The 55,468-nt window shown below is 72.5% G+C and carries 50 protein-coding genes and 2 pseudogenes (1 of these 52 cut by a window edge); 34 read left to right on the forward strand and 18 right to left on the reverse strand.

Annotation, left to right across the window (positions count from 1 at the left end):
- Nucleotides 1-124 precede the first annotated feature (124 nt).
- Entirely contained in the window at nucleotides 125-883 is a 759-nt protein-coding gene (locus ACWCXC_RS05080) for a hypothetical protein (protein WP_450886683.1), read from the reverse strand.
- A 249-nt stretch (nucleotides 884-1,132) separates the two neighbouring features.
- On the opposite strand from ACWCXC_RS05080, the gene ACWCXC_RS05085 reads away from it, so the two are divergent.
- The 4 genes from ACWCXC_RS05085 to ACWCXC_RS05100 are packed head-to-tail and all read left to right on the forward strand — an operon-like array spanning nucleotide 1,133 to nucleotide 8,355.
- A complete protein-coding gene (locus ACWCXC_RS05085) occupies nucleotides 1,133-2,986 on the forward strand; it encodes an ABC transporter transmembrane domain-containing protein (protein ID WP_450886685.1) in 1,854 nt (617 codons plus the stop codon).
- Nucleotides 2,983-4,764: an ABC transporter ATP-binding protein gene (locus ACWCXC_RS05090; RefSeq protein WP_450886687.1), complete on the forward strand. Its 1,782-nt coding sequence runs from the start codon at nucleotides 2,983-2,985 to the stop codon at nucleotides 4,762-4,764. The genes ACWCXC_RS05085 and ACWCXC_RS05090 overlap by 4 nt, the downstream gene beginning before the upstream one ends.
- Before the next feature lie 52 nt (nucleotides 4,765-4,816).
- Nucleotides 4,817-6,577, forward strand: a complete 1,761-nt coding sequence (locus tag ACWCXC_RS05095) for an ABC transporter ATP-binding protein (protein WP_450886689.1) — start codon at nucleotides 4,817-4,819, stop codon at nucleotides 6,575-6,577.
- Nucleotides 6,574-8,355, forward strand: coding sequence for an ABC transporter ATP-binding protein (locus ACWCXC_RS05100; RefSeq protein ID WP_450886691.1), 1,782 nt, complete (start codon nucleotides 6,574-6,576; stop codon nucleotides 8,353-8,355). The genes ACWCXC_RS05095 and ACWCXC_RS05100 overlap by 4 nt, the downstream gene beginning before the upstream one ends.
- A 258-nt stretch (nucleotides 8,356-8,613) precedes the next feature.
- Here the strand turns inward: ACWCXC_RS05100 and ACWCXC_RS05105 are convergent, their stop codons facing one another.
- On the reverse strand, nucleotides 8,614-9,405 hold the full coding sequence (locus tag ACWCXC_RS05105) for a metal-dependent hydrolase (RefSeq protein WP_450685421.1): 792 nt from the start codon (nucleotides 9,403-9,405) through the stop codon (nucleotides 8,614-8,616).
- Between the two features lie 171 nt (nucleotides 9,406-9,576).
- On the opposite strand from ACWCXC_RS05105, the gene ACWCXC_RS05110 reads away from it, so the two are divergent.
- Nucleotides 9,577-12,090: a DEAD/DEAH box helicase gene (locus ACWCXC_RS05110; RefSeq protein WP_450685420.1), complete on the forward strand. Its 2,514-nt coding sequence runs from the start codon at nucleotides 9,577-9,579 to the stop codon at nucleotides 12,088-12,090.
- Between the two features lie 46 nt (nucleotides 12,091-12,136).
- Complete coding sequence (locus tag ACWCXC_RS05115) at nucleotides 12,137-13,018, forward strand: acyl-CoA thioesterase (protein WP_450685419.1); 882 nt, start codon at nucleotides 12,137-12,139, stop codon at nucleotides 13,016-13,018.
- A 15-nt stretch (nucleotides 13,019-13,033) separates the two neighbouring features.
- Here the strand turns inward: ACWCXC_RS05115 and ACWCXC_RS05120 are convergent, their stop codons facing one another.
- The gene (locus ACWCXC_RS05120; protein ID WP_450685435.1) at nucleotides 13,034-13,222 is read right to left on the reverse strand and encodes a DUF6011 domain-containing protein; all 189 of its coding nucleotides are present in this window, start codon (nucleotides 13,220-13,222) and stop codon (nucleotides 13,034-13,036) included.
- Between the two features lie 114 nt (nucleotides 13,223-13,336).
- On the opposite strand from ACWCXC_RS05120, the gene ACWCXC_RS05125 reads away from it, so the two are divergent.
- A complete protein-coding gene (locus ACWCXC_RS05125) occupies nucleotides 13,337-14,026 on the forward strand; it encodes a hypothetical protein (RefSeq protein ID WP_450680096.1) in 690 nt (229 codons plus the stop codon).
- Nucleotides 14,027-14,207: 181 nt separating this feature from the next.
- Nucleotides 14,208-15,974: a cation:proton antiporter gene (locus ACWCXC_RS05130; RefSeq protein WP_450680095.1), complete on the forward strand. Its 1,767-nt coding sequence runs from the start codon at nucleotides 14,208-14,210 to the stop codon at nucleotides 15,972-15,974.
- A gap of 88 nt (nucleotides 15,975-16,062) precedes the next feature.
- Here the strand turns inward: ACWCXC_RS05130 and ACWCXC_RS05135 are convergent, their stop codons facing one another.
- Entirely contained in the window at nucleotides 16,063-16,503 is a 441-nt protein-coding gene (locus tag ACWCXC_RS05135; RefSeq protein ID WP_450680094.1) for a DUF7144 family membrane protein, read from the reverse strand.
- A gap of 247 nt (nucleotides 16,504-16,750) precedes the next feature.
- Between ACWCXC_RS05135 and ACWCXC_RS05140 the strand changes: the two genes are divergently transcribed.
- Entirely contained in the window at nucleotides 16,751-17,290 is a 540-nt protein-coding gene (locus ACWCXC_RS05140; protein WP_450680093.1) for an N-acetyltransferase family protein, read from the forward strand.
- 63 nt (nucleotides 17,291-17,353) lie between these two features.
- Nucleotides 17,354-17,842, forward strand: coding sequence for a glutathione peroxidase (locus ACWCXC_RS05145; protein WP_450680092.1), 489 nt, complete (start codon nucleotides 17,354-17,356; stop codon nucleotides 17,840-17,842).
- 59 nt (nucleotides 17,843-17,901) lie between these two features.
- Here the strand turns inward: ACWCXC_RS05145 and ACWCXC_RS05150 are convergent, their stop codons facing one another.
- Nucleotides 17,902-19,128 (reverse strand): acyl-CoA dehydrogenase family protein, encoded by a 1,227-nt coding sequence (locus ACWCXC_RS05150; RefSeq protein WP_450680091.1) that lies wholly within the window; start codon nucleotides 19,126-19,128, stop codon nucleotides 17,902-17,904.
- A gap of 170 nt (nucleotides 19,129-19,298) precedes the next feature.
- Here ACWCXC_RS05150 and ACWCXC_RS05155 point away from each other — a divergent pair, with 170 nt between their 5' ends.
- Nucleotides 19,299-19,949: a TetR family transcriptional regulator gene (locus ACWCXC_RS05155; protein WP_450680090.1), complete on the forward strand. Its 651-nt coding sequence runs from the start codon at nucleotides 19,299-19,301 to the stop codon at nucleotides 19,947-19,949.
- Between the two features lie 18 nt (nucleotides 19,950-19,967).
- On the opposite strand, the gene def is transcribed toward ACWCXC_RS05155, so the two are convergent.
- Nucleotides 19,968-20,522 carry a peptide deformylase gene (gene def / locus ACWCXC_RS05160; protein ID WP_450886697.1) on the reverse strand — a complete coding sequence of 185 codons (555 nt, stop codon included), beginning with the start codon at nucleotides 20,520-20,522 and terminating at the stop codon, nucleotides 19,968-19,970.
- 340 nt (nucleotides 20,523-20,862) lie between these two features.
- Between def and ACWCXC_RS05165 the strand changes: the two genes are divergently transcribed.
- The 13 genes and pseudogenes from ACWCXC_RS05165 to ACWCXC_RS05225 all read left to right on the forward strand — a co-directional run bounded on the left by ACWCXC_RS05165 (nucleotide 20,863) and on the right by ACWCXC_RS05225 (nucleotide 37,322).
- Complete coding sequence (locus ACWCXC_RS05165) at nucleotides 20,863-22,101, forward strand: MurT ligase domain-containing protein (RefSeq protein ID WP_450680088.1); 1,239 nt, start codon at nucleotides 20,863-20,865, stop codon at nucleotides 22,099-22,101.
- A gap of 28 nt (nucleotides 22,102-22,129) precedes the next feature.
- Complete coding sequence (locus tag ACWCXC_RS05170; RefSeq protein ID WP_450680087.1) at nucleotides 22,130-22,858, forward strand: type 1 glutamine amidotransferase; 729 nt, start codon at nucleotides 22,130-22,132, stop codon at nucleotides 22,856-22,858.
- 143 nt (nucleotides 22,859-23,001) lie between these two features.
- Nucleotides 23,002-24,027 carry a 6-phosphofructokinase gene (locus ACWCXC_RS05175; protein WP_450680086.1) on the forward strand — a complete coding sequence of 342 codons (1,026 nt, stop codon included), beginning with the start codon at nucleotides 23,002-23,004 and terminating at the stop codon, nucleotides 24,025-24,027.
- A gap of 118 nt (nucleotides 24,028-24,145) precedes the next feature.
- Complete coding sequence (locus ACWCXC_RS05180) at nucleotides 24,146-25,099, forward strand: cytochrome c oxidase assembly protein (RefSeq protein WP_450680085.1); 954 nt, start codon at nucleotides 24,146-24,148, stop codon at nucleotides 25,097-25,099.
- Nucleotides 25,100-25,164: 65 nt separating this feature from the next.
- A complete protein-coding gene (locus ACWCXC_RS05185; RefSeq protein WP_383637312.1) occupies nucleotides 25,165-25,323 on the forward strand; it encodes a hypothetical protein in 159 nt (52 codons plus the stop codon).
- A gap of 925 nt (nucleotides 25,324-26,248) precedes the next feature.
- The gene (locus ACWCXC_RS05190) at nucleotides 26,249-27,793 is read left to right on the forward strand and encodes an endo-1,4-beta-xylanase (RefSeq protein ID WP_450680084.1); all 1,545 of its coding nucleotides are present in this window, start codon (nucleotides 26,249-26,251) and stop codon (nucleotides 27,791-27,793) included.
- 189 nt (nucleotides 27,794-27,982) lie between these two features.
- The gene (locus ACWCXC_RS05195) at nucleotides 27,983-30,736 is read left to right on the forward strand and encodes a glycoside hydrolase family 48 protein (RefSeq protein ID WP_450680103.1); all 2,754 of its coding nucleotides are present in this window, start codon (nucleotides 27,983-27,985) and stop codon (nucleotides 30,734-30,736) included.
- Nucleotides 30,737-30,798: 62 nt separating this feature from the next.
- Nucleotides 30,799-31,488, forward strand: a pseudogene (locus tag ACWCXC_RS05200) (GH12 family glycosyl hydrolase domain-containing protein); the annotation flags it as partial.
- A 30-nt stretch (nucleotides 31,489-31,518) separates the two neighbouring features.
- A pseudogene (locus ACWCXC_RS05205) lies at nucleotides 31,519-32,277 on the forward strand (cellulose binding domain-containing protein); the annotation flags it as partial.
- 277 nt (nucleotides 32,278-32,554) lie between these two features.
- Nucleotides 32,555-34,678, forward strand: a complete 2,124-nt coding sequence (locus tag ACWCXC_RS05210) for a glycoside hydrolase family 6 protein (protein WP_450886701.1) — start codon at nucleotides 32,555-32,557, stop codon at nucleotides 34,676-34,678.
- Nucleotides 34,679-34,939: 261 nt separating this feature from the next.
- Nucleotides 34,940-35,380, forward strand: coding sequence for a cyclic nucleotide-binding domain-containing protein (locus ACWCXC_RS05215; RefSeq protein ID WP_450680082.1), 441 nt, complete (start codon nucleotides 34,940-34,942; stop codon nucleotides 35,378-35,380).
- Between the two features lie 102 nt (nucleotides 35,381-35,482).
- Nucleotides 35,483-36,196, forward strand: coding sequence for a lysophospholipid acyltransferase family protein (locus ACWCXC_RS05220; protein ID WP_450680081.1), 714 nt, complete (start codon nucleotides 35,483-35,485; stop codon nucleotides 36,194-36,196).
- Nucleotides 36,197-36,260: 64 nt separating this feature from the next.
- Nucleotides 36,261-37,322 (forward strand): NAD-dependent epimerase/dehydratase family protein, encoded by a 1,062-nt coding sequence (locus ACWCXC_RS05225; protein WP_450886704.1) that lies wholly within the window; start codon nucleotides 36,261-36,263, stop codon nucleotides 37,320-37,322.
- Nucleotides 37,323-37,383: 61 nt separating this feature from the next.
- On the opposite strand, the gene ACWCXC_RS05230 is transcribed toward ACWCXC_RS05225, so the two are convergent.
- The 8 genes from ACWCXC_RS05230 to ACWCXC_RS05265 all read right to left on the reverse strand — a co-directional run bounded on the left by ACWCXC_RS05230 (nucleotide 37,384) and on the right by ACWCXC_RS05265 (nucleotide 44,390).
- Complete coding sequence (locus ACWCXC_RS05230; protein WP_450886706.1) at nucleotides 37,384-38,961, reverse strand: alpha/beta hydrolase; 1,578 nt, start codon at nucleotides 38,959-38,961, stop codon at nucleotides 37,384-37,386.
- A 155-nt stretch (nucleotides 38,962-39,116) separates the two neighbouring features.
- Entirely contained in the window at nucleotides 39,117-39,890 is a 774-nt protein-coding gene (locus tag ACWCXC_RS05235; RefSeq protein ID WP_450680079.1) for an urease accessory protein UreD, read from the reverse strand.
- Entirely contained in the window at nucleotides 39,887-40,564 is a 678-nt protein-coding gene (gene ureG / locus ACWCXC_RS05240; RefSeq protein ID WP_450680078.1) for an urease accessory protein UreG, read from the reverse strand. Before ureG ends, ACWCXC_RS05235 begins: the two co-directional genes overlap by 4 nt.
- Before the next feature lie 38 nt (nucleotides 40,565-40,602).
- Nucleotides 40,603-41,265: an urease accessory protein UreF gene (locus ACWCXC_RS05245; protein ID WP_450680077.1), complete on the reverse strand. Its 663-nt coding sequence runs from the start codon at nucleotides 41,263-41,265 to the stop codon at nucleotides 40,603-40,605.
- Between the two features lie 13 nt (nucleotides 41,266-41,278).
- A complete protein-coding gene (locus tag ACWCXC_RS05250) occupies nucleotides 41,279-43,000 on the reverse strand; it encodes an urease subunit alpha (protein ID WP_450886709.1) in 1,722 nt (573 codons plus the stop codon).
- The gene (locus ACWCXC_RS05255) at nucleotides 42,993-43,304 is read right to left on the reverse strand and encodes an urease subunit beta (RefSeq protein ID WP_450886711.1); all 312 of its coding nucleotides are present in this window, start codon (nucleotides 43,302-43,304) and stop codon (nucleotides 42,993-42,995) included. Before ACWCXC_RS05255 ends, ACWCXC_RS05250 begins: the two co-directional genes overlap by 8 nt.
- A 13-nt stretch (nucleotides 43,305-43,317) precedes the next feature.
- Nucleotides 43,318-43,620 (reverse strand): urease subunit gamma, encoded by a 303-nt coding sequence (locus tag ACWCXC_RS05260; protein WP_383637355.1) that lies wholly within the window; start codon nucleotides 43,618-43,620, stop codon nucleotides 43,318-43,320.
- Nucleotides 43,621-43,757: 137 nt separating this feature from the next.
- Nucleotides 43,758-44,390 (reverse strand): TetR/AcrR family transcriptional regulator, encoded by a 633-nt coding sequence (locus ACWCXC_RS05265; RefSeq protein WP_450680074.1) that lies wholly within the window; start codon nucleotides 44,388-44,390, stop codon nucleotides 43,758-43,760.
- Between the two features lie 109 nt (nucleotides 44,391-44,499).
- Here ACWCXC_RS05265 and ACWCXC_RS05270 point away from each other — a divergent pair, with 109 nt between their 5' ends.
- A complete protein-coding gene (locus tag ACWCXC_RS05270) occupies nucleotides 44,500-45,492 on the forward strand; it encodes an ABC transporter permease (RefSeq protein ID WP_450886713.1) in 993 nt (330 codons plus the stop codon).
- Nucleotides 45,493-45,575: 83 nt separating this feature from the next.
- Here ACWCXC_RS05270 and ACWCXC_RS05275 read toward each other — a convergent pair whose 3' ends face one another.
- On the reverse strand, nucleotides 45,576-45,860 hold the full coding sequence (locus ACWCXC_RS05275) for a type II toxin-antitoxin system Phd/YefM family antitoxin (protein WP_450680072.1): 285 nt from the start codon (nucleotides 45,858-45,860) through the stop codon (nucleotides 45,576-45,578).
- A gap of 96 nt (nucleotides 45,861-45,956) precedes the next feature.
- On the opposite strand from ACWCXC_RS05275, the gene ACWCXC_RS05280 reads away from it, so the two are divergent.
- The 3 genes from ACWCXC_RS05280 (at nucleotide 45,957) to ACWCXC_RS05290 (ending at nucleotide 47,888) form a co-directional block, all read left to right on the forward strand.
- On the forward strand, nucleotides 45,957-46,592 hold the full coding sequence (locus tag ACWCXC_RS05280; protein ID WP_450680071.1) for an ATP-dependent Clp protease proteolytic subunit: 636 nt from the start codon (nucleotides 45,957-45,959) through the stop codon (nucleotides 46,590-46,592).
- Nucleotides 46,593-46,599: 7 nt separating this feature from the next.
- A complete protein-coding gene (locus ACWCXC_RS05285) occupies nucleotides 46,600-46,908 on the forward strand; it encodes a hypothetical protein (protein WP_450680070.1) in 309 nt (102 codons plus the stop codon).
- Nucleotides 46,909-47,414: 506 nt separating this feature from the next.
- On the forward strand, nucleotides 47,415-47,888 hold the full coding sequence (locus ACWCXC_RS05290) for a C40 family peptidase (protein ID WP_450680069.1): 474 nt from the start codon (nucleotides 47,415-47,417) through the stop codon (nucleotides 47,886-47,888).
- 33 nt (nucleotides 47,889-47,921) lie between these two features.
- Here the strand turns inward: ACWCXC_RS05290 and ACWCXC_RS05295 are convergent, their stop codons facing one another.
- The gene (locus ACWCXC_RS05295; RefSeq protein ID WP_450886716.1) at nucleotides 47,922-48,563 is read right to left on the reverse strand and encodes a LysE family translocator; all 642 of its coding nucleotides are present in this window, start codon (nucleotides 48,561-48,563) and stop codon (nucleotides 47,922-47,924) included.
- 73 nt (nucleotides 48,564-48,636) lie between these two features.
- Here ACWCXC_RS05295 and ACWCXC_RS05300 point away from each other — a divergent pair, with 73 nt between their 5' ends.
- On the forward strand, nucleotides 48,637-49,557 hold the full coding sequence (locus ACWCXC_RS05300) for a LysR family transcriptional regulator (protein ID WP_450680067.1): 921 nt from the start codon (nucleotides 48,637-48,639) through the stop codon (nucleotides 49,555-49,557).
- Between the two features lie 25 nt (nucleotides 49,558-49,582).
- Here the strand turns inward: ACWCXC_RS05300 and ACWCXC_RS05305 are convergent, their stop codons facing one another.
- Nucleotides 49,583-50,017, reverse strand: a complete 435-nt coding sequence (locus ACWCXC_RS05305) for an ATP-binding protein (protein ID WP_450680066.1) — start codon at nucleotides 50,015-50,017, stop codon at nucleotides 49,583-49,585.
- A 208-nt stretch (nucleotides 50,018-50,225) separates the two neighbouring features.
- Between ACWCXC_RS05305 and ACWCXC_RS05310 the strand changes: the two genes are divergently transcribed.
- Both ACWCXC_RS05310 and ACWCXC_RS05315 read left to right on the forward strand, forming a co-directional pair.
- A complete protein-coding gene (locus ACWCXC_RS05310) occupies nucleotides 50,226-51,086 on the forward strand; it encodes a helix-turn-helix domain-containing protein (protein WP_450680065.1) in 861 nt (286 codons plus the stop codon).
- Nucleotides 51,087-51,110: 24 nt separating this feature from the next.
- Nucleotides 51,111-51,326: a DUF397 domain-containing protein gene (locus ACWCXC_RS05315; protein ID WP_450680064.1), complete on the forward strand. Its 216-nt coding sequence runs from the start codon at nucleotides 51,111-51,113 to the stop codon at nucleotides 51,324-51,326.
- 31 nt (nucleotides 51,327-51,357) lie between these two features.
- Here ACWCXC_RS05315 and ACWCXC_RS05320 read toward each other — a convergent pair whose 3' ends face one another.
- Complete coding sequence (locus ACWCXC_RS05320) at nucleotides 51,358-52,500, reverse strand: 8-amino-7-oxononanoate synthase (protein ID WP_450680063.1); 1,143 nt, start codon at nucleotides 52,498-52,500, stop codon at nucleotides 51,358-51,360.
- Between the two features lie 144 nt (nucleotides 52,501-52,644).
- Between ACWCXC_RS05320 and bioB the strand changes: the two genes are divergently transcribed.
- The 3 genes in view from bioB to bioD are tightly spaced (at most 1 nt apart) and all read left to right on the forward strand, a layout consistent with a single transcriptional unit that may run on beyond the window.
- Entirely contained in the window at nucleotides 52,645-53,826 is a 1,182-nt protein-coding gene (gene bioB, locus ACWCXC_RS05325; protein ID WP_450886720.1) for a biotin synthase BioB, read from the forward strand.
- The gene (locus tag ACWCXC_RS05330) at nucleotides 53,819-55,123 is read left to right on the forward strand and encodes an adenosylmethionine--8-amino-7-oxononanoate transaminase (RefSeq protein WP_450886722.1); all 1,305 of its coding nucleotides are present in this window, start codon (nucleotides 53,819-53,821) and stop codon (nucleotides 55,121-55,123) included. Before bioB ends, ACWCXC_RS05330 begins: the two co-directional genes overlap by 8 nt.
- A gap of 1 nt (nucleotide 55,124) precedes the next feature.
- Nucleotides 55,125-55,468 carry the 5' end (the start) of a dethiobiotin synthase gene (bioD, locus tag ACWCXC_RS05335; protein WP_450886724.1) on the forward strand. It continues 346 nt past the right edge of the window, so only the first 344 of its 690 coding nucleotides appear in the window; the start codon lies at nucleotides 55,125-55,127; its stop codon lies beyond the right edge, outside the window.

Genomic DNA, 55,468 nt, shown 5'->3' on the forward strand with positions numbered 1-55,468 from the left:
GGAGCGGCGAGACGACATCCACGAAGCCTTCCTCGGCCTCGCCACCTGCCTCATCACACACCGGCACGTGAAACGCCTTTGTTAGGACCTCTAAGGGTTGCACGGGCGGCGCGCCCGGGGGCCGTCAGGCCCTGAGGCTCGCGCGGTCGCCCATCACCACGACCGGGTGCTGCTTGGGGTCCAGGGTGCGCAGCAGCTTCTCCATGCCCTGCTTCGGCAGGCTCACACAGGCCGAGGTGCCGCTGCCGTGGTCCATGTGGAGCCAGATGCTGCCGCCCTTGGACTGACCCTCGGGGCGCGTCGGGTCGTTGGGGGCGGTGCCCTTGACGCGGTTGTAGTCGATGGCGATGACGTAGTCGAAGTCGTGCCAGTACGGCTTGGACCAGTACCGGGGCGCCCGGATCGAGGCGGATTCGGTGTACGGGAGGAGGGAGCCCGGGTCGGGGAGCGCGCCGCCTGCGTCGGTGAGGGTGAAGACGCCGACCGGGGAGCGCTTGTCGTCCTCGTGGTGGTCGGGGGTCCAGCCCTTGCGGCCGTTGTGGGACTTCCAGGCGGCCACCTTGTCCCAGGTGCTTCCGGTGCGGGTGTAGAGGACGACCGTGGAGTCCGGGGAGTTCCGCCCGGCTCCGTAGACGGCGACGACCTGGCGGGACTCGGCGGGGATCCTCGTCCGGTACCGGTCGCCCACGTCCGGGATGCGCGTGAGCCCGGTGGTCCGTTCCGTGTCCTCGCGGTCCTCGTGGGCACCGGACGGGCGCGTACCGCCCGTGCGTCCGTCGTGCCCGTCGCCGCACGACGTCAGCGTGGTGAGCAGGGCACCGCAGGCGGCCGCCGCGACCACGACGCGTACCGCACCGACTCCTCGCGTCCGTCCTGTAAGCATCCGTCCATGCTCGCATCCCCCGCCGGGCGGAGGGCGTCGCCGGCCGGCCCCCGGGGCGAATGCGTGCCCAATCTTTACTCCGTGTCCGCGACCGCGGCCACGGCGGTGGCCCCGGCCGGTCCGGCGCGTAAAAGGGTTTGCCTCGCCGCGTGCGGGGGCGCGAGGCTTGGACGGTTTGGTCCCCCACGCCTCCTTCCCGTATGCCCGCGGGCCCTTCGGTCCGCTCCTCTTCCGATCTCCTGGGACGTCATGCACATTCGCGATCTTCCGTACTCGGATCCCGGTGATCCCGATGTCCGGTCGGGCCCCCGATTCCTGCTCTGGCTCGGCCGCAACCAGATCGGCGGACAGCTCAAGTCCCTGGCCTGGGGCCTGCTCCAGCAGTGCTCGGTCGCCGCTCTGCCGCTCGCCGTGGGCTTCGCCGTGCAGGCGGTCGTGGACCGGTCCGGCGGTCGGCTGGCACTGTCCGGAGGTCTGCTCGCGGTGCTCGGCGTCCTCGTCGCGGTGGGCGACACCATGCTGCACCGCACGGCCGTCACCAACTGGATCACCGCCGCCGCCCGGGTGCAGCAGCTGCTGGCCCGCAGAACGGCGGAGCTGGGTTCGGCACTGACCCGCCGGGTCGCCGCGGGCGAGGTCGTCGCGGTCTCCACGGCCGATGTGGAGAAGATCGGCTGGTTCGTCGAGGCGCTGTCGCGTTTCGCCGCGGCCGCCGCGACGCTCGTCATCGTCTGTGGCGCGCTGGTGTTCTATCTGCCCTCGCTGGGCGTGCTGGTGGCACTCGCCGTTCCGGTGCTCGCGCTGGCCGTGCTGCCGCTGCTGCCCCGGGCCACCCGCCGGGCAGACGTCCAGCGCGAGAAGGCGGGCCGGGCCACCGAACTGGCTTCGGACACCGTCGCCGGGCTGCGCGTGCTGCGCGGCATCGGCGGCGAGGACCTGTTCCTGAGCCGCTACCGCGACGCCTCCCAGGAGGTCCGCACGGCCGCCGTGCACAGCGCGCGCATGTGGTCGCTGATCTCCGCGGTGCAGGTGCTCCTGCCGGGGCTGCTGCTGATCTCACTGGTCGTGTACGGGGCGCGGCTCGCGCAGGACGGGACGATCGGGGTCGGAAAGCTGGTGACGGTGTACAGCGCGGTGACGCTGATGCTGCTGCCGCTGCGGAACTTCGAGGAGATCGCCATGGCGTACTCCTTCTCCCGGCCCTCCGCCGAGCGCGCGGTCCGCGTCCTCTCACTGAGCCGGGTCACCCGGCCGACCGGCGTGGACACCGTCCCGACCGGTGATCTGTACGACCCGGCGACCGGACTGCTGGCCCCGGAGGGGCTGTTCACCGCGGTGGTGTGCGGCGACCCGGACGAGGCCGGGCGGCTCGCGGAACGGCTCGGCGGCCATGCCGCGCCGGCCGCCGAGGAGGATGCCGGGACGGAAGCGGGGGCCGAGGTGCCCGCGCCGCCGTCGGTGCTCCTCGGTGGTGTGGCACTGGACGAACTGGACCTGGACGCGGCCCGGACCGCGGTGCTGGTCCAGGACAAGGACCCGGTGCTCCTGTCGGGAACGCTGCGCGAGCTGCTCGACGTCCCGGCCTCCGGCCGGGTGACCGCCGAGGACGCGCTGGCCGCCGCGCGGTGCGGCGACGTCCTGGCCGCGCTCGCGCAGGCCTCGGTCGACGCCGACGGAGATCCCATGGACACCCGGATCACCGAACGGGGCCGTTCCCTCTCCGGCGGCCAGCGCCAACGGCTGGCGCTGGCCCGCTCGCTGGTGACGGACCCGGAGGCGCTGGTGCTCGACGAGCCGACGTCCGCCGTCGACTCGCACACCGAGGCGCGCGTCGCCGAGGGCATCAAGGCGCTCCGCAAGGACCGTACGACGGTGGCGTTCGCCTCCTCTCCGCTGCTGCTGGACCTGGCGGACCGGGTGGCGCTCGTCCACGGCGGCTCGGTGGTGGCCGTCGGCACCCACCGCGAACTACTCAGGGACGAACCGCGCTACCGCGCGGTCGTCACCCGGGAGACCGACGCCGAGATCGCGGCGGCGGCCCCGGGACCGGACGAAGACATCGACACGATCGACACGATCGAGGAAATCGAGGAACGGGCATGATCGGCGTCGCACCCCCGGCGTACGACCCCGCCGCCCCCGAGTCGGCGACCACCCTCCCGGTCGGCACCCCCACGACCGTACGCGCCTACGTCCGCGAGCTGATGCGGCGCCACCGGGGGCCGTTCCTCGTGGTCACGGCGCTCAACTGCGTGGCGGTGATCGCCTCGATCGTGGGTCCGTACCTGCTGGGCGACGTGGTCGAGAAGCTGACCGACGGTGTCGCCGACCTCCATCTGGAGCGCACCGCCGCGGTGTTCGCCCTGGCCCTGGTCGTCCAGACCGTGGTCACCCGGATGATGCGGCTGCGCAGCGCGATGCTCGGCGAGGAGATGCTGGCCGACCTACGCGAGGACTTCCTCGTGCGGTCGGTACGGCTGCCCCCGGGGGTGCTGGAGCGGGCCGGAACGGGGGATCTGCTCTCCCGGATCACCACGGACATCGACCGGCTCGCCAACGCGATGCGCGAGGCCGTGCCCCAACTGGCCATCGGTGTGGTGTGGGCGGGCCTCCTGCTCGGCGCGCTCGCCGTCACCGCTCCTCCGCTGGCCCTGTCCGCGCTCGTGGCGCTGCCGGTCCTGCTGATCGGCTGTCGCTGGTACTTCCGCCGGGCGCCGGCCGCGTACCGCTCGGAGGCGGCGGGCTACGCGGCCGTGGCCGCCGTGCTCGCGGAGACCGTCGACGCCGGCCGGACCGTGGAGGCGCACCGCCTGGGCGCGCGCCGGGTGGCGCTGTCGGACCGGCGGGTGGCCGAATGGACGGCCTGGGAGCGGTACACGCTGTATCTGCGCTCGGTGCTGTTCCCCGTCATCAACACCACGTTCGTGACGATCCTCGGTTCGGTCCTGATGCTCGGCGGCTGGTTCGTCATCGAGGGCTGGCTGACCGTGGGCCAGCTGACGACGGGTGCGCTGCTCGCGCAGATGATGGTCGACCCGATCAACCTGATCCTGCGCTGGTACGACGAGCTCCAGGTGGCGCAGGTGTCGCTGGCCCGGCTCGTGGGTGTGCGCGAGATCGAACCGGACGCGGGCGACGATGCGTTGGGCCCGGAGGGCCGGGAGATGCGGGCCGACGAGGTCCGGTTCGGGTACCGCGCCGGGCTGGACGTGCTGCACGACGTGTCGTTGGACGTCGCTCCCGGGACGCGGCTGGCACTCGTCGGTCCGTCGGGCGCGGGCAAGTCGACGCTGGGGCGGCTGCTGGCCGGGATCTACGCTCCGCGCTCCGGTGAGGTGACGCTCGGCGGGGCACGGCTGTCGCGGATGCCGGCGGAGCGGGTCCGTGCGCATGTGGCGCTGGTCAACCAGGAGCACCACGTGTTCGTCGGCTCGCTGCGGGACAACCTGCTGCTGGCACGTACGGACGCGCGGGACGCGGAGTTGTGGGCCTCGCTGGCCGCCGTCGACGCGGACGGCTGGGCACGGGAGCTCGACAAGGGGCTCGACACCGAGGTCGGCTCCGGCGGTCTGGCACTCACCCCCGCCCAGGCGCAGCAGGTCGCGCTCGCCCGGCTGGTGCTGGCCGATCCGCACACCCTGGTGCTCGACGAGGCGACCTCGCTCCTCGATCCGCGCGCCGCCCGGCATCTGGAGCGTTCGCTGGCCCGGGTGCTGGACGGCCGTACGGTGGTGGCGATCGCCCACCGTCTGCACACCGCGCACGACGCCGACGTCATCGCGGTCGTCGAGGAGGGCCGGATCAGCGAACTGGGCAGCCACGACGAGCTGGTGGCGGCGGACGGCGCCTACGCGGCGCTGTGGCGGTCCTGGCACGGCTGACGGAGGCGCGGCACGTACACGCGCCGACCGGACGCTCGTTATGGTCCTGTACATGACGGACGCATACACGGAACCGGGCACACCCGACATCCGCGGTCCCCTGCGGTACCTGTGGTGGCTGGTCACCAGCCAGCGCCGCAGGGTGGCCGCGGGGGCTCTGCTGGGCAGTGCCTGGATGGTCTGCCTGACGCTGCCGCCCTATCTGCTGTCCCGGGCGATCGACGACGGGTTGCGGCCGGGGCACTGGGCCGGGCTGACAGGCTGGGTGGGGGCGCTGCTGGGCGTGGGGGTGCTGAACGCGTGGCTGGCGATCATGCGCCACCGCACGATGACCCGGGTGCGGAACGACGCAGCGTTCCGTTCGGTGGCGGTCGTGGTGCGGCAGGCGACCCGGCTCGGCGCGGCGCTGCCCCGGCGGGTCACGGCCGGGGAGGTCGTCACGATCGGGTTCGGCGACGTCGGGGTGATCGCGGGGACGCTGACCGTCACCGGTCCCGGGGTCGGCGCGGTCCTCGCGTACGGGGTCGTGGCCGTGCTGCTCCTGGCCGTCTCACCGCTGCTCGCGGCCGTGGTCCTGCTCGGGGTGCCGCTCCTCGCGGTGCTGGTCGGCCCGCTGCTGTGGCGTCTTCAGGAGGCCGAGGCGGTCTACCGGAGCGGGCAGGGAGCCCTGGCCGCGCGGTTCGAGGACATGGCGGGCGGACTGCGCGTCCTGAACGGCATCGGCGGCAAGAAGGTGTACGCGGACCGCTACCGCGCCGCCTCCGGTGCCCTGCGCGAGGAGGGCTACCGCGTCGGAACGGTGACCAGTTGGATCCAGGCGCTCGGGGTGGGCCTGCCGACGCTGTTCCTCGGCGTGGTGACCTGGCTGGCCGCCCGGATGGCGGCCCGGGGCGACATCAGCGTCGGCGAACTGGTCGCGGTCTACGGGTACGCGGCCGTGCTGGTCGTGCCGGTGGAGTTCTTCATCGAGGGCGGGTACGGGCTCAGCCGGGGTCTCGTCGCCTCACGCCGGGTCATCCGCTTCCTGGCCCTGGAACCGGAGGGCAGGGGCGGGGAAACCGTCACGGAGGGCCCCGGGGCGCCCGCCGCCCTGCACGATCCGCGGTCCGGCGTCGAGGTGGCACCGGGACGTCTGACCGCGCTGGCCGGGGCGCGGCCGGCGGAGTCCGCGGCGGTGGTGGACCGGCTGGGCCGGTTCACCGAATCGGCCGCGACCTGGGGCGGGATACGCCTGGAGGACATCGACCTGACGGCGATCCGCCGGCGGATCCTGGTCGCGGACAACGAGGCCGCGTTGTTCGCCGGGGCGTTGCGGGAGGTGGTCTGCGGGGCGGGGGACCGGGACGGGGAAGCCGTCGGACGGGCCGTCGAAGCGGCAGCCGCCCAGGACGTCGTACGCGGGGCGCCGGGCGGGCTCGACGCGTGGATCGAGGCGGAGGGCCGCAACCTCTCCGGCGGTCAGCGCCAGCGCGTCCGGCTGGTCCGGGCCCTGCTGGCCGACCCGGAGGTGCTGCTGGCGGTCGAGCCGACCTCGGCGCTGGACGCCCATACGGAGGCGGCCGTCGCGGATCGGCTGCGGACCGCGCGCAGGGGCCGCACCACGCTCGTCACCAGCACGTCGCCGCTGGTCCTGGACCGGGCCGACACCGTCCATTACCTGGTCGACGGAGCCGTGGCGGCGACCGGAAGCCACCGCGAACTCCTGGCCGCGCAGCCCGGCTACCGCGCGCTGGTGGCCCGGGGCGGCATCCGCGACGGAGAGGACGGCGGCGGTGCGGGACCCGTCCCGGGGACCCGGGAGGCCGTGCGATGACGGCTCTCCCGGGGGCACCGGAGCCCGGAGCGCCGGACGCCCACGCGCTGCCGGTCGCCGGGCCGGCACGCGTCCGCAGGGCCGCCCTGCGGCTGATCCGGCTGGACGCACGCGCCTTCACCGGCATGCTCGTCCTCAACGCGCTCGCGGCCGCCGCCGGGCTCGTCGGTCCGTGGCTGCTCGGCCGGATCGTCGACGAGGTCGCGTCCGGCGGCACGGTGGCGGCGGTGGACCGCCTCGCGCTCCTCATCCTCGTTCTGGCCGTCGTCCAGCTGCTGCTGGTCCGGTACGCCGGGTACGTCGGTCACCGCTTCGGCGAACGGACCCTGGCACGCATCCGGGAGGAGTTCGCCGAACGGGCCCTCGCGCTGCCCGCGTCGACCGTCGAGCGGGCCGGGACGGGGGATCTGATGGCCCGGGGCACGGCGGACGTGGCCTCGGTCGGCACCACGCTGCGGGACGCCGGGCCGGACCTCCTCATCGCCGCCGTCCAGGCGCTGTTCATCCTCGGCGCGGTGTTCGTCGTCGATCCGCTGCTGGGTGTCTGCGGGGTGCTGGGGCTGCTCGGCATCCGCTTCGCCGCGCGCTGGTACCTGCGCCGCGCTCCGGGGGCGTACCTCGACGAGGGGGCCGCCAACTCGGCGCTCGCGGAGCAGCTCGCGGCGACGGCCGCCGGGGCCCGCACGGTGGAGGCGCTGGGGCTCCAGGAGCGCCGGATCGCGGCCTGCGAGCGGGCGATCGGACGGGCAGGGGCCACCCGGACCAGGACGCTCTTCCTGCGCAGCGTGCTCTTCCCGGCGGTCGACGTCTCCTACGTCGTCCCGGTGGCGGCCGTGCTGCTGATCGGCGGTGCGCTGCACGACCGCGGTGCGGTGAGCCTGGGGGCCGTCGTCGCCTGCGCCCTGTATCTGCGGCAGCTCTCCCAGCCGCTGGACAGGATCCTCCAGCGCATGGAGCAACTGCAGAGCAGTGGGGCGGCCTTCGCCCGGGTCGAGGGTCTGGACGCGGCGGCTCCGGCCCCGCGCGACGGCGCCGCCGTGCCCGATGGGGATCTGATCGAGGTGACGGGGGTGCGGTACGCGTACGAGGGCGGGGGCGACGTCCTGCACGGGGTCGATCTGACGGTCCGCCCCGGGGAGCGTCTGGTGATCGTGGGCCCGTCGGGTGCCGGGAAGACCACGCTCGGCCGGCTGCTCGCGGGCATCGACGCGCCGCGCACGGGCTCGGTGACGGTGGGCGGGGTCCCGGTCTCCGAGCTGGGCTCCGGCAGGCTGGGGCGGCACGTCGTCCTCGTCACCCAGGAGCACCACGTCTTCCACGGAACGGTCCGGGACAATCTGCGGATCGCGTCGGAATCGGCCGGTGACGGGGAACTGCGCGCCGCCCTGGCCGCCGTCGGCGCCTCCTGGGTGGAGGAGCTCCCCGACGGGCTGGACACGGATCTGGGCCCCGGGGGCCACCGCCCCGACGGGGCCGCCGCGCAGCAGCTCGCCCTGGCCCGTGTGGTCCTCGCCGATCCGCACACCCTGATCCTCGACGAGGCCACCGCCCTCCTCGACCCGGCGACCGCCCGGCGCACCGAACGGGCTCTGGCCGCCGTTCTGGAGGGCCGGACCGTGGTGGCCGTCGCGCACCGCCTCCAGACGGCCCACGACGCGGACCGGGTCGCCGTCATGGAGGACGGCCGGATCACCGAACTCGGGAGCCACGACGCGCTCGTCGCGGCGGGCGGGGCGTACGCGGCGCTGTGGCGGTCCTGGCACGGGGAGGGAGCCTGAGGCGGGGGTGGCGAGTGTCCGCTGCGGACAGCGGTGAGTGTTCACTACGGACGGCGCGCGGGGTGGGTGAATACTCACTTCGCCCCGTCGCGGCAGACGAGTGAGTGCTCACCCACCGAGTCCGCGAAGGTGAGTGTGCACTCACCCATCGGGGCCAGGGAGTGGGTGAGCGCTCGCTCCCACCCACGCGTCCCGGCGAGTAAGCGCTCACTCCCCGCCATGCCCGGCAGACAGTGAGTACTCACCCACCCCGCCCCGTCAGATGTACCCCATCGCCGCAGCGCCGCCCACTCCCCCGAGGACCATGAACGCCGGCATGAGGATCTTGATCTCCACCCAGCTGCCGGCCGTGAAGCGCATGGCCTTGGGCGGGCCGAGCGGGTACCAGCGCTTGCGGCCGACGGGGATCGGCCACAGGATCGGGCAGCCGGAGACGGTCAGCGCGTCACCGATGTCGTGGACGAGGGCGCCCAGGACGATCGGCAGCCCGAGCCACAGGTACTCCTGCCCCGGGGCGTCGAAGAGCCAGTTCGAGCCGTTGCCCGGCTTGTCGAGGACCCCGGCGAGGATCCACGCGCTGGTGGCCCCGAGGAGCCACACCAGGACGTCGCTGGACATCCGGGCGGCCCGCCAGAGCAGCCCTTCGACGGCGAGGACGAGGTGGACGAAGAGGATCCCGAGAACGGCCCACCGGCCGCCGGTGTAGGCCGCGGCCGAGGCGCCCGCGCCGATCAGGACCGCCCAGAGCCAGGTGTGGGTCAGGGTGCGGTGGCCGCCGTTGCGGCGGGAGTCGCCCCGCATCCGGGTGGCCTTGTAGACGGCGTGGGAGAGCTTGTCGACGATCTCGCAGAGGCCCCGGGAAACCGGGCCGAAGGCGCGTGAGATGGTCGCGGACTTGTGGTCGAGGTCCGGGGCGAGGGCCGCCCCCGCGCTGATGAGCGCCCCGACGACCAGGACGGGCCAGGGCATGGCGTGATCCGCCGCGGCGGCCGCCGCGCCCACCCCCAGCCAGGCCGCCGCCCCGGACAGAGAGTGTGCCGGTCCCATCATGGCTGTTTCCGCCCCCATAGGTGTGCCGGGGCGCGAGCGCGGTCGCCCCCCGTGTGCGTTCCGGCCACCGTCGTTGCGGTGCGGCCGAGTTGAGAGGGCAGCGTATCGTCCGTGATCTTCGCACGGTCGTCCGGTTCCCTCATCCGGGCGGAAGGCAGGCAAGATGGGGGCGTGACCCTTATCGATCAGTTGCCCCCGACCGCCGACCCCGACGCCCTTTTCGAGGCCTTCTCGGCCTGGACCGAGACGCAGGGGATCACCCTCTACCCCGCTCAGGAGGAGGCGCTGATCGAGGTGGTCTCCGGGGCCAACGTGATCCTTTCCACCCCCACCGGGTCCGGGAAGAGCCTGGTCGCGGCCGGTGCGCACTTCACGGCGCTGGCCCAGGACAAGGTCACCTTCTACACCGCTCCGATCAAGGCGCTGGTGTCGGAGAAGTTCTTCGACCTGTGCAAGCTGTTCGGCACGGAGAACGTCGGAATGCTCACCGGTGACGCGTCGGTCAACGCCGACGCCCCGGTGATCTGCTGCACCGCCGAGGTACTCGCTTCCATCGCGCTGCGTGACGGGAAGTACGCGGACATCGGCCAGGTCGTCATGGACGAGTTCCACTTCTACGCCGAGCCGGACCGGGGCTGGGCCTGGCAGATCCCGCTCCTGGAACTGCCGCAGGCGCAGTTCGTCCTGATGTCGGCCACCCTCGGCGACGTCCGGATGTTCGAGGAGGACCTGACCCGCCGCACGGGCCGGCCCACCTCCGTGATCCGCTCGGCGACGCGTCCGGTGCCGCTCAGCTACGAGTACCGGCTGACCCCCATCACCGAGACGCTCACCGAACTGCTGGAGACCCGGCAGTCACCGGTCTACATCGTGCACTTCACCCAGGCCGCGGCCGTCGAGCGGGCGCAGTCGCTGATGAGCATCAACATGTGTTCCAAGGAGGAGAAGGAGAAGATCGCCGATCTCATCGGCAACTTCCGCTTCACCACCAAGTTCGGGCAGAACCTCTCGCGGTACGTGCGGCACGGGATCGGGGTGCACCACGCCGGGATGCTCCCCAAGTACCGCCGCCTGGTGGAGAAGCTGGCGCAGGCGGGTCTGCTGAAGGTGATCTGCGGGACGGACACGCTGGGCGTCGGGGTCAACGTACCGATCCGTACGGTGCTGTTCACCGCGCTCACCAAGTACGACGGCACCCGGGTGCGCACCCTGCGGGCCCGTGAGTTCCACCAGATCGCGGGGCGCGCCGGGCGGGCCGGGTTCGACACGGCGGGCTTCGTCGTCGCGCAGGCCCCCGAGCACGTCATCGAGAACGAGAAGGCGGTCAAGAAGGCCGGCGACGACCCCAAGAAGAAGCGCAAGGTCGTCCGCAAGAAGGCGCCCGAGGGCTTCGTCGCCTGGTCGGAGACCACGTTCGACAAGCTGATCCAGTCCGACCCGGAGCCGCTGACCTCGCGTTTCCGGGTCACGCACACGATGCTCCTGTCCGTCATCGCCCGTCCGGGCAACGCCTTCGAGGCGATGCGGCGCCTGCTGGAGGACAACCACGAGCCGCGCCGGGCGCAGTTGCGCCACATCCGCCGCGCGATCGCGATCTACCGCTCGCTGCTGGACGGCGGCGTGGTGGAGCAGCTGGACACCCCGGACGCGGAGGGCCGCATCGTCCGGCTGACCGTCGACCTCCAGCAGGACTTCGCGCTGAACCAGCCGCTGTCCACGTTCGCGCTCGCGGCGTTCGACCTGCTGGACCCGGAATCGCCGTCGTACGCGCTGGACATGGTCTCCGTGGTGGAGTCGACGCTCGACGACCCGCGTCAGATCCTCGCCGCGCAGCAGAACAAGGCGCGCGGCGAGGCGGTCGGGCAGATGAAGGCCGACGGCATCGAGTACGAGGAGCGGATGGAACTGCTCCAGGAGGTGACGTACCCGAAGCCACTGAGCGAGCTGCTGTGGCACGCCTACGACGTCTACCGGCGCAGCCACCCGTGGGTGGGCGACCACCCGGTGTCGCCGAAGTCGGTGATCCGGGACATGTACGAACGGGCGATGACGTTCACCGAGTTCACGTCGAACTACGAGCTGGCGCGCACCGAGGGCATCGTGCTGCGGTATCTGGCGAGCGCGTACAAGGCGCTGGAGCACACCATCCCGGACGATCTGAAGTCCGAGGACCTGGAGGATCTGATCGCCTGGCTGGGCGAGATGGTCCGCCAGGTCGACTCCAGTCTGCTGGACGAGTGGGAGCAGCTGGCCAACCCCGAGGTGGAGACGGCCGAGGAGGCCCAGGAGCGGGCGGACGAGGTCAAGCCCGTCACGGCGAACGCCCGCGCCTTCCGGGTGCTGGTGCGCAACGCGATGTTCCGCCGGGTGGAGCTGGCCGCGCTGGACCGGGTCCGCGACCTGGGCGAGCTGGACGGCGAGTCGGGCTGGGACGAGGACGCGTGGGCCGAGGCGATGGACGCGTACTGGGACGAGTACGAGGAGCTGGGCACCGGTCCGGACGCCCGCGGGCCGAAGCTGCTGAAGATCGACGAGGACGCGGCGCACGGACTGTGGCGGGTCCGGCAGACGTTCGCCGACCCGAACGGCGACCACGACTGGGGCATCAGCGCCGAGGTCGATCTGGCCGCCTCCGACGAGGAGGGCCGGGCGGTCGTCCGGGTCACCTCCGTGGGCCAGTTGTGAGCGCGACCGTACCGACGGCGCCGCTGCGAGAGTGGAGAAGAACCGCATGACGAACCCCGCCGAGCGCCTGGTCGATCTGCTCGACCTGGAGCGGATCGAGGTCAACATCTTCCGCGGCCGGAGCCCCGAGGAGTCCCTCCAGCGGGTCTTCGGCGGGCAGGTGGCGGGCCAGGCGCTGGTGGCGGCGGGCCGCACCACGGACGGGGAGCGTCCGGTGCACTCGCTGCACGCCTACTTCCTGCGTCCCGGCCGCCCCGGCGTGCCCATCGTCTACGAGGTCGAGCGGGTCAGGGACGGCCGCTCGTTCACCACCCGCCGGGTGACGGCGGTCCAGCAGGGCCGGACGATCTTCAACCTCACGGCGTCGTTCCACCGCCCGGAGGAGGCCGGTTTCGAGCACCAGTTGCCGCCCGCCCGTGAGGTGCCCGATCCGGAGACCCTGCCGACGGTCGCCGACGAGGTGCGGGAGCATCTGGGCGGTCTGCCGGAGGCGCTGGAGCGGATGGCGCGCCGTCAGCCCTTCGACATCCGCTACGCCGACCGGCTGCGCTGGACGCGCGAGGAGGTCGAGGGAGCCGATCCGCGCAGTGCCGTGTGGATGCGCGCGGTGGGTCCGCTCGGTGACGATCCGCTGGTGCACACCTGCGCGCTGACGTACGCGAGCGACATGACGCTGCTGGACGCGGTGCGCATTCCGGTGGAGCCTCTGTGGGGGCCGCGCGGGTTCGACATGGCCTCTCTGGACCACGCGATGTGGTTCCACAGGCCGTTCCGGGCCGACGAATGGTTCCTGTACGACCAGGAGTCGCCCGTGGCGACGGGCGGCCGGGGTCTGGCGCGTGGCCGGATCTACGACCGTGAGGGCCGTCTGCTGGTGTCCGTGGTGCAGGAGGGACTGTTCAGGAGGCTGGAACCGAAAGCCCTCTGAGCGGTCTCGGGCGGTTCAGACGCCCGGCAGCGGGTCCTGGTCGACCTCGTGGCGGCGGGTGCGGATGTCGGGCGGCGCCGGGTGCAGTTTGGCGTCGCAGGACGGTCCGAGGCCGGTGCGGCGGGAGGCGGCGCCGGTGAGCGGGCGCCCGCAGAGGCGGCAGCGCACGGTGCGGCGGCCGGGGGCTTCTGCCGTGCCGGGCAGCTGCCCGTCGGCGGGCGCGTCGTGAGGACGGTGTTCGGGGGACTCCACGCGCCGATCCTTCCAGGCCACGCCTTAGGATGCGACCTCCGAAGCCCGCACGACCGAGGAGCCTTCGTGGCGCACACCCTGAAAGTGATGGCCCTGCCCCGGCCCGCCAAGCGGCGGCCCGAGGTTCTTCCCGGGGTGGCGGAGGGCTTCGTCCACGTCGTCGTCGACCCGTCCCAGGGCCTGTTCCATGTGGTCGCGTATCTGGAACGCGAACTGCCCGCCGAGGGCATACCGGGGTATCTCAAGGCGCGCAAGGAGGGTGCCCGTTCCTTCGTGCTGTGGGCCGAACCGGAGCGCCGCACCCGGCTGGCCACCGTCGTGACCACGTCGGCGCGCGGCGGGGTGGCGCAGTACCAGGTGTGGGGCGGGCAGGGCGAACTGCTCGGCACCGTCGTCCGCGAGAAGGCGCTCTCCGGAAAGGGGCTGCGCACGCGCTGGACGGTCACCGGGGCGGGCTGCCCGGAGGCGGTCGGGTACAAGGGGCGGATCTTCTGGTGGTGGATGTGGTGGCCGCTGTTCCCGCTGTGGGTGCTCATCGCGGTGGGGAGCCTGTTCTCCGGCGGCGGTGACGTGCCGCGCGGGCCCCGGCGCATCATCTGGCGGGCGGGCGGCGAGACGCCGCTGGAGTACCACTCCGACGACATCGTCGTCGTCCACTCCCCCACGGTCGACCGGCGGCTCGCGGCGGCGCTCTCGGCGCTGGTCCGCTCCTTCGACAGCTGGCTGGGCACGCCCTGGGACGACAGGAAGGACTGACGCCCCCGGCCTCCCCGCCCCCTCGCCGTTAGCCCATTGGACGGATACCGCGGTCCGCGGCCCCCGGTGGGCGCGTGCCTGACCGGCGCGACCGCGCGCCCCCGCGGAAGGTGGTCCCGGCGGTGGTCCGGGGCCGCGATCCGCCCCGGCGCCGGAGGTCATCGGCGAAGGAGGCACGGTCATGACGGCCGATCAGATGCTCGTGGGGCTGGGACTGATCGTGGTGCTCGCGGTCGGCTCGCAGGTGCTGGCGAGCCGGCTGCGCGTTCCGGCCCTGCTCGTCCTGCTGCCCGTGGGTTTCGCCGCGGGGGCGCTCACCGAGACCGTGGACCCGGACCGGCTGCTGGGCGGCGCGTTCTCCCCGCTGGTCTCCCTGGCGGTGGCGGTGATCCTCTACGACGCCGGGCTCGGCCTGGAGCTGGAGCGGCTGAAGGGGCACACCCGCCGCGTCGTGGTCCGGCTGCTGTGGATCGGGACGACGCTCACCATGGTCTCGGCCGCGCTGTCGGCCGTACCGCTCCTGGACATGTCGGCGGAGGCGGCCGTGATGCTCGCGACGATTCTGGTGGTGTCCGGGCCGACCGTCGTGGGACCGCTGCTCGGCTTCGTCCGGCCCACCGAGCGGCTCCAGCGCGTCCTGGTCTGGGAGGGCTCGCTCATCGATCCGGTGGGCGGCATCCTGGGCGCGCTCGTCTTCCACGCCGTCCTGGCGGGCGAGCGGCCCGGCTTCGGCCACCAGGTCGGCGAATTCGTCGCCAGTACGGCGGTGGGGGCGGCCGGCGGGGCCGTCGGCGCCGCCGTGCTCTGGCTGCTGCTGCGCCGCGTGCGGCTGAGCGAGGAGCTGGGCACCTCGGTGCAGCTCGCCGCCGTGATCGGCATGGCGACCCTGTGCAACGCGCTGCGCGACGACACCGGGCTGATCTCCGCCGTGGTGATGGGGATGGCCATGGCCAACCTGCCGGGTCTGAACCTGCCCGCGCGCCGGCCGTTCTTCGAGACCCTGGTCTCGCTGATCATCGGGCTGCTGTTCGTCTCCATCTCGGCCACCGTCACACCGGCGTCGCTGCGCCACGTGGTGCTGCCGTCACTGGCCCTGGTGGCCGTGCTGGTCCTGGTGACGCGGCCGCTGGTGGCGCAGTTGGCCACGCTCGGGACCGATATGCCGCGCGGCGAGCGGTGGTTCATCGGCTGGATGGCCCCGCGCGGCATCGTCGCGGCGGCCACGGCCTCCACGTTCTCGGGGGAGCTGATCGACAAGGGCGTCGGCGGCGCCCAGCGGATCCTGCCCGCCACCTTCGTCGTCATCGTCGCCACGGTGATGCTGTACGGGCTGACGGCGTTCCCGGTGGCGCGGCGGCTGGGGGTGCTGCGCCCTGCCCGGTCCCGGCCGCTGGTGGTGGGCGGAGCGCCGTGGGTGGTGGACCTGGCGTGCGCGCTGCGCGCGGCGGGGCTGGACGTGCTGATGTGGGCGGGGGCCGCCGCGGAACGGGCCCGGATCGAGCAGGCCGGGCTGACGCTGGCGCCCGGCGGACTGCTCGCCTCGGCCACCGGCGCCGGTGCGGAGTTGGAGGGGATCAGCGGGGTCCTGCTGCTGACCGGCGAGGACGATTTCAACGCGCTGGCCGCGATGACGCTGCGCGAGAGCGTGGACGGCCCGGTGCACCGGCTTCTGGCGCCCGCCCCGGGCCGCGGGGTGATCGCCCCGTACACGGGCGGGGAGGCGCTGTTCGGCGGCGGGCTCAGCGGCCCCGAGCTGGCCCGGGGTTACGCGGCGGGCGCCCGGGTGTCGGTGCGGCCGTCCGGAGCGCTCCCGGACGGCCACCGGCTGCTCTTCGTGGTGCGGCCGGACGGCCGGCTGCTTCCGGTGACCGATGCGGGGACGCCCGACGTGGGCGCCGACGACCAGGTGGTGGTGCTCGGCCCGCCCACGGCCGTGCGTCCGGGCTGAACGGCGCGGCCCGGTGCCGGAAGCGCCGGGCCGCGATGATCGGAGGAAGCGGGCGCAACCGGGTGGGCCCGGGTGCGCCCGGGGTGGGTCAGGCGGTCCGCTTCTTCCACGGGTCGGCGCAGAGCGCCCAGATGATGAAGACGTCCACGGCGATGAGCACGATCGACCACAGCGGGTAGTAGGGCAGCCACAGGAAGTTCGCCAACGCTCCGAGGCCGGCGAGGACGATGCCCGTCACGCGCGCCCAGGCCGCCCCGGTGAACAGGGCGCACCCGGCGAGCACGATGACGATGCCGAGCACGAGGTGGATCCAGCCCCAGCCGGTCAGGTTGAACTCGAAGACGTAATTGCGGGTGGCGACGAAGACGTCGTCCTTGGCGATGGCGGAGATCCCCTGGAGGAGCGCCATCGCGCCGCCGAAAATCATCAGGACGGCGGCGAAGGCGGTCCAGCCCGTGCGGAACGGGTGGGAGCCGCCGGGTTCGGGGTCGTGCGTCGCGCGCGGTGCGGTGGTACTGCTGCCGGCCATGTCGGCCTCCTCGGGTCGCGGGAACGTGCGGCGGACCGGGAGGACCCGCCGGGCGTCTCCGGTTCCAGCGTGGCACGGCTGCGGGGACCCGGCAGTTCGGGCGGGGGCGCGTCAAGGGCTCGGAGGGGCGCGGATAGGGTCCCGGATGTGCGCGAGCGCCGGGCCGGATCCGACGGGCCGGGCCGCCGCACGCCGGCGGCCTTCCGCGCGCCGGTGAACATCGCACCGTGAAAGGCAGGGCCCCGCCATGACCGAGATCGTCCAGGTCTCCGCCCCCGAACTGGTCACCTACGCCGATGAGCTCGGGGCCCTGCTGGTGGAGACCGTCGAGGCAGGGGCCTCCGTGGGCTTCCTGGCGCCGCTGGGGCGGGAGGCGGCCGCGCGGTGGTGGCGGGAGCGCGCGGGCGCGGTGGAGTCCGGGGACCAGCGGGTCTGGATCGCGCGGGACGGGGAGCGGGTCGCGGGGACGGTGGGCCTCGCGCCGGCGCGGCTGCCCAACGGCGTCCACCGGGCGGAGGTCTGCAAGCTCATGGTGCGCCCCTCGATGCGGGGGCGGGGGCTGGGCCGGGCGCTGCTGGACGCGGTGGAGCGGGCGGCGGCCGAGGACGGCAGGACGCTGCTGGTGCTGGACACGGAGAGCGGCTCCCCGGCGGAACGGCTGTATCGCTCGGGCGGCTGGACGGAGTGCGGTTCCGTCCCCGGGTACGCGGCCGACACCTCGGGCGCGCTGAAACCGACGACCCTCTTCTACAAGGAGATCGGCCGAAACGGCACGGCGGTCCGGTAGCCGGCTCTGTGCCGTTCCGGCCGGGCGCGACAATGGCGGGAAGACACCGACGAGGAGAGATCCATGACGCTGCACGACATCCCGCTCCACACCCTCACGGGCGAGCCGACGACGCTGGGCGCCTATCGCGGCCGGGCCGTCCTGCTGGTGAACGTCGCCTCCAAGTGCGGGCTGACCCCGCAGTACGCCGGTCTCGAACGGCTTCAGCAGACGTACGCGGACCGGGGCTTCACGGTGCTCGGCGTGCCGTGCAACCAGTTCGCGGGCCAGGAGCCGGGAAGTTCGGAGGAGATCCGGACATTCTGCTCGACCACGTACGGGGTGACCTTTCCCCTGCTGGCGAAGACCGAGGTCAACGGCGCGGGGCGTCACCCGCTGTACGCGGAACTCACCCGTCTGGAGGACGCGGACGGCCAGGCCGGCGATGTCCAGTGGAACTTCGAGAAGTTCCTCATCTCGCCCGAGGGCGAGGCAGTCGCCCGGATCCGCCCGCGCACGGAGCCCGAGGACCCGGAGCTCGTCGCGGCCATCGAGGCCCAGTTGCCCGCCTGACGACCAACGACGGCCCCCGTCCTTGGCGGACGGGGGCCGTGCCGTGCGCCGGGCGCGGGTCAGCGGATGGGCATCCCCGACAGGGTGCGGGCGATCACCAGGCGCTGGATCTCGCTGGTGCCCTCGAAGATCGTGTAGATCGCGGCGTCGCGGTGCATCCGCTCCACCGGGTATTCGCGGGTGAAGCCGTTGCCGCCGAGGATCTGGACGGCCTGGGCGGTGACCTTCTTCGCGGTCTCGCTCGCGAAGAGCTTCGACATGGAGCCCTCGGCGGACTCGAAGGGCTTGCCGGTCGTCGCCATCCAGGAGGCCCGCCAGACCAGCAGCCGGGCCGCGTCGATCTGCGTGCGCATGTCGGCGAGCTGGAAGGCGACGCCCTGGTTGTCGATGATCGGGCGGCCGAACTGGGTCCGCGTCTTCGCGTAGTCCAGCGCGACCTCGTACGCGGCGCGGGCGGTGCCCACGGCCATGGCGCCGACGGCCGGGCGGGATGCCTCGAAGGTGGCCATGGCGGCGTTCTTCACGCGCTCGCCACCGGTGGCGGCGCGCTCACGGGCACGGGCGAGACGCTGATCCAGCTTCTCCTTGCCGCCGAGCAGGCAGTGGCCGGGCACCCGCACGTCCTCCAGGACGACCTCGGCGGTGTGCGAGGCGCGGATGCCGTGCTTCTTGAACTTCTGGCCCTGGGAGAGGCCCGGGGTGTTCGGCGGCACGATGAAGGAGGCGTGCCCCTTGGACCCCAGCTCGGGGTCGACGACCGCGACCACCACATGGACGTTGGCGATGCCGCCGTTGGTCGCCCAGGTCTTGGTGCCGTTGAGGACCCACTCGTCCTTGGCCTGGTCGTAGACCGCCCGGGTGCGCATGGAGGCGACGTCCGAGCCGGCGTCGGGCTCGGAGGAGCAGAAGGCGGCGACCTTCACGTCGTCGGCGTCGCCGTACATCTGCGGGATCCAGGTGCCGATCTGCTCCTCGGTGCCGTTGGCGAGGACGCCCACGGCCGCCAGGCCCGTACCGACGATGGAGAGGGCGATTCCGGCGTCGCCCCAGAACAGTTCCTCCATGGCCATGGGGATGCCGAGGCCCGTCGGGTCGAAGAACTGCTGGGCGTAGAAGTCGAGGGAGTAGATTCCGACCTTGGCCGCCTCCTGGATGACCGGCCAGGGCGTTTCCTCACGCTCGTCCCACTCCGAGGCCGCCGGACGGATCACGTCCGCGGCGAAGCCGTGCAGCCAGTCGCGGACCTCCTTCTGGTCGTCGTTGAGTTCGAGCGTGAACTCGGCCATGTTCCCCTCCACGTACTGCCGTGAAAACCGATCGTTACTTGCGGTAACAACAGTCTGTTACCGGCAAGTAGCCTCTGTCAACCGCCCGGCCCGCGATCCGCGCACCGCTGGGCAGGGTGTTACGTTGCGCAGGCACGACGAACAGCACGGTCAGGGGTGGGAGAGACGGTATGGAGACCACACGACAGGCCGAGCGACAGCGGACCGCGGCCGAGCGCCGCCGCCGCGAACTGCTCGAAGCCGCCGACCGCGTGGTGCTCAGGGACGGCCCCGGAGCCTCGATGAACGCCATCGCGGCCGAGGCCGGGATCACCAAGCCCATCCTCTACCGGCACTTCGGCGACAAGGGCGGCCTCTACCGCGCCCTGGCCAAGCGCCACACCGACGGACTGCTCATCGCGCTGCGCGCCGCGCTGGACGCCCCGGCCTCCCGCCGCGAGAGGGTCGAGTCCACGCTCGACACCTACCTCGCCGCGATCGAGGCCAGACCCCAGGTCTACCGGTTCCTGATGCACCCCTCCGACGACGCGGCGCCCGCCTCGGAACAGGGCTTCGACGTGGGACGGCACTCGGCACCGCTGCTGCGGCGGCTGGGCGAGGAACTGGCCCTGGTCATCGCGGAGCGCGTGGACCTCGGCCCGGACAGCCAGGCGATGGCCCGGATCTGGGGGCACGGCATCGTTGGCATGATGCACGCCGCCGGCGACTGGTGGCTCGGCGAACGCCCCTGCTCGCGCGAGCAGTTGGTCCGGAGCCTGGCCGATCTGCTCTGGGGCAGGCTGGCCGAGGCGGGCGACCGCCCCGGCGGTCCCGGATTCTGAGCCCCGCCCCGCGCCCGGTCAGCGGGCGCGGCCCCACGGTGCCCGGCGGGCCGCGCGCAGCGCCCGCGCCCGGCGCAGACCGGTGAGGCGGTCGGTGTAGACCGTGCCGTCGAGGTGGTCGCACTCGTGCTGCAGGCAGCGTGCGAAGAAACCGGTCCCGGCGATCCGCACCGGCTCCCCCCGGACGTCGACCCCCTCGACGACCGCGTGGTCGAAGCGCGGGGTGCCCGCCTCGATGCCCGGAAGCGAGAGGCAGCCTTCCGGTCCCCGCACGGTCACCCCGTCCGCCTCGACCAGCACCGGATTGACCACGTGCCCGAGATGGCGCACGTCCTCGTCGTCGGGGCAGTCGAAGACGAAGACCCGGAGCCCCACCCCGACCTGGTTGGCGGCGAGGCCCACGCCCTGTGCCGCGTACATGGTCGCGAACATGTCCTCGACCAGCCGGGCGAGTTCGGGGCCGAAGTCCGTCACGGGCTCGCAGACGGCATGGAGCACCGGGTCGCCGAACAGGCTCATGGCCCGGACGGCGCCGGAACTGCCGGGGATGGGGCGCTTGCGCATGGCCGTCATCGTACGTTCCGGGGCTCGGGGCGCCCGCGGGGGTCCGGGCGCCGGGTCCACCCGCCGGCGGCGGCCGCGCCGGCCGGACCGGGCCGCCGCGGGCGGGGCGCGCGCCGGAGCTTGTGGTCCGGTGGCGGCCACACCGTTCCCGGGGCGCGATTGCCGCCGGGTGGCACCACTCGTCGCTTACTCTGCTCTGACCTGGATCTTTACCGGACGAGGGGGTTCAGGGCCGGGTCCGGACCGGGCGGCGCGCGGGGGCACGGAATTCGGTGCGGTGCCGCCGTGCCGCACTCGCACTGGACATCGATAGGCTGGGTGCGGACCGATGCAAGGAGGATCTAGGACGATGGCAGGCAACACGGAGCCGTTGTCGCCGCGGGCCAAGCTGGCCGTGACGGCGGGCAAGGCCGCTGCGGCGGTGTCGCGGGCGGCCGGTCGGGGCAGCGGATCGGTGATCGGCGGCCGGGTGGCGCTCAAGCTCGACCCCGACCTGCTCGGGCGGCTGGCGCAGCACCTGGATGTGGTCCTCGTGTCGGCGACGAACGGCAAGACGACGACCACGCGGCTGATCGCCGAGGCGCTGCGGGCCGCGGGCCCGGTGGTGTCCAACGCCCTGGGCGCCAACATGCCGGCGGGCATCACCTCGGCCCTGGCCGGCGGCTCGGACGCGCAGTACGGCGTGATCGAGGTCGACGAGAAGTACCTCGCCGGCGTGGCCCGGGACACGACTCCCAAGGTGATCGCGCTGCTGAACCTCTCCCGCGACCAGCTGGACCGGGCCGCCGAGACCCGGATGCTGGCCGAGAAGTGGCGGGAGGGTCTGTCCGGTTCCAAGGCGGTGATCGTCGCCAACGCGGACGACCCGCTGATCGTCTGGGCGGCCTCCTCCTCGCCCAACGTGGTCTGGGTCGCGGCCGGCCAGGCGTGGAAGGACGACGCCTGGTCCTGCCCCTCGTGCGGCGGTGTCATGCAGCGCCCCGGCGACGACTGGTTCTGCGGCGCGTGCGGATTCCGCCGGCCGCCGCCGAGCTGGGTGCTGCACGGCGACCACGTCCTGGACCCGCACGGTTCGGCCTGGCCCATCCACCTGCAGCTGCCCGGCCGGGCGAACAAGGCGAACGCCACCAGTTCCGCCGCCGTGGCCGCCGTCTTCGGTGTGCCGCCGCAGGTCGCCCTGGAGCGGATGTACCAGGTGCAGGCCGTGGCCGGCCGCTACGACGTGGTGAGCTTCCTCGGCCGTGAGCTGAGGCTGCTGCTGGCGAAGAACCCGGCGGGCTGGCTGGAGACGTTCTCCCTGATCGATCCGCCGCCCACCCCGGTGATCCTCTCCGTCAACGCCCGGGGCGCCGACGGTACGGACACCTCGTGGCTGTGGGACGTGGACTACACCCAGCTCGCGGGCCACCCGATCTTCGTGCTGGGCGACCGCAAGCTGGACCTGGCGGTCCGGCTGGAGGTCGCGAATCTGACCTTCCGGGTCTGCGAGAACCTCGACGAGGCCGTCCAGCAGGCACCGCCGGGACGCATCGAGGTCATCGCCAACTACACCGCCTTCCAGGATCTGCGCCGTCGTGTCGGCAACTGACCCCGGCCGCACGCGGAGAGGACGAAGCATGAGCAACAACAGCCTGCGCCTGGTGTGGGTCTACCCGGACCTGCTGAGCACCTACGGCGACCAGGGCAACGCCCTCGTGGTCGAGCGCCGGGCCCGGCAGCGCGGCCTCGACGTGTCGCGCGTCGACGTGCGCAGCGACCAGCCGGTCCCCACGTCCGGCGACATCTATCTGATCGGCGGCGGCGAGGACCGTCCGCAGCGGCTGGCGGCGGAGCGGCTGCGCCGCGACGGCGGACTCAGCCGGGCCGCGGCCAACGGCGCGATCATCTTCTCGGTCTGCGCCGGTTACCAGATCCTCGGCCACGAGTTCATCAACGACCTCGGTGAACGCGAGCAGGGGCTCGGGCTGCTCGACGTGGTCTCCACCCGGGGCGAGGGCGCGCGGTGCGTCGGGGACGTACTCGCGGACATCGACCCGCACCTGGGCCTGCCGCCGCTGACCGGGTTCGAGAACCACCAGGGCGTCACCCATCTCGGGCCGACGGCACGGCCGTTCGCCCAGGTCCGGTTCGGCCGGGGCAACGGCACGGGCGACGGCACCGAGGGCGCGTACAACGACACCGTCTTCGGTACGTACATGCACGGTCCGGTGATGGCGCGCAACCCGCTCATCGCGGACCTGCTGCTGAAGCTGGCGCTCGATGTGAACGCGCTCCCGCCGACCGACGACCGGTGGTACGAGGCGCTGCGCGCCGAGCGGATCGCCGCCGCCACACAGCCCGCCTGATGAGGCACTTTTCGCTCAGCTGAGCGGAGTCCAGCAGGCGGACGCCCGGTTCGGTCCCGCCACCCTGCGCCGGTAGGGTGGCGGGGATCCAACCGGACGACGTGGTCCGGTCGTCGGCCCACGTTGCAAAGGTTTCCCGGGCAATGCGAATTGGTGTGCTCACCTCCGGCGGCGACTGCCCCGGCCTCAATGCCGTCATCCGTTCCGTCGTCCACCGTGCTGTGGTCGACCACGGCGACGAGGTCATCGGCTTCCACGACGGCTGGCGGGGCCTCCTCGAATGCGACTACCGCAAGCTCGACCTGGACGCGGTCGGCGGCATCCTGGCCCGCGGCGGCACGATCCTCGGCTCCTCCCGGGTCCAGCCCGCGCATCTGCGCGGCGGTGTCGAGACGGCCCGGGGCCACGTCGCCGACCTCGGCCTCGACGCGATCATCCCGATCGGCGGCGAGGGCACGCTGAAGGCAGCCAATCTGCTGTCGGAGGCGGGCCTGCCGATCGTGGGCGTGCCGAAGACGATCGACAATGACATCGCGTCCACGGACGTGACCTTCGGTTTCGACACCGCGGTGGGCGTGGCCACCGAGGCGCTGGACCGGCTGAAGACCACCGCCGAATCGCACCAGCGCGTCATGATCGTCGAGGTCATGGGCCGGCACACCGGCTGGATAGCACTGCACTCGGGCATGGCGGCCGGTGCGCACGCCATCGTCGTCCCCGAGCGCCCCTTCGACATCGAGGAGCTGACCGAGCTGGTCGGCCGGCGCTTCTCGGCCGGCAAGAAGTTCGCGATCGTCGTGGTCGCGGAGGGCGCGAAGCCCCGCGAGGGCTCCATGGAGTTCCAGTCCGGCGTGACGGACGTCTACGGGCACGAGCGGTTCGCCGGGGTGGCCACCCAGCTCTCCGTCGAGCTGGAGCAGCGTCTCGGCAAGGAGGCGCGCCCGGTGATCCTGGGCCATGTGCAGCGCGGCGGCACCCCCACCGCGTACGACCGGGTCCTCGCGACCCGCTTCGGCTGGCACGCGGTGGAGGCGGCGCACCGCGGCGAGTTCGGCATGATGACGGCGCTGCGCGGCACGGACATCACGATGGTGCCGCTCGCCACCGCCGTGGAGACCCTGAAGACGGTCCCCGCCGCGCGCTACTCCGAGGCCGAGTGCGTGCTCTGAGTGACGCCACGCCCCGAGACCGCCCCCGGCCGCGAACGCGGCCGGGGGCGGTTCTACTCTGGTCGGGACAACCGGCACGAAACGGGGACGTCCGGACGCCCCCATCGGGAGTGAACAGATGGATCACAGCGGGCACGGCATGAACATGGATCTGCCGCCGTTCACGCTGGGGCGCGGACTCCAGTTCTCCGCGGACCCGTTCTTCCTGATCGGTTGCGTCCTCGCGGTGGCCCTGTACGGGTACGCGGTGGTGCGGCTGCGCAGACGCGGGGACGCGTGGCCGGTCAACCGGACCGTGTTCTTCGTCATCGGGGTGCTGACCGTCGCGCTGGTGACGTGCACCGGACTGAACGACTACGGCATGGTCATGTTCAGCGTGCACATGGTGCAGCACATGGTGATCAGCATGCTGTCGCCGATCCTGCTGCTGCTGGGCGCGCCCGTGACGCTCGCGCTGCGCGCCCTGCCGGTCGCGGGGCGCCGCGGGGGCACGGGTCCGCGCGAGCTGCTCCTGAAGCTGCTGCACAGCCGGTACATGAAGGTGATCACGCATCCGGTGTTCACCATCCCGCTCTTCATCGCCAGCCTGTACGCGCTCTACTTCACCCCTCTCTTCGACTATCTGATGGGGTCGACGGTCGGGCACATCGCGATGATGGTGCACTTCCTGGCGGTGGGGCTGGTCTTCTTCTGGCCGATCATGGGCATCGACCCGGGCCCGCACCGGCCGGGTTACCTGATGCGGATGCTGGAGCTCTTCGCCGGGATGCCGTTCCACGCCTTCTTCGGGATCGCGCTGATGATGGCGAGCGAGCCCATGGTGGAGGCGTACGAGAACCCCCCGGCCTCGCTCGGCATCGACGTCCTGTCCGACCAGAACGCGGCGGGCGGCATCGCCTGGGCGTTCAGCGAGATCCCGTCCGTGCTGGTGCTGGTGGCCCTGGTGTTCCAGTGGTACCGCTCGGAACAGCGGACGGCGAAGCGTTCGGACCGTGCGGCGGACCGGGACGGCGACCAGGAACTCCAGGCCTACAACGCGTATCTCGCCTCCTTGCAGACCCGCGGACGGTAGCGGCGGAGGCGCCTTCGGGGTGACGATGGCATCCACGGCCGCGCAGGACCGAGGAGGGTGTGCGCATGTCGGGATCCACGAAGACCATGGGAGTACTCACCGTGGGGGCCCTGGTGGCGGTCACCGCGTACACGGTCGCCCTGGGCAGCAACGGCTGGCTGTGGTTCGGCTGGGTGGTGCTCGGGCTGATCACCATGGGGATGGCCGCGACCCGCGAGACGTAGGCCGGCGGGGCGGGAACGCTCGCCCGCGAGGCGTCCGGACGGCCGGCCCGGGACACGACGGCGCCCGCCCGGCGGGAACCGCGTCCGCCCACGCGGTGACGGGGACCGACCAAACGCCGTTCGATACCGGCGAGGTGAAGTCGGGGCAAACGGTGACCTTCACGGCGCCGTCGCGGCCGGGCGCGTATCCGTACATCTGCACCACCGATCCGACGGATGCATGACACACCCACCGCCCCCCGGGACAGTCGGGGGAGCGCTTTCCCGCGTCGGCCCGCCGCATCGGCGCAAGCGCTGTCCGGGCACCCGGCGCGGCCTCCGGGCCTCCATGGCGGCAGCATCATCGCCTCACGCTCCGTATACAGGTATAAACCACGCGCAACACAGCCGGACGACCCCTCCGATCACCGACCACAGCTCGCCCTTCGGCTCGCATCCAGGCGATTTCGAGACACGGGACGGAAAACGGCAGGTGGCACCTCACGCGGTCACGTCCGGGGCGTCGCGCGTACGGCGTGACGGAAGGTAGCCAACCACTGCCCTGCGGCCGGACGCCCGAGGGGGCCGCGGAGGCGCTCCACGCGGGCCCCGGCACACCCGTCGGACGCGGTCCGGGCGGCGTGCCGGGCAGCCCCGCCAGGCGACTCCGAAGGCCGGCCGCTCCGGCGGATCATGTGCCTGTGGCAGACGCCGGGGGGCCGACCGTTCGAGGTGTGGCCGAGTTAACGCGGCTGTAAGGCAGTTGTGATTTAAGTCTTGACAGGTGCCCATCACCACGCCACCTTGGGAGCGCTCCCACAATCAAGACTTGCACACTTCACTCCCCTCCCTTCTCCCCCAACACCGGGCGGCGGAAGGGGCGTTACGAGGCGCTGCCGCGCTCCCCGTGATGCTCCGTGCTGCCCGGCCGAGGAAGGCGTTTGTCATGAGCTTGGTGAACCGCCGCCGACGCGGCCGCGCCGTGGGGCTCCCGGCCCTTCTGGCCGGAGCCCTCGCCCTCGCCACCACCCTGGCGGGCGGCCCCGCGACCGCCGCGCAGCAGAGCACATTGCATGAACTCGCCGCCGCCCAGGGCAAGTACTTCGGTTCCGCCACCGACAATCCGGAGCTGCCGGACGCCGCGTACGCGGCCACCCTGGGGTCCGAGTTCGGCCAGATCACCCCCGGCAACTCCATGAAGTGGGACACGACCGAACCGGCCCGGGGCCAGTTCAACTTCGCCAAGGGCGATGTGATCACCGACTTCGCGCGGCAGCACGGCCAGACCGTGCGCGGCCACACCCTCGTCTGGCACAGCCAGCTTCCCGGCTGGGTCGGCGCGCTGCCGTCGAACCAGGTGGAGACGGCGATGACGGACCACATCACCGCCGAGGCCACGCACTACCGGGGCGCGGTGAACGCCTGGGACGTGGTGAACGAGCCGTTCAACGAGGACGGCACGTACCGCACGAGCCCCTTCTACACCGCCCTGGGCAGCGACTACATCGCCACCGCCCTGCGCGCCGCGCACGCCGCGGACCCGGACGCCAAGCTGTATCTCAACGACTACAACATCGAGGGGCTCGGCGCGAAGAGCGACGCCATGTACGCCCTGGCCAAGAAGCTGCTGGCCGACGGTGTGCCGCTGGACGGGATCGGCATGCAGGCGCATCTGGCCGTCCAGTACGGCTTCCCGTACCAGATGCGGGCCAACATGGAGCGGTTCGCCGCCCTCGGTCTCGATGTGGCGGTCACCGAGCTCGATGTCCGGATGCAGTTGCCCGCCGATGCCACGAAGCTCGCCTCGCAGTCCTCGTACTACGCGCAGGTCGTCGACGCCTGCCTGGCCGTGGCGCGCTGTGTCGGCATCACCGTCTGGGACTACACCGACAAGTACTCCTGGGTGCCGGACACGTTCCCCGGCGAGGGCGCGGCCAACCTGTACGACGAGAACCTTCGGCCGAAGCCGGCGCTCACCGCGGTGCGCGCCGCGCTCGGCGCGGACGACGGCGGCGAGGGCCCCGGGGAACCCGGTGAGCCCGGCACGCTGAAGGCGCTGTACCGCAGCAACGACTCCTCGGCGAAGGACAACCAGATCAAGCCCGGCCTCCAACTCGTGAACACCGGCGGCACGGCGGTCTCCCTCTCCCAGGTGACGGTCCGCTACTGGTTCAGCTCCGAGAGCGGCGCCGCCACGTACAGCACGTGGTGCGACTGGTCGCCCCTCGGCTGCGGCACCGTGACCCACCGGGTGGCCGCCGCCGGCACCCCGAAGGCCGGCGCGGACCACTACCTGGAGGTCGGCTTCGGCAGCGGATCACTCGCTCCCGGCGCCTCCACCGGCGAGATCCAGCTGCGTCTGAACAAGACGGACTGGTCGAACTTCGACGAGAACGACGACTACAGCCACTCCACCGGCACCACCTACGCGGACGCCGACAAGGTCGCCGTCTACGTCGGCGGCGAGCTGGTCTGGGGCATCGAGCCCTGACCGCCGGGCCGCTTCGGCCCGCACCGCTCCCCCGTACTCCTGCTCCGCTCAGCTTCCCCGCTCCACCGCCGCGCGTTCCGCGCACCCCCCGTCCCCCTTCACATCCCCCACCCTCCCCCACCGACACCCGCCACTGGAGGATTTGTGTCGATATCACGGAGAACGTTCAGCAGTGCGCTGGGCGGCAGTCTGCTCGCCATGGGCATGGTCCAGGGCACCGCCGTCGCCGAGCCCGCCTCCAAGCCGACGGCCGGCACCGGCGCCCGCGCGGCCGCCGCGGACGACCCGTACACCCAGGCGTTCCTCACCCAGTACGCCAAGATCAAGGCGCCCGCCAACGGCTACTTCAGCCCGGACGGACTGCCCTACCACTCGGTCGAGACCCTGATGGTGGAGGCGCCCGACCACGGCCACCAGACCACCTCGGAGGCGGTCAGCTTCTGGATGTGGCTGGAGGCGGCGTACGGCAGGGTGACCGGTGACTGGGCCCCGTTCAACGCGGCCTGGGCGGTCGCCGAGAAGACGATCATCCCCCAGCACGTGGACCAGGCGTCCGCCGGCTCCTACAACCCCTCCTCGCCGGCCACCTACGCGCCGGAGCACCCGCTGCCCAGCGGCTACCCCTCCGCGCTGGACAGCACGGTCGCGGTCGGCTCCGACCCGCTCGCCACCGAACTCGCCGCGTCCTACGGGACGATGGACGTGTACGGGATGCACTGGCTGATGGACCTGGACAACGTGTACGGGTACGGCAACAAGCCGGGCACCGGGGACGAGGCCGGTCCGGGCGCGGGTGCCTCCTACATCAACACCTACCAGCGCGGTTCGCAGGAGTCGGTGTGGGAGACGGTCCCGCAGCCCACCACCGACCTCTTCAAGTACGGCGGCACCAACGGCTATCTGGACCTGTTCGTCGGGGACAAGAGCTACGCCAAGCAGTGGAAGTACACCAACGCGCCGGACGCCGACGCCCGCGCGGTGCAGGCTGCCTACTGGGCGTACCGCTGGGCCACGGCCCAGGGCAAGGCCGGCGACGTCGCGGCCTCGGTGGCGAAGGCCGCCAAGATGGGCGACTACCTGCGCTACGCGATGTTCGACAAGTACTTCAAGCGGATCGGCGACTGCACCGACCCGGCGTCCTGCCCGGCGGCCTCGGGCCGCGACTCCCAGCACTACCTGCTGTCCTGGTACTACGCCTGGGGCGGGGCCGCGGGCGGCAGCGGCGGCTGGGCCTGGCGCATCGGTGACGGCGCCTCGCACCAGGGCTACCAGAACCCGCTGGCCGCGTGGGCGCTGTCCAACGTGCCCTCGCTGACCCCCAAGTCCGCCACGGCCCGGGGCGACTGGTCCAAGAGCCTGACCCGGCAGCTGGAGTTCCTGACCTGGCTCCAGTCGAGCGAGGGCGCCTTCGCGGGCGGCTGCACCAACAGCTGGGAGGGCAGCTACTCCAAGCCTCCGGCCGGCACCCCCACCTTCTACGGGATGGCCTACGACTGGCAGCCGGTCTACCACGACCCACCGAGCAACAACTGGTTCGGCTTCCAGGCCTGGGGCATGGAGCGGCTCGCGGCCTATTACCACGAGACCGGCAACGCCAGTGCCGAGGCCATCCTGTCCAAGTGGGTCGCCTGGGCCTCGTCCGAGACGACGGTGGGTTCCGACGGCAGCTTCCGCTTCCCGTCGACCCTCAACTGGACGGGCCAGCCCGACACCTGGAACCCGGCCAGCCCCGGGAAGAACGCCGGACTGCACGTCTCGGTGGTGGACTACGCCAACGACGTCGGCGTGGGCGCGGCGTACGTAAAGACGCTGACGTACTACGCCGCGAAGTCGGGGGACGAGGACGCCGCCGCGCTGGCGAAGGCGCTGCTGGACGCGATGGCGCTCAACGCCACCGACAAGGGCATCTCGGTGCCGGAGACCCGCAAGGACTACAACCGGTTCGAGGACGAGGTCTACATCCCGGCCGGCTGGTCCGGGAAGATGCCCAACGGCGACCCGATCGCGCCCGGTTCGACCTTCCTCTCCATCCGCAGCTGGTACAAGGACGACCCGGACTGGCCGAAGGTGCAGGCGTACCTCGACGGCGGCGCCGCCCCCACGTTCACGTACCACCGCTTCTGGGCGCAGGCGGCGCTCGCGCTGGCCTTCGCGATCTACGCGGAGCTGCTGGTCGAGGGCGGCGGGGAGCCGGGCGGGGACACCGAACCGCCGACGGCGCCGACCGGACTCACGGTGACCGGGACGACGAGCGCCGGCGTGTCGCTGTCCTGGTCGGCGTCGACCGACAACGTCGCGGTGACCGGCTACGACGTCTACCGCAACGGGGTGCTGGCCGGGAACGCCACCGGACGCACCTTCACCGACTCCGGGCTCGCCGCGTCGACCGAGTACAGCTACGCGGTGGCCGCGCGGGACGCGGCCGGCAACACCTCCGCGCTGTCGGCCGCGGTCACGGCGACCACGAAGTCCGGTTCGACCGGCACCGGCGCGGTGAAGGTCCAGTACAAGAACACGGACTCCTCGGCGACGGACAACCAGATCCGGCTCGGGCTCCAGCTCCTGAACACGGGCACGGCCCCGATCGACCTGTCGACGGTGAAGCTGCGCTACTGGTTCAGCTCGGACGGCGGCGCGAGCACCTTCGGGACCTACTGCGACTACGCGGTGCTCGGTTCGTCCACCATCACCCACAGGGTGGTCGCCGCGTCGGGCGGGAAGGCGGGCGCGGACCGCTATCTGGAGGTCGGCTTCACCGGAGGGGCGGGCACGCTGGCCGCCGGAGCCTCCACGGGTGAGATCCAGCTGCGGCTCAACAAGAGCGACTGGTCGAACTTCAACGAGGCCGACGACTACAGCCGGGCCACCAACACTTCCTACGCGGACACCTCCAAGGTCGGTGCCTATGTCGCCGGGTCCCTGGCCTGGGGCGTCGAGCCGTGACCGACCGAAGACTGCCGGCCCTGGCCGGGGCGGCCGCCGCCCTGGTCCTGGCCGCCGCGTCGATGCTCACCGGGGCCCCGGCCGCCTCCGCGGCCCCGGTCACCGACTGCACCGCCTGGGGCACCACCGAGCTCCAGGGCGGGGAGTACCTCTACCAGCAGAACGAGTGGAACTCCGACGCCCGGCAGTGCGTGAGCGTCGACCCGCAGACGGGCGCCTGGTCGGTCACCGAATCGTCGTTCTCGCTGCCGACGAACGGCGCGCCCGCCACGTACCCGTCCAGCTACAAGGGCTGCCACTGGGGGCTGTGCACGACGGACAGCGGACTGCCGCTCCGCGTCGACCGGCTCGGCAGTGTGCGGACCGACTGGTCGACCACCCAGGTGGCGTCCGGCGCGTACAACGTCTCGATGGACATCTGGTTCAACTCGGCACCGGTCACCGACGACCAGCCGGACGGCACCGAGGTCATGATCTGGATGAACCACCGGGGCGGTGTCCAGCCGATCGGTTCGCGCACCGCGACGGTGCAGCTCGACGGCCGGAACTGGGACGTGTGGACCGGTCCGGGCGCCTCCGGGTGGAAGGTGATCTCGTACGTCCTCCAGGGCGGCGCCACCGAGCTGAACGACTTCGACGTCAAGGACCTGATCGACGACGGCGTCGGCCGGGGGCAGATCGACCCGGCGCACTATCTGATCGACGCCGAGGCCGGCTTCGAGATCTGGCAGGGCGGCCAGGGGCTCGGGATGAACCGGTTCGCCTTCGAGGCGAGCACCGAGTCCGGCGGAGGCGGCGAGGACACCACCGCACCGTCGGTGCCGGCGGGCGTGGCCGTGACCGGCACGACCGGCAGCTCCGTCTCGCTGTCCTGGACGGCGTCCACGGACGACACCGGGGTCACCGGTTACGACGTGTACCGCGACGGGGTGAGGGCCGGCTCCTCGGCCACCACCTCGTTCACCGACTCCGGCCTGAGCGCCTCGACCGCGTACCGCTACACGGTCAGGGCGCGGGACGCGGCCGGGAACGCCTCGGCGGACTCGGCGGCGGTCACCGCGACCACCGCGGCCGGCGGCGGCGGACCGGCCGGGACGCTCAAGGCGCAGTACAAGAACAACGACGCCTCCCCCGGGGACAACCAGATCAGGCCGGGCCTCCAGCTGGTGAACACCGGCACCACGGCCGTGGACCTGAGCAAGGTCACCCTGCGCTACTGGTTCTCGGGCGAGTCCGGCTCGGCCTCGTACGGCACCGCGTGCGACTACGCGGTCGTCGGCTGCGCGACCGTCACCCACCGGGTGGTGGCCGCCGGTTCGGCCGCACCGGGCGCCGACCACTACCTGGAGGTCGGGTTCACCAGGGGCACGCTGGCCCCCGGGGCCTCCACCGGAGAGCTGCAACTCCGGTTCAACAAGGCGGACTGGTCGCCCTTCGACGAGACGAACGACTACAGCCGGGGCACGAACACGGCCTTCGCCGACGCCGCGAGGACCGGGGTGTACGTCAACGGCACCCTGGCCTCCGGTACGGCTCCCTGACCGGCTGCCGCACGGCAGTCCGGCCGACGAACTCCCGGTGGCGGGTCTTTCACTCACCCCGCTGTGCCCGCCATCGGGGATCCACCGCCGTCCTCACGGCCGCACCACGGACCGCCGTCCCCGCCGACGGCGGCCCGGGGGGCGTCCCGCCGGCCGGGCCGCGACCACGGCCCGGACCGGCAGGACGCCCCCGAGGGGGCCCCCGCCCCCTGGCTACACCCCCACGACCCGTCTGCGGCGATCTTCCGCAGGCGTACGAGAGGAGCACGGACCCGCAATGAGTACGAGAGACACGATCACGCACGGCCTGCGACGGAGGCTCGCCGCAGTCTCCGCCCTGGCCCTGGGCGCGGCGATGGCCGTGGCCCTGCCCGCCACCAGCGCTTCGGCGGCCGCACGGGTCGACAACCCCTACGTGGGCGCCAAGGCGTACGTGAACCCGGACTGGTCCGCTCTCGCGGCGGCCGAGCCGGGCGGCGCGGCCATCGCGAACACCCCCGCCTTCGTCTGGATGGACCGCATCGCGGCCATCGAGGGCACGGAGGGCAAGAGGAGCCTGCGCGACCACCTGGACACCGCCCTCGCCCAGGGTGCGAACCTGTTCCAGGTCGTCATCTACGACCTGCCGGGGCGCGACTGCGCCGCGCTGGCGTCGCACGGTGAGCTCGGCCCCACGGAGCTCGACCGCTACAAGAACGAATACATCGACCCGATCTCCGAGATCCTGGCCGACCCTGCCTACGCGAACCTGCGCATCGTCACCATCATCGAGCCCGACTCGCTGCCCAACCTCGTCACCAACGCGGGCGGCACGGCCGGTTCGACCGAGGACTGCGCCACGATGAAGGCGAACGGCAACTACGAGAAGGGTGTCGGCTACGCCCTGCACACCCTGGGTGCCATTCCCAACGTCTACAACTACATCGACGCCGCCCACCACGGCTGGCTGGGCTGGGACAGCAACATGGCCCCGGCCGGCCTGGAGTTCAAGAAGGCCGCCACCTCCGAGGGCGCCACGGTGAACGACGTCGCCGGGTTCATCGTGAACACGGCCAACTACTCGGCTCTCAAGGAGCCGAACATCAAGATCACCGACTCGGTGAACGGCACCACGGTGCGCCAGTCCAAGTGGATCGACTGGAACTACTACGTCGACGAGCTGACGTTCGCCCAGGCGCTGCGCACCCAGCTGGTGGGCCAGGGCTTCAACTCCGACATCGGCATGCTGATCGACACCGCCCGCAACGGCTGGGGCGGCGCCGACCGGCCCACCTCCGCGGGTCCGCTGACGAGCGTGGACACCTACGTCAACGGCGGTCGCGTCGACCGGCGCATCCACGCCGGCAACTGGTGCAACCAGACCGGCGCCGGCATCGGTGAGCGGCCCACCGCCGCCCCCGAGCCCGGGATCGACGCCTACGTGTGGGCCAAGCCCCCGGGGGAGTCGGACGGCAACAGCGAGCCCGAGGAGAACGACGAGGGCAAGGGCTTCGACCGGATGTGCGACCCCACGTACACCGGTAACGGCCGCAACGGCAACAGCATGTCCGGCGCGCTGCCGAACGCCCCGGTCGCCGGCCACTGGTTCTCCGCGCAGTTCCAGGAGCTGGTGAAGAACGCCTACCCGCCGATCAACGGCGGCGGCAACCCGGGTGGCGGTGACGACACCCAGGCGCCGACCGCGCCGACCGGGGTGACCGCGACCGCCAAGACCAGCAGCAGCGTCTCGCTCTCCTGGACGGCGTCGACCGACAACACCGGCGTCACCGGCTACGACGTGTACCGCGGCGGGGTCAAGGTCGGCTCCTCCACCACCACCTCGTACACCGACTCGGGCCTGACCGCCTCGACCGCGTACAGCTACACGGTCAAGGCGCGGGACGCGGCCGGGAACGTCTCGGCGGCCTCCGCCGCCCTGTCCGTCACCACCTCCGCGGGCGGCGGCACCGGCACGGGCACGCTGAAGGTGCAGTACAAGAACACCGACTCCTCGGTGACCGACAACCAGATCCGGATGGGTCTCCAGCTGGTCAACACCGGCTCGTCCCCGGTGGACCTGTCCACGGTGAAGGTGCGCTACTGGTTCACCCCCGAGGCCGGTGCCTCCACCTTCGGCACCGCGTGCGACTACGCGGTGATCGGCTGCGGCAAGGTGACGCTCAACGTCACGTCCAACGGTTCCTCGGCCGGTGCCAGCCACTACCTGGAGGTCGGCTTCGGCAGCGGCACCCTGGCGGCCGGTGCCTCGACCGGTGAGATCCAGCTCCGCCTGAACAAGAGCGACTGGTCGAACTTCAACGAGGCCGACGACTACAGCCGGGCCACCAACACGGCCTACGCGGACGCGTCGAAGATCGGTCTGTACACCGCGGGCGCCCTCTCCTGGGGCACCGCTCCCTGATCCCGCGGTCCGGCCCCCGTCACCGTCCTGACGCGGTGAGGGGGCCGGCCCCGGGACCGTCGAACGGGACCGCCCCCCGCCGGAGCACCGGTGGGGGGCGGTCCCGTGTGCGCGGGGCCCGGTCCGCCCTGGACCGATGGGGTCCGTTTCGCGTACTTCGCATCTCAGGGGGAACAAGACCTCTACGAGGACAGCGCGCCCCCAGGAGCGCTGGCGCGCTGGGCCGCCTTCCGAACCGCCGCTCCTCGGAGGAGTGCTCCGATGACCACCACACTCACGGCCCTTCCGGCCACGCACCGCGACCATCTGCTGAGCCTCGCCGCGGACGTCCGGTTCCCCGCGGCCCGGCGCCTCTTCGAGGAGGGCGCGGTCGCCGACCGCTTCTGGATCCTCAGGACGGGTTCGGTGACGCTGGACGCCCGGCTGCCGCACCGCCGCAACGCCGAGATCGCGACGCTGCAGCCGGGTGACCTCGTCGGCCTCTCCTGGCTCTTCCCGCCGTACGCGTGGGAGCTGGGCGCCGAGACGCTGAGTCCGGTGCGCGCCCACGCCTTCGACGCGGCGCGGGTGCGCGACGCGTGCACGGCGGACCCCGCGTTCGGCTACGCGATCAGCCAGTGGGTGGGCGCGATTCTCGCCGGCCGGCTGCAGGCGACCAGGAGCCGGCTGCTGGAACTGTACGAATCGGCGGTACACGCCTGACCGGCCGCCGGTCCGTGCACCTACACTGAACGCCCTGAAAACCGGCGGTGACGAGCACGAACGCGCTCCGCGGGACGGTTCGCCACACGAGGGAGCAACCGGGTGTTCTACAACCTGTTCAAGTACGTCGTCATCGGACCGCTGCTGCGGCTGCTCTTCCGCCCCGTCATCGAGGGGGCCGAGCATCTTCCGGAGGAGGGCGCGGCGATCGTGGCGGGCAACCACTTGTCGTTCTCCGACCACTTCCTGATGCCGGCGATCCTCAAGCGGAGGATCACCTTCCTGGCGAAGGCGGAGTACTTCACCGGCCCCGGCGTGAAGGGCAGGCTCACCGCGGCGTTCTTCCACTCCATCGGCCAGATCCCGGTGGACCGCTCGGGCAAGGAGGCCGGTCAGGCCGCCATCGACGAGGGGCTCAAGGTGCTGGGCCGGGGTGAGCTGCTGGGCATCTATCCGGAGGGCACCCGCTCGCACGACGGCCGGCTCTACAAGGGCAAGGTGGGCGTCGCGGTGATGGCGATCAGGGCGGGGGTGCCGGTGGTGCCGTGCGCCATGGTCGGCACCTTCGAGATCCAGCCGCCCGGCAAGGTCCTCCCCCGGATCAAGCAGGTCACCATCCGCTTCGGCGAGCCCCTGGACTTCAGCCGCTACGCCGGTCTGGAGAACCAGAAGGCGGCGATCCGCGCCGTCACCGACGAGATCATGTACGCGATCCTGAAGCTGTCCGGCCAGGAGTACGTCGACGACTACGCGGCCAAGGTGAAGGCGGCCGGGCAGCAGGGATCCGGAGGGAAGTTCCCCGGCCGCCGCAGCTGACAGCGGAATCGCGGACGGCGAAACGGGCTGGTCCGACCCGCCGGCCGCCGCCTAGCGTGCGTCCATGAGCCAGGGACAGGCATGGGTGCTGGGAGCGACGGGACAGGTCGGGCGGGCGGCGGTGCGCGCGCTCGTCGAGTACGGCTGGGAGGTGACGGCCGCCTCGCGCGGCGGTGGCCGTGACGCGCGCTGGGACGCGGGGGTGCGGACGGTCGCGCTGGACCGGGACGAGGAGGGCGCGCTCGCCTCGGCCCTCGGCGACGGCTGCGACGTGCTGGTGGACCTGGTCGCCTACGGCGGGGCGCACGCCCGCCAGCTGAAGGAGCTGGCGGACCGGATCGGGTCCGCCGTCGTCGTCTCCAGCGGCGCGGTGTACGTGGACGACCGGGGCAAGGGCTTCGACACCCAGGGCGAGCCGGACGGTGCGGCGCGCTACCCGGTCCCGATGCCGGAGACCCAGGACACGGTCGCTCCGGGTGAGCGCACGTACGCGACGCGGAAGATCCGCCTGGAGCGCGATCTGCTGGCGGCGGGCACCTCGCTGCCCGTGACGCTGCTGCGGGCGGGCGCCATCCACGGCCCGTACTGCCGCAGCCCGCGCGAGCTGTACTTCGTCAAGCGGGCGCTGGACGGCCGCACCCACCGGGTGCTGGCGTACGGCGGGACCTCGCGGTTCCATCCCGTGCACTCCGCCAATCTGGCGGAGCTGATCCGGCTGGCCGCGCTGAAGCCGGGTTCCCGGGTGCTCAACGCCGCCGACCCGCAGGCGCCGACGGTCGCCGAGATCGGGGAGGCGGTGGACCGGGTGCTGGGCCGGACCACCACGACCGTGCTGATGGAGGGGGCGGTCACCCCGGAGGGCGTGGGCGCGACGCCGTGGACCGCGCCGCACCCGATCGTCTACGACATGACGGCCGCCGAACACGAGCTGGGGTACCGCCCGGTGACGGGGTACGAGGAGTCGCTTCCGCGGACCGTCGCGTGGATCGTCGACCGGCTGGCGGGACGGTCGTGGGAGGATGCCTATCCGGCCATGGTCCGTGCCTACGGCGACGCCCTCTTCCGGTACGCGGCGGAGGATGCCTGGCTGGAGGCCCACGACCGGGGCGGGCACGCCACGGCCTGAGCGCGGGAACGGGAACGGGCGGCCGGTGAACCCACCGGCCGCCCGCCCGTTCGGTGCTCCGTTACGGCTTCGGCGTGGCGTGCGGGGTGCACGTCACGTCGCGCTGGTCGGTCCGCCCGGTGAGCAGGTAGGTGTCCACCCGCTCGTTGATGCAGGGGTTGACCAGGTTGGTGACGCCGTGCGAACCGGCGCCCTCCTCGGTGATGAGACGCGAGCCCCTGAAGCGCTTGTGCAGCTCCACGGCGCCCTCGTACGGGGTGGCGGCGTCCCGCGTGGACTGGACGATCAGCACGGGCGGCAGGCCCTTGCCGGTACGGACGTCCAGCGGGTTCTGCTGCTTGGCCGACCAGGTCGCGCAGGGCAGGTTCATCCAGGCGTTGGCCCAGGTCATGAACGGGTAGTCGCGGTGCAGCCGGGTGTTGTCCCGGTCCCAGGTCCGCCAGTTGGTGGGCCACTTGGCGTCCGCGCACTCGACCGCCGTGTACACGGCGTTGCTGTTCTCGGCGCGGATGTTGCCCGCGGTGTCCGAGAGGTCGGGTGCGGCGGCGTCGACGAGTGCCTGGGTGTCACCGGCCCGGTAGGCGCTCCAGGTCCGGGCGATGGACACCCAGGTGGAGTCGTAGTACGGGGCGCTCTGGAAGAAGCCGATGAGCTCGGCCGGGCCGAGGACCCCGCCGATCGGGCTCTTCTTGGCCGAGGCGCGCAGCTTCAGCCACTCCTGCTCGACCTTCTGGGCGGTGTCGCCGATGTGGAAGGTGGCGTCGTTGGCGGCGACCCACGCCTTCCAGTCGCCCCAGCGCTTCTCGAAGGCGATGTCCTGGTTGAGATTGGCCTGGTACCAGATGTTGTCCCGGGCCGGGTTGACGACGCTGTCCACGACCATGCGGCGGACGTGGGACGGGAAGAGCGTGCCGTACACCGCACCGAGGTAGGTGCCGTAGGAGACGCCCAGGTAGTTGAGCTTCTTCTCGCCCAGCGCGGCGCGGATGACGTCCAGGTCGCGCGCGGTGTTGGGGGTGGTCATGTGCGGCAGCATCGCGCCGCTGCGCTCGGCGCAGCCGTCCGCGTACGCGGCGGCGAGCTTGCGCTGGGCGCGCTTGTCGGCCTCGGAGTCGGGGACCGGGTCCGCCTTGGGCGCCTTGACGAACTCCTGCGGGTCGATGCAGGAGATCGGCGTGGAGTGGCCGACGCCCCGGGGGTCGAAGCCCACGAAGTCGTAGGCCTTCGCGGTCTTGGCCCAGAGGGCGCTGTTGTTGGCGACGCGCTTGGGGAAGGCCATTCCGGAGCCGCCGGGGCCGCCGGGGTTGTAGATCAGGGCGCCCTGGCGTTCGGCGGCGGTGCCGGTGGAGCGGTGGCGGTCGACGGCGAGCTTGATCTGCTTGCCGTCGGGCTTGGCGTAGTCGAGCGGGACCGTGACCCAGCCGCACTGGATCGGTGCGGCGATGGCCCAGTCGGCCGGGCAGTCCGTCCAGTCGATGCCCGTCCTGGCCGCGCGTGCCGCGGCCAGTTGGACGCCGCGGGCCTCGGCGTTGTTGCCCGGGTGCCCTTCGGCCGTGGCCGCGGGCGCGGCTATCGCGCCCGCTATGAGCGTACCGGCGATCAGAGCGCCGGCCGAGCCGAGCGCTGCGGTGCGTCTCACGTGGAACCTCCCCCCATCTCAAGCGCCTTCGGGTGCGGCGCGGTTCGGTTGGTGCCTCTCGCGGATCCTGTCCTCTGCGGGGCCGCCGGGAACAGATCACCGAGCGGCTTCTTTACCGAATCGATAACCGGACACCCGTGTCCCATCAGCGGTGTTCAGCCGCTCTCCGGCCCCGTCGTCTCCCGCGCGGCGCGGCCCAGCACGGCCCGCAGCTCCCGGGCGTCCGGGGCGAGTGCGGTCACGAGCACGGCGGGGCCGTTCAGCCGGGCGCGTACGGCGGTGCGCCCCAGCATCGCCGACTTCGGGCCCTTCTCCTCGACGTCCGGATCCACGACCAGGAGTTGACCGACGGCGCGGTGGCCGCCGAGTACGGCGGGGCCGTCCCAGCCGCCCGGCGCGCCGGGCCCGTACGCCGTCTCCTGGTCGAGCAGCGGACGTCCGTCGCGCAGGACGGTGAGCCTGCTGCGCAGGGTGCCGGTGGTCTCCCCGTGGCGCCCGAGGACGAGTTCCTCACGCAGCGTCAGCCGGGCGGTGGGGGCGAGATGGACGGTGGTGGTGAGGACGAGGTCGCTGCCGTGGGCCGAGACCAGCGGTTCGGGGAGCCAGTCGAGCCGGGCGTCCTCCTCCACGTGGAGGGTGACGGTGTAGTGCGCCGCTCCCCCGCCGGGGTCCGGTCCGGGCAGGGCGACGGTGGCCGCCGCCGCGTCCACGGTGAGCCGGGCGCCCCGCGCGGCCCGTGCCTCGACTGCGAGGCGGTCGCCGCCGAGCGGGGCGCTCATGGCGCCGACGACGGTGACCCGCGCGGTCCCGGGCAGGGCGGCCCGGGTGCGCCGGAGGGCGAGCGGGCCCTCGCCCCGCAGGACGGGCAGCGCGGTGCCGCCCCGCCCGTCGGGCACGGCGAGGACCCGGGCGGTGGCCCGGACGCTCACGCGGTCCAGGAGGCGACGCGCCCCCGTACCCAGTCCGCGACGGGTGCGACGCCCTCGGCGGAGGTGAGCGAGGTGAGGACGACGGGCAGGGCGCCGCGCTGCTGGGCGGCGTCGCGGGCCATCCGGTCCAGGTCGGAGCCGACGTACGGCGCCAGATCGGTCTTGTTGATGACGAGGAGGTCGGAGGTGGTCACTCCGGGACCGCCCTTGCGCGGGATGTCGTCGCCGCCCGCGACGTCGATGATGAAGATCTGGGCGTCCACCAGGCCCTTGGAGAAGGTGGCGGTGAGGTTGTCGCCGCCGGACTCCACCAGGATCAGATCGAGGGGGCCCACGTTCTCCTCCAGGTCCTCGACGGCTTCGAGGTTGGCGGAGATGTCGTCGCGGATGGCCGTGTGGGGGCAGGCGCCGGTCTCGACGGCCGCGATCCGCTCGGGCGGGAGCACCGCGTTGCGCAGCAGGAAGGCGGCGTCCTCGCGGGTGTAGATGTCGTTGGTGACGACGGCCAGCGAGAGCTGGTCGCGCAGTGTCCGGCAGAGGGCGGCCACGGTGGCCGTCTTGCCCGAGCCGACCGGTCCGCCGAGCCCGATGCGCAGCGCGCGCCGGGTGCCGTCGGGACGCGCGGCGTCGGCGCCGACGGCCGCCTCCCCGAAATGGGTGTGGTCGAGGTGCATGGTGCGGCTCCTGTGGTGTGAGGGGGCGGTGCCCGGGGTCACGAGGCGAACAGCCGGACCGGCCATTCGGCATGGTCCTCGGCGGTGATGTCGAGCAAGGGCGCGGAGGCGGCGGGCAGTTCCGCCAGGGGGCCGAGCGCGGCGGCGGCAGCGCGTGCGGCGACCCGGTCGACCTCGGGGGCGAGCCGGGCGAGGACGGCGGTGGCCTCGAACGGGTCGAGCGAGAGCAGCCGGACCACGGCGGTCGCCGGTCCGCCGATCGTCTCGTACGCGGCGCAGTGGGCGGCGTCCACCGGCGCGAGCCCGGCCGATCGGGCCGTCAGACCGAGGACCACCGGCTGGTGGGCGCCGCGCGGCCGGGCCTCGGCCAGGGCGTCCAGCGCGGCGCTCGGCCAGGTCGCGCGGGCGGCCCGCATGAGCTGCCGGCCGAGTCTGCGGGCGACCGCGCGCAGCGCGGGCGAGGGGGTGCGGGCGTCGGCCGCCTCGTCCAGGGCCAGGGGGTCCTGCCCCCCGGCGGCCGCCGCGGCGAGGGCGGCCGAGGTGAGGCCGGTGGTGTGCAGCCGGCCCCGGCAGAAGGCGGCGAGTCCTTCGGCGTCGCGGACGCGTCCGGCGGCGACGGCCGCCTCGGCGCCGCCGGAGTGGGCGTGCCCTCCGGCGGGGAAGCGGCCGTCCGCCAGGACGAGCAGGGCTGCGCGGCTCATCGTCGCCCCGCTCTCAGAAGAGGAAGTAGCGCTGGGCCATGGGCAGTTCGGCGGCCGGTTCCGGTTCGACCGGATCGCCGTCGATGGTGACGGCGAAGCTGTCCGGGTCGACCTCCACCCGGGGCAGCGCGTCGTTCTCCCGCATGTCGGCCTTGGTGACGCCCCGGGTGGAGGTGATCGGCACGAAGCGCTTGCCGAGGCCGAGGCGTCCGGGCAGTCCGTCCTCGATCGCGGCGGCCGAGACGAAGGTGAGGGAGTTGGCCGCCGGGGCCCGGCCGGTCGCGCCGAACATGGGGCGCGGCAGGACCGGTTGCGGGGTGGGGATGGAGGCGTTGGCGTCGCCCATCTGCGCGTACGCGATCTGGCCGCCCTTGATCACCGTCTGGGGCCGGACGCCGAAGAAGGCGGGCTCCCAGAGCACCAGGTCCGCGAGCTTGCCCGGCTCCACGGAGCCGATCTCCCGGTCGAGCCCCTGCGCCACCGCCGGGTTGATGGTGTATTTGGCGACATAGCGACGGACCCGGTGGTTGTCGGCGCGGCCGTCGCCGGGCAGCGCCCCCCGGCGGCGCTTCATCACATGGGCGGTCTGCCAGGTGCGCAGCACGACTTCCCCGATCCGTCCCATGGCCTGCGAGTCCGAGGAGATGATCGAGATCGCGCCGAGGTCGTGCAGGATGTCCTCGGCCGCGATCGTCGAGGGCCGGATCCGCGATTCGGCGAACGCCAGGTCCTCCGGCACGGCGGGGTTGAGATGGTGGCAGACCATCAGCATGTCGAGGTGTTCCTCGAGAGTGTTGACGGTGTGCGGCCGGGTCGGGTTGGTGGAGCTGGGCAGGACGTGGGGCTCCGAGACGACGCGGATGATGTCGGGCGCGTGCCCGCCGCCCGCGCCCTCGGTGTGGTACGCGTGGACGGTCCGGCCGGCGATCGCGGCGAGGGTGTCGGAGACGAATCCGGCCTCGTTGAGGGTGTCGGTGTGCAGGGCGAGCTGGGCCCCGGTCTCCTCGCAGACGCCGAGGCAGGCGTCGATCACGGCAGGGGTCGCACCCCAGTCCTCGTGGATCTTGAATCCGAGTGCTCCGGCGCGGAGTTGGGAGTGCATCGCCTCCCGGGACATCGTGTTGCCCTTGCCGAGCAGGCCGATGTTCACGGGGCAGCCGTCCAGCGCCTCGAACATCCGGGCCAGATGCCAGGGGCCGGGGGTGATGGTGGTGGCCCTGGTTCCCTCGGCGGGTCCGGTCCCGCCGCCTACGAGCGTGGTGATCCCACTGGCCAGCGCCTCGTCCACGAGGGTCGGGGAGATGAAGTGCACATGCGCGTCGATGGCCCCGGCGGTGAGCAGCTTGCCGTTGCCCGCGATGATCTCGGTCTCCGGTCCGATCACCAGGCCGGGGTGGACGCCGTCCATGGTGTCGGGGTTCCCGGCCTTGCCGAGGGCGGTGATCCGGCCGTCGCGTATCCCGATGTCGGCCTTGACCACGCCCCAGTGGTCGATCACGACGGCGCCGGTGACGACGGTGTCGGGGGCGCCCTCGGCCCGGGTGGTGCGCGCCTGTCCCATGGATTCGCGGATCACCTTGCCGCCGCCGAACACGGCCTCGTCCCCCGCGCGGCCGGGTCCGCCGCAGCGGTCCTCCTCGATCTCGACGAGCAGACCGGTGTCCGCCAGCCGGATGCGGTCGCCGGTGGTGGGGCCGAACAGATCGGCGTACACGGGGCGCGAAAGCTCAGCCATCGAGGGCTCCTCCGGTCTCGCCGCGCAGGCCGGGGACGACGCGGCGTCCGGCGAGGGGGACGAGTTCGATGTCGACGGGGATGCCGGGCTCGAAGCGGACGGCGGTGCCGGCGGCGATGTTCAGCCGCTGTCCGCGGGCGGCCGCCCGGTCGAAGTCGAGACCGGGGTTGGCCTCGGCGAAGTGGTAGTGCGAGCCGACCTGGACGGGCCGGTCGGCGGCGTTGAGAACGGTGAGACGGGTGACCGGCAGGCCCTCGTTGAGGGGCACGGCGCCGTCGGCGTAGAGGATCTCTCCCGGGATCATCGGCCGCGCCCCGTCAGACGATGGGGTCGTGGACGGTGACGAGCTTGGTGCCGTCGGGGAAGGTCGCCTCGACCTGCACGTCGTGGATCATCTCGGCGATGCCGTCCATGACGTCGTCGCGGGTGAGCACGGTGCGGCCGGACGCCATGAGTTCGGAGACCGTGCGTCCGTCGCGGGCGCCCTCCAGCAGGTGCGCCGTGATGAGGGCGACGGCCTCGGGGTGGTTGAGCCGCAGTCCGCGCGCCCGGCGCCGGTCCGCCACGTCGGCGGCCACGTGGATGAGCAGTCGTTCCTGTTCGTGCGGGGTCAGTCGCATGCGTCCACCTCACTGTCGTCCGCCCGTACCCGTCCCTGGGCACGGCGCGGCACCGGTCGCCCCCGGCGGGTCCGCCGGGGCCGCCGGGCGCCGCGCGGCGAGGTAGTGCACGGTAGAGCCGAAGTTTTTCCGGCGCGTTAACGGGCGTGGGGCAGGTCCACGGACATCAGGCCGCGCAGACCGTTCTCCAGGACCTCGGGGGTGGCCTCGCCGAACATGGCGAGCTGGGCGATGAACCCCTGGGCCGTGGCGATCAGCGTCCGGGCGATGTGCTCGTCGGGCACGTCGGTGTCGAGCATCCCGTTCGCCCGGTAGACGGCGACCAGGTCCGCCCACGACTCCCGCAGTCCGTCGAACCCCTCGCGGAGGGTGAGGGCCAGCCGCTCGCTGCGCAGCACCTCCGACCACACCTGCACGATCAGCCCGGCGAACGCCCGGCGCTCCAGCCCGGCGCGCTCCTCCTCCGCCCCCTCGCCGAACAGGGTGCGGACCACGCGGCCGATCAGCACATCGGGGGTGGGCGGCGGCGAGGCGTCGGCGGCCCGTTCGAAGGCGTCCCTCACCCCGCTCAGCGCCTGCCCGGCGATGGCGGCGATCAGGTCCTCCTTGCCGGTGAAGTACCGGTAGACGGCCCCCGCCGAGAGCCCGACCTCCTTCAGGACGTCCTGCATGGAGGTCCCGTGGAAGCCGTCCCGGGCGAAACAGCGTGCGGCGCCTTCGAGGATCTGCCTGCGGCGGGCGTCGAGGTGCGCCTGGGATACACGTGCCATGCCCTCAACCTAAAACGAACATTCATTCTTGACAACCGGGCGCCCCGACGGGACAGTGACCTCACCAAGTAAAACGAACAATCATTCTCTTTGAATCGAGGCACCCGTCATGACCGCCTCCCCCAACCGCCGCCTGGTGGCGGCCGTTCTCCTCGTCCCCGCGCTGGTGGCGCTCGCGCTCTGGGCGTTCACCTGGCCGGCCGCGCGGACGGCCCCGAGGGACCTCCCCCTCGGCATCGCCGGATCCGGCCCGGCCGCCGCGCGCTTGGAGGCGCGGCTCGCTCAGCACGACGGCGCCTTCGAGATCCACCGCTACGACTCCGCGGCCGAGGCGCGCGACGCCGTCGAGCACCGGGCCGTATACGGCGCGGTGGTCGCCACGGAGCGGGGCCCCGAGCTGCTGACCGCCTCGGCCGCGAGCCCCGTGGTCGCGCAGCTGCTGCGCGAGGCGGTGACGGCGTCCGCGCCCGAGGGCGCCCAAGTGCCCGTCACCGATGTGGTCGCCACCCCGGCGGCCGATCCGCGCGGCAGCGTGCTCGGCTCCGGCATCCTTCCGCTGGCGATCGCCGGCGTGGCCGCGGGGGCCGTGGTGACCGCGCTCGGCCTGCGCGGCGGACGGGCCGTCACCGCCCTACTGGGCGCCGCCGCGCTGGTGGGCGTCGTGGCCGCCGCCGTCACCGACAGCTGGCTCGGGGCGCTGACCGGGAACTGGTGGGCCGAGGCCGGGGCGCTGGGCCTGACCGTGCTCTCCATCGGGGCGGCGGTCGCGGGGCTCGCCGCGCTGATCGGCCCGGCGGGCATCGGCGTCGGGGCGCTGCTGATGGTGCTCCTGGGCAATCCGTTCTCGGGGGTGACCAGCGCTCCCGAACTGCTCCCCCGGCCGGTCGGCACGATCGGCCAGTGGCTGCCGCCGGGCGCGGGCGGTTCGCTGGTGCGCTCGGTCGCCTACTTCGACGGGCACGCCGCGTCCGGCGCGGTCCTGCCGCTGGTCCTGTGGTCGGTGTGCGGACTCGCCGGGGTGCTCATCGGCGGCCGGTCGCGCCGCCCGGACGCGCCCGCGCCGGAAGCGGCCACCGCGCGCCAGGCCGCGCTGACGGGCTGACGCCGCGTCCGCACTGCCCCTGGAGGCCGCGTCCCCGCCACAGGCGCGGGGGCGCGGCCTCTTCGGCGTACGGGCTCATGCGCTCACTCGCCGGGGTGCTCGTGCCCCCGGTGCTCCGCGGCGATCCCGAAGCGCCGCCGTTCGCCCGCAGCGGACGAGACGGAGCCGATCGAGGAGACCGAGCTGATCACCCGCTCCTGCTCCGCCGCCTCCTCGTTCTCCAGTCGCTCCAGGTCAGCGGCCGAGACCAGGGCCACGAGCGGCTTGCCGTGCCGGGTCACGACCACGCGCTCGCCGCCGTAGACGACTCGGTTGATCAGTTCGGCGAGCTCAGCTCGGGCTTGCGTCACCGGAATCTCGTAGGCCATGCTCCCATCATAACCTTCTGTACGTCCTGTACATTTTTTACGGAAGCGTGTGCGGGCCCTCACCGGCGCGCCCGCACACCGGAGGAGAGGCCCGCCATGCACCGCCCGACCGCCCGTCACGTCCTTCCCGAGTTCACCGAGCGGACCTCGCAGGGCACCCGCACCCTCGACCCGTACGCGAAGCTGCTGTCCGAACGGATCGTCTTCCTGGGCACCCCCGTCGACGACACCGCGGCCAACGACCTGGTCGCCCAGTTCATGTACCTGGAGCACGACGCGCCGGACCGGCCGATCTCGCTCTACATCAACTCCCCGGGCGGCTCGTTCGGGGCGATGACCGCGATCTACGACACGATGGCGTATCTGACCTGCGAGGTGGAGACCTACTGCCTGGGCCGCGCCGAGGCGGGTGCGGCGGTGCTGCTCGCGGCCGGGGCGCCCGGGCGGCGGTACGCGCTGCCGGGGGCCCGTGTGGTGGTGCGTCAGCCCGCGCTGCCCGAGCCCCTCCGGGGACAGCCCTCCGACCTGGAGATCGAGGCGCGCGAGCTGGCCCGGACGCGCGGACTGATGACGGATCTGCTGGCCCGTCACACGGGGCACGACGCCGCGCGGATCACCGAGGACACCGAGCGCGATCTCGTCCTCGACGCCCCGGCCGCGGTGGCGTACGGGATCGTCGACCACCTCGTCGAGAACCGCGGCCTGCCGGGGGCCCGGCGCACCGGGAGGTGAAGGGCCGATGCAGCCACCGGAGTTCGCGCCGCTGCCCGCCCTGACCCGCGCCGAGGGCGAGTTCCTGGACCGCTATCTGCAGGTCCTCGACCAGGTCGGCCGGATCAATCCGGCGCACGGCCACGACACCTACGGAGCCCTGCGCGCGGCCCAGGCACTCGCCTCCCACGCGGTCGCGCTGCGGGACGCCCTGACGCTCATGCACGAGCGCGGCGAGGCGCTGATCCACGCCGGCACACTCACCCGCGCTCTGCGCGTCCTGGACGGCGAGCGACGGGCCGCACGCGTCACCATGCCCCCGGCCCCACCGAGTTGACTGTGTTTCCGAGCGCGACACGCCCGACGGGGTGAGGGATTTTCCTCGCTCGTTCGGCGTAGGCGTTCCCTCGCGTGAGGGACCGGCCGATTTGCGCTTTCGTGACGATCCATGAGTGAGATCCGCCCTTTTGTCGCTGGTGCGCCCACGGTCGACGGTGGCCGGAGGGTGCCCGAATCACCCTCTGTCCACCTGAACGGGTCAGTGGTGATGAGCCTCACATATGACCGTTTCACCTCGGAATTCCGGCGCGAGGTGAGTCAAGATCCCTGGGACGACAAGCCCCCGCCACCGCGGCGGGGCGGTCCGGGCGGACGCCGAGTCCTGCCGCCGTCCGGATGACTGGTCGACAGGAGTGGATCGGCAGGAGTGGAGGACCCGAGCACAACGGGTCGGCCGGGAGCACCCGGTCGTCCCTCGGGGTGAAGCCGCAGGCGCGGCCGGGCAACTTCGCCAGCCCGAACCCGACAGGTCATCCTTCACAGGCGGCTGACGAAGGGTTGCGCATGACTGCGCAGGTTCATGTCCCGTCTCTGCTCGTCCGGGCCACCACGGCCTCGGCCCTCACGCTCGCCGCCGTCGGCGGCACCCTGATCGTTCCCGGCGCCGCGGGCGAGGCCCAGGCCGCCACCCACTCGATGAAGGCGCTGAACATCGCCGCGTCGAAGAAGGGGGCCCCGTACCGCTGGGGCGCCACCGGACCGAGCCGTTTCGACTGCTCCGGGCTGACGCTCTACTCGTTCAAGAAGGCCGGCAAGAAGCTCCCCCGCACGGCCCAGCAGCAGTACAACTCGACCCGGCGCGTCTCCTTCTCCCAGCGGCAACGCGGTGACCTGGTCTTCTTCCACGCGGGCCGCAGCGTCTACCACGTGGGCATCTACGCGGGCAGCGGAAGGATCTGGCATTCGCCCAAGACCGGCGCCGTGGTGCGGCTGGAGAAGATCTGGACGCGGAACGTCTCCTACGGACGGGTCCGCTGAGCCCGGCCCGGCGCGCGGGCCCGCCTCCCCGGCTCAGCGCAGCAACGGCCCGGTCACCAGGACCAGCCCGAGCGCGGTGAGGGCCGCGCCGCTGCCGCCCTCGATGGCACGGGCGGTGCGCGGCCGGCGCAGCCACCGCCCGAGGCGGTCCACCAGCAGCGCCACGGCCGGGAACCAGACGAGTGCCAGCAGCACGACGATCGCGGCGAGGAGCAGCGTCCTGGGCAGGGGCGCGGCCCCCTCCGGGACGAACTGCGGCAGCAGGCTCAGGAAGAGCACGGGCGCCTTGGGGTTGAGCGCGTTGGTGAGGAAACCCTGCCGCAGGGCCCGTCCCGCCCCCCGGACGGCGGATCCTTCCGGAACGGGCGCCGCCGCCGCGTCCCGCGCCGGGCGCCGCAGAACCGCGTACAGCGCACTCGCGCCCAGCCAGAGCACGTACGCGCCGCCGACGAGCTGGACGGTCCTGAAGAGGACCGGCACGGCCACCAGTACGGCGGCCAGGCCGGCGACGGCCAGGGCAGTGTGCACGAGCAGGCCCCCGGCGACCCCGAGCGCGGAGGCGACCCCGGCCGTCCGGGAGGCGAGCGCGTTGCGCACCACGACGGTGAAGTCGGCGCCGGGGAGCGCGACCATGGCGGCGGCCACGCCGATGAAAGCGGTCAGTTGTGCGTCCATGACCCCCACCCTGGCCCCCGGGAGCCTTTAGCGTGTACTAGCAATCTTCTGGGTCTGCCATAAGGGATGCTTCATGTACGACCCGACGCGGCTCGCGGCGCTCGTGGCGGTGGCCGAGGCCGGTTCGATCACGCGCGCCGCCGCCCGGCTGGGCTACACCCCGCCCGCGCTCTCCCAGCAGCTGGCCAAGCTGGAGCGGGAGGCCGGCGCCGTCCTGCTGGTGCGCCACCACCGGGGCGCCCGGCTGACGGCGGCGGGCGAGCTGCTGGCGGGGCGCGCCCGCCGGGTCCTGGACGAGATGGACCAGGCCCGTCACGAACTGGCACGGCTGGCCGGACTCTCCGGCGGACGGCTGCGCGTCGGGACCTTCACGACGGCGGGCATCCATCTGCTGCCGCCGGTCCTGAGCGCCTTCCGCCGGGCCCACCCGGACGTCGAGCTGGTGGTCACGGACTACGAACCGCCGGACGGGGTGGCGGCGGTGGCGGCGGGCGAGGTGGACCTGGCGCTGACCCATGCGTACGAACCGGCCGCGACGCCCGTGCCGCCCCCGTCGGGGGTGGTCACGGAACCGCTGCTGGTCGAGGAGCTGGTGCTGATCACGGCGGTCGGGCAGATCCTGGCCGAGGGCAGCGGGCGGCTCCCGGTGACGGAGCTGGCGGGCCGGCCGCTGATCAGCAGCGCGCCGGGGCATCCGCCGCGTCGCGGGGTGGAGCGCGCGCTCGCCGAGGCGGGGGCGCTGCCCGCGGTGGTCTGCGAGTCGCCGGGCTACGCCCTGGTCTGTGCCCTGGTCAGCGCGGGCATCGGCATGGCGGTCGTCCCGGAGATGGTCGCCGCGATGTCCCCGGCGCCGCTCTCCGTGCGCCGCCTCGATCCGGCGGCGTACCGCAGGACGATCTCGGTGGCGCACCGGGGCGAGCGGTCGAGCGCGGCCGCGGCGACGCTGCGGGCCCTGCTGCGCAGCGGCTTCGGGCGCGGGGCCGGCACGCCCTGACGGCCGGGAGGCTTCTCCGGCCCCGTCAGGGCCTGACGGCCGGCACCTCCCAGGGCAGCGCGACCCAGACGGTCTTGCCGCCCTCGGCGGTCGGGGTGACCGTCAGCCGGCCCCCGTACTCCTTGGCCAGCGCGCGGATGATCACCATGCCGCGGCCGTTGTCCTGGCGGACGGCGGCGGGAAGGCGCTGGGGCCACCGCGGGTGACTGTCCGTCACGCCGAGGAGCAGTTCCTCCTCGCGGTCCAGCCGGATGTCGACCGTGAAGGTGGGCGACCGGCCGAAGGTGTGCTGCACGGCGTTGGTGGTGAGTTCCGAGACGATCAGCCGGACCGTCTCGGCCGTGTCGGTGCCGTCCGGGAGCCCCCATTCGGCCAGCACCCGGGCCACATACCTCCGGGCGGCCGAGACCGAGACCGGCTCGCTCGGGAGGGTGACGCTTGCTTCCTGATGATCTGCCATGGCGAGCCCGCCCCTTTCCACCCGGCAGCGACCCCGCGATCGATGGACCGGGTTGTGCTTCGCGCCAGAGTGCCACTGATGCTGCCCTCTGTAACGGCGATCCACCAAGATATGCATATATCTGTCGCTCGAAGCGGTGAAATCTGCCCCGGACGCTCCGGACCCGCGCCACACTGTCCGCTCGGCAGCCAGTGGGAGGGAGAGCCCGATGCAGCACGGCCCCGCGGTGCGACGCCGCAAACTCGGGGAGGAGTTGCGGAGTCTGCGTCACGCGTCGGGACTGACCAGCCGGGACGCGGCGCGGCTGCTCGGCTGGCACCAGTCGAAGATCAGCCGCATCGAGACCGGCGTCAGCGGGGTCCGGCCCGCCGATGTGTCCCGGCTGCTGGACGCCTACGGCACGGACGACCCCAAACTGCGGGAGGTGCTGGAGGCGCTCGCCGGATCGGCGGGCGGCGGGGGCGCGGGGTGGTGGCACGCCTACCGGGGGCTGATCCCGCCGCAGTACCGCGACTTCATCAGCCTGGAGTCGCAGGCCCGCACGGCGCGCACGCTGGAGACCTCGGTGGTGCCGGGCCTGTTGCAGACGGCCGACTACGCCCGGGCGGTCACCCGCGCCTCCCTCGACGGCATACCGGCCGGCCACGTCGACTCGCTGGTGGAGGTGCGGCTGGCCCGGCAGGGGGTGCTGCGCAGCGATCCGCCGCTGCGGCTGAGCGCGGTGCTCGACGAGGCCGTGCTGCGCCGGGAGGTGGGCGGGCCCCGGGTGATGCGGGAGCAATTGCGCCATCTCGCGCGCGTCGCCCAACTCCCGCACGTACAGCTTCAATTGCTTCCGTTCGCGGTCGGGGGCTATGTGGGCATCACCGGGCCTTTCGTTATCTTCTCCTTTCCGAACAGTTCTGATCTAGATGTGGTCGTTCTTGACCATCTGACGAGTAGCCTCTATCTGGAGCGGAAAGAAGACCTTGAGGCGTACAGCTCGGCCTTCCGCACCCTGCAGGCGCACGCGCTGTCGCCGGAGCACTCGTTGGACCTGATCGCGTCCATCGACCGCGACGGTCGGTGACCCCCACAGCCCGAGAGGGACGACATGTCTGATTGCCCCGCACAGCACGCGTTACGGTGGCGCCGCAGCAGCCGCAGTACGGGAATGAACAACTGCGTGGAGACCGCTCCGTTCGGACCCCGGCGCCTGGCCGTCCGGGACTCCAAGGACGCCGACGGACCGCATCTGCGGTTCTCGGCGGAGGCATGGAACACCTTCGTCGCCGCGCTGCACGGGGGGCCGCGCACGAGGGACCGCTGACGCGGGCGCGGTGGCCCGCACCCCCGACCACTCAGCCGGCCGGAGCCGTGCGGCGCACGGTCTCCACCGCACGAGCGATCTGCTCCCGCGTCAGATCGGCACGCGCCGTGAGGCGCAGCCGGGAGATCCCGTCGGGCACGGACGGCGGCCGGAAGCAGCCGACCGCCACTCCTGCGGCACGGCAGTCGGCCGCCCACCGGACGGCCGAGTCCGCCGAGGGCGCGCGCACCGACACCACCGCCGCGTCCGGGCGGACCGCCGTCAGCCCGGCCGCCGTCAGCCCGTCGAACAGGGCGGCGGCGACCGCTCCGGCCCGCGCGGCACGTTCCGGTTCCCGGCGCAGCAGCCGCAGGGCGCCGAGGGCGGCTCCGGCGGCGGCGGGCGCGAGCCCGGTGTCGAAGATGAACGTCCGGGCCGTGTTGACCAGATGGTCGATGACCCGGGCCGGACCGAGCACCGCACCACCCTGGCTGCCCAGCGACTTGGACAGCGTGACGGTGGTCACGACGTCCCCGCCTCCGGCCAGACCGGCCGCGGCGGGGGCGCCCCGGCCGCCGTCGCCGAGCACCCCGAGCCCGTGGGCGTCGTCGACCATGAGGGCGGCGCCCTCCGCCCGGCAGACCCCGGCCAGTTCGGCCAGCGGCGCGGCGTCGCCGTCGACCGAGAACACCGAGTCGGTGACCACCAGCGCCCGCCCGCCGTGGGCCCGCAGCGTCTTGTGCACGGCCTCGGGATCGGCGTGCGGGACCACGGCCGTCTCGGCCCGGGCGAGCCGGCACCCGTCGACGATCGAGGCGTGGTTTCCCGCGTCCGACACGATCAGGGAGTCGCGCCCGGTCAGCGCGGTGAGCGCGGCGAGGTTGGCCGCGTAGCCCGAGGACAGCACCAGGGCGGCCTCGAAACCGCAGAAGGCGGCCAGTTCCTCCTCCAGTGCGGTGTGCAGTGTCGTGGAGCCGGTGACCAGGCGCGAGCCGGTGGCCCCGCCGCCCCAGCGCAGCGCCGCGTCGGCCGCCGCGCCCGTCACCTCGGGGTGGCGGGTCAGCCCGAGGTAGTCGTTGCTCGCCAGGTCCAGCAGATCCCCTTCGGCGGGGCGGGGCCGCAGCGTGCGGACGAGTCCGGCGTCCGCGCGGCGGCGCGCCTCCTCGTCGGTCCAGTCGAACGGGGCGGAGGACATGGGCGGGTCCCTTTTTGTAGGCAGCTCACAGACCCTAACCGGGGACGTGCCCGGCCATGGTGTGGCCATGCACACACCCGCATCGGGCTCTGTTGTCCGGTTCCTCCTTGGCTCGGGACGGTGCCGTACGCCAGGATCGTCGCCATGGACCTCCTGAACACGCTGGTGGACAAGGGGCTGCGGCGCGAGCTGCCGACCCGTGAAGAAGCGCTCGCCGTACTGGCGACCCCGGACGACGAACTGCTCGATGTGGTGGCCGCGGCCGGAAAGGTGCGCCGCCAGTGGTTCGGGCGGCGGGTGAAGCTCAACTACCTGGTCAATCTCAAGTCCGGGCTCTGTCCCGAGGACTGCTCGTACTGCTCCCAGCGGCTGGGATCGACGGCCGGGATCCTCAAGTACACCTGGCTGAAGCCGGACGAGGCGTCGAAGGCGGCCGCCGCGGGCGTGGCCGGCGGGGCCAAGCGCGTCTGCCTGGTCGCCAGCGGCCGGGGGCCGACCGACCGTGACGTCGACCGGGTCTCGGAGACCATCGAGGCCATCAAGGAGCAGAACGAGGGCGTCGAGGTGTGCGCGTGCCTCGGACTGCTCTCCGACGGCCAGGCCGAACGGCTGCGGTCGGCGGGCGCCGACGCGTACAACCACAACCTCAACACGTCCGAGGGGACGTACGGGGAGATCACCACGACGCACACGTACCAGGACCGGGTGGACACGGTCCACCAGGCTCAGGCCGCCGGGCTCTCGGCCTGTTCCGGGTTGATCGCCGGCATGGGCGAGAGCGACGCCGACCTCGTGGACGTCGTCTTCTCGCTGCGCGCGCTCGACCCCGACTCGGTGCCGGTCAACTTCCTCATCCCGTTCGAGGGGACGCCGCTCGCCAAGGAGTGGAACCTGACGCCGCAGCGCTGCCTGCGGATCCTGGCCATGGTGCGGTTCGTCTGCCCCGACGTCGAGGTGCGGCTGGCCGGGGGGCGCGAGGTGCATCTGCGCTCGATGCAGCCGCTCGCCCTGCACCTGGTCAACTCGATCTTCCTGGGCGACTATCTGACCAGTGAGGGCCAGGCCGGGCAGGCCGACCTCGACATGATCGCGGACGCCGGTTTCGAGGTGGAGGGGGCGGGCACCACGACGCTCCCCGCGCACCGCGCCGACGCGGCGGCGGGATGCGGCGGTCACTCCGGCGGTGGCTGCGCACCGTGCGGGGACGCGGCACCGGCCGGCGAGGAGACCACCGCCGAGGAGCGGCCGGACGTGCCCGGGGCCCGCACCGATCTGGTGGCGGTCCGGCGCCGCGGCGCGGGCACGGACCTCGCTCCCAATGCCTGAGCCGCTCTCCCCCGCCGCGCTGCGGGAGCTGGACCGCTCCCATGTGTGGCATCCGTACGGTCCGATGCCCGGACGGCAGGAGCCGCTGGTCGTGGAGTCCGCGTCCGGGGTCCGGCTCCGGCTCGCGGAACCCGCGCACGGGCGGCACGAACTGGTCGACGGCATGTCGTCCTGGTGGTCGGCCGTGCACGGCTACAACCACCCCGCGCTCAACGAGGCGGCACGCGATCAGCTGGGCCGGATGAGCCATGTGATGTTCGGCGGGCTCACGCACGAGCCCGCCGTGCGGCTGGCCGCCCGGCTCGTCGAGATCACCCCGGAGCCGCTGCGCCACGTCTTCCTCGCCGACTCCGGTTCGGTCGCGGTCGAGGTGGCCGTCAAGATGTGCCTCCAGTACTGGCGCTCGGCCGGGCAGCCGGCCAAGAAGCGGCTGCTGACCTGGCGCGGCGGCTACCACGGGGACACCTGGCAGCCGATGTCGGTGTGCGATCCCGAGGGCGGGATGCACGAGTTGTGGTCGGGCGCGCTGCCCCGGCAGATCTTCGCCGACGAGCCCCCGGCGGGCTTCGACGCGGAACCGGATGCCGCCTACGAGGCGCATCTGCGGGAACTGATCGCACGTCACGCCCATGAGGTGGCGGCGGTGATCGTGGAGCCGGTGGTCCAGGGCGCGGGCGGGATGCGGTTCCACTCCCCCGCTCTTCTGAGGGTGCTGCGCGAGGCGTGCGACGCGCACGACGTCCTGCTGGTGTTCGACGAGATCGCCACGGGCTTCGGGCGTACGGGCACGCTGTTCGCCGCGGAGCACGCCGGGGTCTCCCCCGATGTGATGTGTGTCGGCAAGGCGCTGACCGGCGGATATCTGACGATGGCGGCGACGCTGTGCACGAGCGGGGTGGCCGAGGGCATCTCGCGCGGCGAGGTGCCGGTGCTGGCGCACGGTCCGACGTTCATGGGGAACCCCCTCGCGGCGGCGGTCGCCTGCGCCTCCATCGATCTCCTGCTCGGCCAGGACTGGGAGCGGGAGGTCAAGCGGATCGGTGCCGGTCTGCGGGAGGGTCTGGCACCGGCGGCGGAGCTGCCCGGGGTCCGCGACGTGCGGGTGCTGGGCGCCATCGGCGTCGTCCAGCTCGACCACGAGGTGGACATGGCGGCGGCCACGCGGGCGGCGGTGCGCGAGGGCGTGTGGCTGCGGCCGTTCCGCGATCTCGTGTACACCATGCCGCCCTATGTGACGGGCGACGACGATCTGGCGATGATCGGCCGCGCCGTGTGCGCCGCCGCCCGGGAGGGCTGAGATGAATCTGCTCGTGGTGACGGGCACCGGCACCGAGATCGGCAAGACGATCGTGACGGCCGCCGTGGCGGCCGCCTCGGCGGGCCGCCGGGTGGCGGTGCTCAAACCGGCCCAGACGGGTGTGGAGCCGGGTGAACCCGGGGACGCGGCCGAGGTGGCCCGGCTGGCCGGGGCCCATGTCACCCCGGTCGAACTGGCCCGTTTTCCCGAACCGTTGGCCCCGGCCACGGCGGCTCGCCGCGCCGCGATGCGTCCGGTCCGCCCGTACGAGGTCGCCGAGGCGGCCGGGAAACTGGCGACCGATCACGACCTGGTGCTCATCGAGGGCGCCGGCGGGCTGCTGGT

This window comes from Streptomyces sp. NPDC001515 (assembly GCF_053597115.1).

What these genes read in the sequence shown, in the direction of transcription:
- def (WP_450886697.1), bottom strand. Translation starts at nt 20,522, where the DNA reads ATGACGGCCATGCGCAAGCGCCCCATCCCCGGCAGTTCCGGCGCCGTC.
- ACWCXC_RS05100 (WP_450886691.1), top strand. Translation starts at nt 6,574, where the DNA reads ATGACGGCTCTCCCGGGGGCACCGGAGCCCGGAGCGCCGGACGCCCAC.
- ACWCXC_RS05285 (WP_450680070.1), top strand. Translation starts at nt 46,600, where the DNA reads ATGCAGCCACCGGAGTTCGCGCCGCTGCCCGCCCTGACCCGCGCCGAG.
- ACWCXC_RS05280 (WP_450680071.1), top strand. Translation starts at nt 45,957, where the DNA reads ATGCACCGCCCGACCGCCCGTCACGTCCTTCCCGAGTTCACCGAGCGG.
- ACWCXC_RS05165 (WP_450680088.1), top strand. Translation starts at nt 20,863, where the DNA reads ATGGCAGGCAACACGGAGCCGTTGTCGCCGCGGGCCAAGCTGGCCGTG.
- ACWCXC_RS05145 (WP_450680092.1), top strand. Translation starts at nt 17,354, where the DNA reads ATGACGCTGCACGACATCCCGCTCCACACCCTCACGGGCGAGCCGACG.
- ACWCXC_RS05250 (WP_450886709.1), bottom strand. Translation starts at nt 43,000, where the DNA reads ATGGCTGAGCTTTCGCGCCCCGTGTACGCCGATCTGTTCGGCCCCACC.
- ACWCXC_RS05130 (WP_450680095.1), top strand. Translation starts at nt 14,208, where the DNA reads ATGACGGCCGATCAGATGCTCGTGGGGCTGGGACTGATCGTGGTGCTC.
- ACWCXC_RS05155 (WP_450680090.1), top strand. Translation starts at nt 19,299, where the DNA reads ATGGAGACCACACGACAGGCCGAGCGACAGCGGACCGCGGCCGAGCGC.
- ACWCXC_RS05245 (WP_450680077.1), bottom strand. Translation starts at nt 41,265, where the DNA reads ATGAGCCGCGCAGCCCTGCTCGTCCTGGCGGACGGCCGCTTCCCCGCC.
- ACWCXC_RS05315 (WP_450680064.1), top strand. Translation starts at nt 51,111, where the DNA reads ATGTCTGATTGCCCCGCACAGCACGCGTTACGGTGGCGCCGCAGCAGC.
- ACWCXC_RS05260 (WP_383637355.1), bottom strand. Translation starts at nt 43,620, where the DNA reads ATGCGACTGACCCCGCACGAACAGGAACGACTGCTCATCCACGTGGCC.
- ACWCXC_RS05180 (WP_450680085.1), top strand. Translation starts at nt 24,146, where the DNA reads ATGGATCACAGCGGGCACGGCATGAACATGGATCTGCCGCCGTTCACG.
- ACWCXC_RS05300 (WP_450680067.1), top strand. Translation starts at nt 48,637, where the DNA reads ATGTACGACCCGACGCGGCTCGCGGCGCTCGTGGCGGTGGCCGAGGCC.
- ACWCXC_RS05275 (WP_450680072.1), bottom strand. Translation starts at nt 45,860, where the DNA reads ATGGCCTACGAGATTCCGGTGACGCAAGCCCGAGCTGAGCTCGCCGAA.
- ACWCXC_RS05150 (WP_450680091.1), bottom strand. Translation starts at nt 19,128, where the DNA reads ATGGCCGAGTTCACGCTCGAACTCAACGACGACCAGAAGGAGGTCCGC.
- ACWCXC_RS05170 (WP_450680087.1), top strand. Translation starts at nt 22,130, where the DNA reads ATGAGCAACAACAGCCTGCGCCTGGTGTGGGTCTACCCGGACCTGCTG.
- ACWCXC_RS05265 (WP_450680074.1), bottom strand. Translation starts at nt 44,390, where the DNA reads ATGGCACGTGTATCCCAGGCGCACCTCGACGCCCGCCGCAGGCAGATC.
- ACWCXC_RS05310 (WP_450680065.1), top strand. Translation starts at nt 50,226, where the DNA reads ATGCAGCACGGCCCCGCGGTGCGACGCCGCAAACTCGGGGAGGAGTTG.
- ACWCXC_RS05210 (WP_450886701.1), top strand. Translation starts at nt 32,555, where the DNA reads ATGAGTACGAGAGACACGATCACGCACGGCCTGCGACGGAGGCTCGCC.
- bioB (WP_450886720.1), top strand. Translation starts at nt 52,645, where the DNA reads ATGGACCTCCTGAACACGCTGGTGGACAAGGGGCTGCGGCGCGAGCTG.
- ACWCXC_RS05190 (WP_450680084.1), top strand. Translation starts at nt 26,249, where the DNA reads ATGAGCTTGGTGAACCGCCGCCGACGCGGCCGCGCCGTGGGGCTCCCG.
- ACWCXC_RS05115 (WP_450685419.1), top strand. Translation starts at nt 12,137, where the DNA reads ATGACGAACCCCGCCGAGCGCCTGGTCGATCTGCTCGACCTGGAGCGG.
- ACWCXC_RS05140 (WP_450680093.1), top strand. Translation starts at nt 16,751, where the DNA reads ATGACCGAGATCGTCCAGGTCTCCGCCCCCGAACTGGTCACCTACGCC.
- ACWCXC_RS05090 (WP_450886687.1), top strand. Translation starts at nt 2,983, where the DNA reads ATGATCGGCGTCGCACCCCCGGCGTACGACCCCGCCGCCCCCGAGTCG.
- ACWCXC_RS05185 (WP_383637312.1), top strand. Translation starts at nt 25,165, where the DNA reads ATGTCGGGATCCACGAAGACCATGGGAGTACTCACCGTGGGGGCCCTG.
- ACWCXC_RS05330 (WP_450886722.1), top strand. Translation starts at nt 53,819, where the DNA reads ATGCCTGAGCCGCTCTCCCCCGCCGCGCTGCGGGAGCTGGACCGCTCC.
- ACWCXC_RS05080 (WP_450886683.1), bottom strand. Translation starts at nt 883, where the DNA reads ATGCTTACAGGACGGACGCGAGGAGTCGGTGCGGTACGCGTCGTGGTC.
- ACWCXC_RS05320 (WP_450680063.1), bottom strand. Translation starts at nt 52,500, where the DNA reads ATGTCCTCCGCCCCGTTCGACTGGACCGACGAGGAGGCGCGCCGCCGC.
- ACWCXC_RS05255 (WP_450886711.1), bottom strand. Translation starts at nt 43,304, where the DNA reads ATGATCCCGGGAGAGATCCTCTACGCCGACGGCGCCGTGCCCCTCAAC.
- ACWCXC_RS05105 (WP_450685421.1), bottom strand. Translation starts at nt 9,405, where the DNA reads ATGATGGGACCGGCACACTCTCTGTCCGGGGCGGCGGCCTGGCTGGGG.
- ACWCXC_RS05095 (WP_450886689.1), top strand. Translation starts at nt 4,817, where the DNA reads ATGACGGACGCATACACGGAACCGGGCACACCCGACATCCGCGGTCCC.
- ACWCXC_RS05290 (WP_450680069.1), top strand. Translation starts at nt 47,415, where the DNA reads ATGACTGCGCAGGTTCATGTCCCGTCTCTGCTCGTCCGGGCCACCACG.
- ACWCXC_RS05135 (WP_450680094.1), bottom strand. Translation starts at nt 16,503, where the DNA reads ATGGCCGGCAGCAGTACCACCGCACCGCGCGCGACGCACGACCCCGAA.
- ACWCXC_RS05295 (WP_450886716.1), bottom strand. Translation starts at nt 48,563, where the DNA reads ATGGACGCACAACTGACCGCTTTCATCGGCGTGGCCGCCGCCATGGTC.
- ACWCXC_RS05305 (WP_450680066.1), bottom strand. Translation starts at nt 50,017, where the DNA reads ATGGCAGATCATCAGGAAGCAAGCGTCACCCTCCCGAGCGAGCCGGTC.
- ACWCXC_RS05225 (WP_450886704.1), top strand. Translation starts at nt 36,261, where the DNA reads ATGAGCCAGGGACAGGCATGGGTGCTGGGAGCGACGGGACAGGTCGGG.
- ACWCXC_RS05085 (WP_450886685.1), top strand. Translation starts at nt 1,133, where the DNA reads ATGCACATTCGCGATCTTCCGTACTCGGATCCCGGTGATCCCGATGTC.
- ACWCXC_RS05175 (WP_450680086.1), top strand. Translation starts at nt 23,002, where the DNA reads ATGCGAATTGGTGTGCTCACCTCCGGCGGCGACTGCCCCGGCCTCAAT.
- ACWCXC_RS05215 (WP_450680082.1), top strand. Translation starts at nt 34,940, where the DNA reads ATGACCACCACACTCACGGCCCTTCCGGCCACGCACCGCGACCATCTG.
- ureG (WP_450680078.1), bottom strand. Translation starts at nt 40,564, where the DNA reads ATGCACCTCGACCACACCCATTTCGGGGAGGCGGCCGTCGGCGCCGAC.
- ACWCXC_RS05270 (WP_450886713.1), top strand. Translation starts at nt 44,500, where the DNA reads ATGACCGCCTCCCCCAACCGCCGCCTGGTGGCGGCCGTTCTCCTCGTC.